This is a genomic window from Chloroflexota bacterium, from assembly GCA_018825785.1.
Taxonomy (GTDB): Bacteria; Chloroflexota; Dehalococcoidia; order JACVQG01; family JAHKAY01; genus JAHKAY01.
Genome location: JAHKAY010000037.1, coordinates 1 through 56,014 on the forward strand (window position 1 = coordinate 1; position 56,014 = coordinate 56,014).

Annotated in this window: 58 protein-coding genes, 1 tRNA gene and 1 other RNA gene (1 of these 60 cut by a window edge); 43 read left to right on the forward strand and 17 right to left on the reverse strand. The window is 62.2% G+C overall.

What is annotated here, in order from left to right; translation table 11 throughout:
• Nucleotides 1-500: 500 nt before the first annotated feature.
• From KJ624_05420 to moaA, 8 genes are all read left to right on the forward strand, one after another.
• Nucleotides 501-899 (forward strand): hypothetical protein, encoded by a 399-nt coding sequence (locus KJ624_05420; protein ID MBU2009255.1) that lies wholly within the window; start codon nucleotides 501-503, stop codon nucleotides 897-899.
• A 57-nt stretch (nucleotides 900-956) separates the two neighbouring features.
• On the forward strand, nucleotides 957-1,463 hold the full coding sequence (locus KJ624_05425) for a hypothetical protein (protein MBU2009256.1): 507 nt from the start codon (nucleotides 957-959) through the stop codon (nucleotides 1,461-1,463).
• A gap of 378 nt (nucleotides 1,464-1,841) precedes the next feature.
• Nucleotides 1,842-4,904, forward strand: a complete 3,063-nt coding sequence (gene fdnG, locus KJ624_05430) for a formate dehydrogenase-N subunit alpha (GenBank protein MBU2009257.1) — start codon at nucleotides 1,842-1,844, stop codon at nucleotides 4,902-4,904.
• A gap of 4 nt (nucleotides 4,905-4,908) precedes the next feature.
• Entirely contained in the window at nucleotides 4,909-5,706 is a 798-nt protein-coding gene (locus KJ624_05435) for a 4Fe-4S dicluster domain-containing protein (GenBank protein MBU2009258.1), read from the forward strand.
• Nucleotides 5,707-5,709: 3 nt separating this feature from the next.
• Complete coding sequence (gene hybB, locus KJ624_05440) at nucleotides 5,710-6,894, forward strand: Ni/Fe-hydrogenase cytochrome b subunit (protein ID MBU2009259.1); 1,185 nt, start codon at nucleotides 5,710-5,712, stop codon at nucleotides 6,892-6,894.
• 7 nt (nucleotides 6,895-6,901) lie between these two features.
• Nucleotides 6,902-7,780, forward strand: coding sequence for a formate dehydrogenase accessory protein FdhE (locus KJ624_05445; GenBank protein ID MBU2009260.1), 879 nt, complete (start codon nucleotides 6,902-6,904; stop codon nucleotides 7,778-7,780).
• A 5-nt stretch (nucleotides 7,781-7,785) separates the two neighbouring features.
• Complete coding sequence (gene fdhD / locus KJ624_05450; GenBank protein MBU2009261.1) at nucleotides 7,786-8,604, forward strand: formate dehydrogenase accessory sulfurtransferase FdhD; 819 nt, start codon at nucleotides 7,786-7,788, stop codon at nucleotides 8,602-8,604.
• A gap of 78 nt (nucleotides 8,605-8,682) precedes the next feature.
• Complete coding sequence (gene moaA / locus KJ624_05455; GenBank protein MBU2009262.1) at nucleotides 8,683-9,657, forward strand: GTP 3',8-cyclase MoaA; 975 nt, start codon at nucleotides 8,683-8,685, stop codon at nucleotides 9,655-9,657.
• A gap of 309 nt (nucleotides 9,658-9,966) precedes the next feature.
• On the opposite strand, the gene KJ624_05460 is transcribed toward moaA, so the two are convergent.
• Complete coding sequence (locus KJ624_05460) at nucleotides 9,967-10,431, reverse strand: hypothetical protein (GenBank protein MBU2009263.1); 465 nt, start codon at nucleotides 10,429-10,431, stop codon at nucleotides 9,967-9,969.
• Between the two features lie 519 nt (nucleotides 10,432-10,950).
• A complete protein-coding gene (locus KJ624_05465) occupies nucleotides 10,951-11,361 on the reverse strand; it encodes a hypothetical protein (protein MBU2009264.1) in 411 nt (136 codons plus the stop codon).
• A 557-nt stretch (nucleotides 11,362-11,918) separates the two neighbouring features.
• Between KJ624_05465 and KJ624_05470 the strand changes: the two genes are divergently transcribed.
• The 6 genes from KJ624_05470 (at nucleotide 11,919) to KJ624_05495 (ending at nucleotide 15,542) form a co-directional block, all read left to right on the forward strand.
• Nucleotides 11,919-12,560, forward strand: a complete 642-nt coding sequence (locus KJ624_05470; protein ID MBU2009265.1) for a hypothetical protein — start codon at nucleotides 11,919-11,921, stop codon at nucleotides 12,558-12,560.
• 18 nt (nucleotides 12,561-12,578) lie between these two features.
• Nucleotides 12,579-12,899 (forward strand): PqqD family protein, encoded by a 321-nt coding sequence (locus tag KJ624_05475; protein ID MBU2009266.1) that lies wholly within the window; start codon nucleotides 12,579-12,581, stop codon nucleotides 12,897-12,899.
• Complete coding sequence (locus tag KJ624_05480) at nucleotides 12,892-13,833, forward strand: hypothetical protein (protein MBU2009267.1); 942 nt, start codon at nucleotides 12,892-12,894, stop codon at nucleotides 13,831-13,833. Before KJ624_05475 ends, KJ624_05480 begins: the two co-directional genes overlap by 8 nt.
• Nucleotides 13,834-14,010: 177 nt before the next feature.
• A complete protein-coding gene (locus tag KJ624_05485) occupies nucleotides 14,011-14,790 on the forward strand; it encodes a hypothetical protein (GenBank protein MBU2009268.1) in 780 nt (259 codons plus the stop codon).
• 160 nt (nucleotides 14,791-14,950) lie between these two features.
• A complete protein-coding gene (locus KJ624_05490) occupies nucleotides 14,951-15,184 on the forward strand; it encodes a hypothetical protein (GenBank protein MBU2009269.1) in 234 nt (77 codons plus the stop codon).
• A 172-nt stretch (nucleotides 15,185-15,356) separates the two neighbouring features.
• Complete coding sequence (locus tag KJ624_05495) at nucleotides 15,357-15,542, forward strand: hypothetical protein (protein ID MBU2009270.1); 186 nt, start codon at nucleotides 15,357-15,359, stop codon at nucleotides 15,540-15,542.
• A gap of 95 nt (nucleotides 15,543-15,637) precedes the next feature.
• Here KJ624_05495 and KJ624_05500 read toward each other — a convergent pair whose 3' ends face one another.
• The 4 genes from KJ624_05500 to KJ624_05515 form a co-directional block, all read right to left on the reverse strand.
• Nucleotides 15,638-15,925, reverse strand: a complete 288-nt coding sequence (locus KJ624_05500) for a hypothetical protein (GenBank protein MBU2009271.1) — start codon at nucleotides 15,923-15,925, stop codon at nucleotides 15,638-15,640.
• Entirely contained in the window at nucleotides 15,926-17,560 is a 1,635-nt protein-coding gene (locus tag KJ624_05505) for a hypothetical protein (protein MBU2009272.1), read from the reverse strand.
• Between the two features lie 143 nt (nucleotides 17,561-17,703).
• Nucleotides 17,704-18,072, reverse strand: coding sequence for a hypothetical protein (locus KJ624_05510; protein MBU2009273.1), 369 nt, complete (start codon nucleotides 18,070-18,072; stop codon nucleotides 17,704-17,706).
• A gap of 111 nt (nucleotides 18,073-18,183) precedes the next feature.
• A complete protein-coding gene (locus tag KJ624_05515) occupies nucleotides 18,184-18,690 on the reverse strand; it encodes a hypothetical protein (protein MBU2009274.1) in 507 nt (168 codons plus the stop codon).
• Between the two features lie 228 nt (nucleotides 18,691-18,918).
• Here KJ624_05515 and KJ624_05520 point away from each other — a divergent pair, with 228 nt between their 5' ends.
• The 4 genes from KJ624_05520 (at nucleotide 18,919) to KJ624_05535 (ending at nucleotide 22,029) form a co-directional block, all read left to right on the forward strand.
• Nucleotides 18,919-19,410 carry a CvpA family protein gene (locus KJ624_05520; protein ID MBU2009275.1) on the forward strand — a complete coding sequence of 164 codons (492 nt, stop codon included), beginning with the start codon at nucleotides 18,919-18,921 and terminating at the stop codon, nucleotides 19,408-19,410.
• Between the two features lie 82 nt (nucleotides 19,411-19,492).
• Nucleotides 19,493-20,194 carry a hypothetical protein gene (locus KJ624_05525; GenBank protein MBU2009276.1) on the forward strand — a complete coding sequence of 234 codons (702 nt, stop codon included), beginning with the start codon at nucleotides 19,493-19,495 and terminating at the stop codon, nucleotides 20,192-20,194.
• A 108-nt stretch (nucleotides 20,195-20,302) separates the two neighbouring features.
• Nucleotides 20,303-20,377: transfer RNA gene (locus tag KJ624_05530), tRNA-Gly, on the forward strand.
• A 92-nt stretch (nucleotides 20,378-20,469) separates the two neighbouring features.
• Nucleotides 20,470-22,029: a cytochrome c family protein gene (locus KJ624_05535; GenBank protein ID MBU2009277.1), complete on the forward strand. Its 1,560-nt coding sequence runs from the start codon at nucleotides 20,470-20,472 to the stop codon at nucleotides 22,027-22,029.
• Between the two features lie 361 nt (nucleotides 22,030-22,390).
• Here the strand turns inward: KJ624_05535 and rnpB are convergent.
• Together rnpB and KJ624_05545 are read right to left on the reverse strand one after the other, a co-directional pair.
• Nucleotides 22,391-22,800: RNase P RNA component class A (gene rnpB / locus KJ624_05540), an RNA gene on the reverse strand.
• A gap of 41 nt (nucleotides 22,801-22,841) precedes the next feature.
• A complete protein-coding gene (locus tag KJ624_05545; GenBank protein ID MBU2009278.1) occupies nucleotides 22,842-23,534 on the reverse strand; it encodes a hypothetical protein in 693 nt (230 codons plus the stop codon).
• Nucleotides 23,535-23,627: 93 nt separating this feature from the next.
• On the opposite strand from KJ624_05545, the gene KJ624_05550 reads away from it, so the two are divergent.
• Nucleotides 23,628-24,323: a zinc metallopeptidase gene (locus tag KJ624_05550; protein ID MBU2009279.1), complete on the forward strand. Its 696-nt coding sequence runs from the start codon at nucleotides 23,628-23,630 to the stop codon at nucleotides 24,321-24,323.
• Nucleotides 24,324-24,340: 17 nt separating this feature from the next.
• Here the strand turns inward: KJ624_05550 and KJ624_05555 are convergent, their stop codons facing one another.
• From KJ624_05555 to KJ624_05595, 9 genes are all read right to left on the reverse strand, one after another.
• Nucleotides 24,341-24,481, reverse strand: a complete 141-nt coding sequence (locus KJ624_05555) for a CcmD family protein (GenBank protein MBU2009280.1) — start codon at nucleotides 24,479-24,481, stop codon at nucleotides 24,341-24,343.
• A gap of 1 nt (nucleotide 24,482) precedes the next feature.
• On the reverse strand, nucleotides 24,483-25,220 hold the full coding sequence (gene ccsA, locus KJ624_05560; GenBank protein ID MBU2009281.1) for a cytochrome c biogenesis protein CcsA: 738 nt from the start codon (nucleotides 25,218-25,220) through the stop codon (nucleotides 24,483-24,485).
• Nucleotides 25,165-25,821: a heme exporter protein CcmB gene (locus KJ624_05565; protein MBU2009282.1), complete on the reverse strand. Its 657-nt coding sequence runs from the start codon at nucleotides 25,819-25,821 to the stop codon at nucleotides 25,165-25,167. The genes ccsA and KJ624_05565 overlap by 56 nt, the downstream gene beginning before the upstream one ends.
• Nucleotides 25,818-26,513, reverse strand: a complete 696-nt coding sequence (gene ccmA / locus KJ624_05570) for a heme ABC exporter ATP-binding protein CcmA (GenBank protein ID MBU2009283.1) — start codon at nucleotides 26,511-26,513, stop codon at nucleotides 25,818-25,820. Before ccmA ends, KJ624_05565 begins: the two co-directional genes overlap by 4 nt.
• 9 nt (nucleotides 26,514-26,522) lie before the next feature.
• Nucleotides 26,523-27,653, reverse strand: coding sequence for a hypothetical protein (locus KJ624_05575; protein ID MBU2009284.1), 1,131 nt, complete (start codon nucleotides 27,651-27,653; stop codon nucleotides 26,523-26,525).
• Between the two features lie 80 nt (nucleotides 27,654-27,733).
• A complete protein-coding gene (locus tag KJ624_05580; protein ID MBU2009285.1) occupies nucleotides 27,734-28,147 on the reverse strand; it encodes a zinc ribbon domain-containing protein in 414 nt (137 codons plus the stop codon).
• Between the two features lie 51 nt (nucleotides 28,148-28,198).
• Nucleotides 28,199-30,139, reverse strand: coding sequence for a heme lyase CcmF/NrfE family subunit (locus KJ624_05585; protein ID MBU2009286.1), 1,941 nt, complete (start codon nucleotides 30,137-30,139; stop codon nucleotides 28,199-28,201).
• 12 nt (nucleotides 30,140-30,151) lie between these two features.
• Nucleotides 30,152-30,541, reverse strand: a complete 390-nt coding sequence (locus KJ624_05590) for a cytochrome c maturation protein CcmE (GenBank protein ID MBU2009287.1) — start codon at nucleotides 30,539-30,541, stop codon at nucleotides 30,152-30,154.
• A 192-nt stretch (nucleotides 30,542-30,733) separates the two neighbouring features.
• A complete protein-coding gene (locus KJ624_05595) occupies nucleotides 30,734-33,361 on the reverse strand; it encodes a cytochrome c family protein (protein MBU2009288.1) in 2,628 nt (875 codons plus the stop codon).
• Between the two features lie 600 nt (nucleotides 33,362-33,961).
• Between KJ624_05595 and KJ624_05600 the strand changes: the two genes are divergently transcribed.
• From KJ624_05600 to KJ624_05715, 24 genes are all read left to right on the forward strand, one after another.
• Entirely contained in the window at nucleotides 33,962-36,073 is a 2,112-nt protein-coding gene (locus KJ624_05600) for a GAF domain-containing sensor histidine kinase (protein ID MBU2009289.1), read from the forward strand.
• A complete protein-coding gene (locus tag KJ624_05605; GenBank protein ID MBU2009290.1) occupies nucleotides 36,054-36,743 on the forward strand; it encodes a response regulator transcription factor in 690 nt (229 codons plus the stop codon). The genes KJ624_05600 and KJ624_05605 overlap by 20 nt, the downstream gene beginning before the upstream one ends.
• A gap of 123 nt (nucleotides 36,744-36,866) precedes the next feature.
• Nucleotides 36,867-37,559 carry a 4Fe-4S dicluster domain-containing protein gene (locus KJ624_05610; protein MBU2009291.1) on the forward strand — a complete coding sequence of 231 codons (693 nt, stop codon included), beginning with the start codon at nucleotides 36,867-36,869 and terminating at the stop codon, nucleotides 37,557-37,559.
• Nucleotides 37,556-38,428 carry a CoB--CoM heterodisulfide reductase iron-sulfur subunit B family protein gene (locus KJ624_05615; GenBank protein MBU2009292.1) on the forward strand — a complete coding sequence of 291 codons (873 nt, stop codon included), beginning with the start codon at nucleotides 37,556-37,558 and terminating at the stop codon, nucleotides 38,426-38,428. Before KJ624_05610 ends, KJ624_05615 begins: the two co-directional genes overlap by 4 nt.
• Nucleotides 38,425-41,472: a CoB--CoM heterodisulfide reductase iron-sulfur subunit A family protein gene (locus tag KJ624_05620; protein ID MBU2009293.1), complete on the forward strand. Its 3,048-nt coding sequence runs from the start codon at nucleotides 38,425-38,427 to the stop codon at nucleotides 41,470-41,472. Before KJ624_05615 ends, KJ624_05620 begins: the two co-directional genes overlap by 4 nt.
• Nucleotides 41,473-41,481: 9 nt before the next feature.
• On the forward strand, nucleotides 41,482-41,901 hold the full coding sequence (locus KJ624_05625) for a hydrogenase iron-sulfur subunit (GenBank protein MBU2009294.1): 420 nt from the start codon (nucleotides 41,482-41,484) through the stop codon (nucleotides 41,899-41,901).
• Between the two features lie 8 nt (nucleotides 41,902-41,909).
• Nucleotides 41,910-42,116 carry a hypothetical protein gene (locus KJ624_05630; GenBank protein ID MBU2009295.1) on the forward strand — a complete coding sequence of 69 codons (207 nt, stop codon included), beginning with the start codon at nucleotides 41,910-41,912 and terminating at the stop codon, nucleotides 42,114-42,116.
• Between the two features lie 19 nt (nucleotides 42,117-42,135).
• The gene (locus KJ624_05635) at nucleotides 42,136-43,056 is read left to right on the forward strand and encodes a methyl viologen-reducing hydrogenase (GenBank protein MBU2009296.1); all 921 of its coding nucleotides are present in this window, start codon (nucleotides 42,136-42,138) and stop codon (nucleotides 43,054-43,056) included.
• Nucleotides 43,057-43,068: 12 nt separating this feature from the next.
• Nucleotides 43,069-44,505 (forward strand): Ni/Fe hydrogenase subunit alpha, encoded by a 1,437-nt coding sequence (locus KJ624_05640; GenBank protein MBU2009297.1) that lies wholly within the window; start codon nucleotides 43,069-43,071, stop codon nucleotides 44,503-44,505.
• A 19-nt stretch (nucleotides 44,506-44,524) separates the two neighbouring features.
• On the forward strand, nucleotides 44,525-45,031 hold the full coding sequence (locus KJ624_05645; protein MBU2009298.1) for a hydrogenase maturation protease: 507 nt from the start codon (nucleotides 44,525-44,527) through the stop codon (nucleotides 45,029-45,031).
• Nucleotides 45,024-45,290, forward strand: a complete 267-nt coding sequence (locus KJ624_05650) for a hydrogenase maturation nickel metallochaperone HypA (protein ID MBU2009299.1) — start codon at nucleotides 45,024-45,026, stop codon at nucleotides 45,288-45,290. The genes KJ624_05645 and KJ624_05650 overlap by 8 nt, the downstream gene beginning before the upstream one ends.
• Nucleotides 45,271-47,640, forward strand: a complete 2,370-nt coding sequence (gene hypF / locus KJ624_05655) for a carbamoyltransferase HypF (protein ID MBU2009300.1) — start codon at nucleotides 45,271-45,273, stop codon at nucleotides 47,638-47,640. Before KJ624_05650 ends, hypF begins: the two co-directional genes overlap by 20 nt.
• Entirely contained in the window at nucleotides 47,618-47,848 is a 231-nt protein-coding gene (locus tag KJ624_05660) for a HypC/HybG/HupF family hydrogenase formation chaperone (GenBank protein MBU2009301.1), read from the forward strand. Before hypF ends, KJ624_05660 begins: the two co-directional genes overlap by 23 nt.
• On the forward strand, nucleotides 47,845-48,933 hold the full coding sequence (gene hypD / locus KJ624_05665; GenBank protein ID MBU2009302.1) for a hydrogenase formation protein HypD: 1,089 nt from the start codon (nucleotides 47,845-47,847) through the stop codon (nucleotides 48,931-48,933). Before KJ624_05660 ends, hypD begins: the two co-directional genes overlap by 4 nt.
• Entirely contained in the window at nucleotides 48,934-49,947 is a 1,014-nt protein-coding gene (gene hypE / locus KJ624_05670) for a hydrogenase expression/formation protein HypE (GenBank protein MBU2009303.1), read from the forward strand.
• A 199-nt stretch (nucleotides 49,948-50,146) separates the two neighbouring features.
• On the forward strand, nucleotides 50,147-51,181 hold the full coding sequence (locus KJ624_05675; GenBank protein ID MBU2009304.1) for a hypothetical protein: 1,035 nt from the start codon (nucleotides 50,147-50,149) through the stop codon (nucleotides 51,179-51,181).
• Nucleotides 51,178-51,783, forward strand: coding sequence for a PD-(D/E)XK nuclease family protein (locus tag KJ624_05680; GenBank protein MBU2009305.1), 606 nt, complete (start codon nucleotides 51,178-51,180; stop codon nucleotides 51,781-51,783). The genes KJ624_05675 and KJ624_05680 overlap by 4 nt, the downstream gene beginning before the upstream one ends.
• 5 nt (nucleotides 51,784-51,788) lie before the next feature.
• Nucleotides 51,789-52,181: a hypothetical protein gene (locus KJ624_05685; protein ID MBU2009306.1), complete on the forward strand. Its 393-nt coding sequence runs from the start codon at nucleotides 51,789-51,791 to the stop codon at nucleotides 52,179-52,181.
• Between the two features lie 150 nt (nucleotides 52,182-52,331).
• Nucleotides 52,332-54,254, forward strand: a complete 1,923-nt coding sequence (locus KJ624_05690; GenBank protein MBU2009307.1) for an FAD-dependent oxidoreductase — start codon at nucleotides 52,332-52,334, stop codon at nucleotides 54,252-54,254.
• 1 nt (nucleotide 54,255) lies between these two features.
• Nucleotides 54,256-54,666 (forward strand): hypothetical protein, encoded by a 411-nt coding sequence (locus KJ624_05695; protein MBU2009308.1) that lies wholly within the window; start codon nucleotides 54,256-54,258, stop codon nucleotides 54,664-54,666.
• Between the two features lie 50 nt (nucleotides 54,667-54,716).
• Entirely contained in the window at nucleotides 54,717-55,034 is a 318-nt protein-coding gene (gene rplU, locus KJ624_05700; GenBank protein ID MBU2009309.1) for a 50S ribosomal protein L21, read from the forward strand.
• Between the two features lies 1 nt (nucleotide 55,035).
• Nucleotides 55,036-55,290, forward strand: a complete 255-nt coding sequence (gene rpmA, locus KJ624_05705) for a 50S ribosomal protein L27 (GenBank protein ID MBU2009310.1) — start codon at nucleotides 55,036-55,038, stop codon at nucleotides 55,288-55,290.
• On the forward strand, nucleotides 55,287-55,490 hold the full coding sequence (gene rpmE, locus KJ624_05710) for a 50S ribosomal protein L31 (GenBank protein MBU2009311.1): 204 nt from the start codon (nucleotides 55,287-55,289) through the stop codon (nucleotides 55,488-55,490). Before rpmA ends, rpmE begins: the two co-directional genes overlap by 4 nt.
• Nucleotides 55,491-55,602: 112 nt before the next feature.
• On the forward strand, nucleotides 55,603-56,014 hold the 5' portion of the coding sequence (locus KJ624_05715) for a DUF1385 domain-containing protein (protein ID MBU2009312.1). The gene runs 440 nt beyond the window's last position; the window shows 412 of its 852 coding nt (coding positions 1-412); its start codon is at nucleotides 55,603-55,605; its stop codon lies beyond the right edge, outside the window.

Here is a 56,014-nt window from a genome sequence, read left to right on the forward strand (position 1 = left end):
CCCTTAAAGCAAGGGCTGAACGAATGACCCCGCCGATGTATGGCCGATAGCTGACCCCCTGGGGCATATAGCAGTTGAACGGGGGCCGTAGCAAGCCGAATAGGTATGCCAATACCGAAAGGCCAATACCTCTAGGTGAAGGTGAAGAGACTAACTGGGAAGGACGCCTCTTTCCGGGAAGCCGAAAGCCCTATTCAGGGATAGCGTCAACATAGTGGACTAGCCGAAAGGCAAGCCGAAAGGTGAGCCGAGGGAAAGCCGAAAGGCAAGCCCTTCACTAGAGAATAGGGGAGGAAAGTATATTTTCTCGCTCTAGTGGGACTAGACCGCACGCTCTACGCCCACAAGCTGGGCGGGGTGGAGCTGGAGGCCGTGGGCCAAATCTGAAAAGAGGAGGCCCAATGCCCAAGAAAACCGATACCACTACCCCAGGCTACATCTCAGCCCTGCTCCAGCCCTGACCCGAACGCACCGCCGACAGGCGAAGCTGGAGTATCCCTGTGTTCGGGGTGTGGGTTCCCTTCTTCACCGCCACCAACACCGAAGGGCAGACCCGCATATCCCACGAGGCCCTGGGAGCCCCTGTGAGGCTCGCCAGGGAGAAGGACGGCTCCGCCAAGATAGCGGACAACGGCAGGCCCGTGCTGCGCCTGGTCAAGGAGTTCAGCGACCAGGTGCGGATGGTGCGGGAGAACTTCCAGGCGGGGCTTGTCTCCTACGCCGAGAATGTCCAGCGGGCGATGCCTGACGCCTACAAGGCCCAGTCCGACGCCGCCAGGAAGAAGGGCGAGGTCATCTACCAGATGGATACCAAGGTTTTGACCGAAGCCCTGGCGGTGGTGGAGAAGGCCGAGGCCGAGCCCGCCAGGGACGCCGAGCCCGTCGCAGTCCCCGCCTAAAGGAAAACTGGCCCACGGCTCCAGCTCCACCCCGCTCAGCAGAAAGGAAGGTGGACTATGAGGGCATTACCTTTGTGGTCCACCCCCGAAAGGCAGGCGTTTCTCGTCCAGCACTTCCTCCAGTCGGGAGGCCGGTTTCTCCTGGAGCTGGGAACTGGCCAACTTGTTGACCCCTACGCCGAGATGGTGATAGAGGTCTGGAAAGCCGAGGACAGGGAAGAGCGGGAGGAAAGCTGGAGGCGGGAGAAGAGGATGCTTCACTCCCTCCCCGAGATACTCAGGCGGGGGCCGTTTGACAGCATCGCCAGGGAGATATACCTGGCGGAACGCCCCCTCTGGAAGATAGAGGCGGTGGGGGTGGGGGCCTTCACCTTCAGGCGGGTGGCGAAGGTGGAGATACCCGCCCTGGAGAAGGTGATATGGGTTGACCTGGCGGGGGTGGAGATAAGCAAGAACGCAAGGCGGAAGTTAGTCCGCTACAAGAAAGGCAAGCTCCCCAGGGAGCTTGAGGAAAGCATCTTTGCCCGCTGCCAACGGGCCGTAGCACAATACCTGGCCAGCTAGGGAATAAATAGCTGTCCAGCCCCCCAGGGGTTTCACCCAACGGTGGAGCCTCTGGGGGGCCTTTCTTTTTGCCCATCCGCATGACCACCATGACCACCATTCTGACCCCTGTCCAGGCCGCAGGCGACGGCGCAGCGGCACGCCTGGAGGCGTTCCTGCCCCTCACCCGGGCTGTGGCCCGTCACTGGGCCCGCAGGCATTCACCAGTTGTTACCTTCTGTTTACTGACATATTCACCAATCCGCTTCACAATGGAAGTGTGTGAGCAGATTCACTAGCGCTCCTGTCTTGTGGCACTTGCGAAATCAGGCATCCCCATTTTAGTGCAGCGGCTGGGGTGCGGTCGCCGAATTGGTAGTCTGAAGAGGAGGTTGAGCTTTGCATATCTCCAGACGGCAATTTCTGAAGCTGGGCGCGGGTGTCGGCGGCATATCTGCGCTCGCCGGCCTCACCGGGAGGCAGAGGAAGGCGCTGGCCGCCGTGGCGAAGAGGGCCAGCAAGCAATGGGGCAAGGAGACCACAACCGTGTGCCCCTTCTGCGGCTCGGGCTGCGGCTTCATCGTTGGCACCGAGGGCGGCAAGCTCGTCAACCTTGAAGGAGACCCCGACCACCCCATAAACGGCGGGGCCGCCTGTTCAAAGGGCGCGGCTCTCGCCCAAGTCCACAACAACGAGCGCCGGCTGAAAAGCGTGCTCTACCGGCCGCCCGGCGGGACCGAGTGGCAAGTGGTGGAATGGGATTGGGCGCTGGACCGAATCGCGGCCAGGATAAAGAGCACAAGGGATTCGTATTTCACGGAACGTGACGACCAGGGGCGGCTGGTGAACCGCGCGGAGGCCATCGCTTCCCTCGGCGGGGCCGCCCTGGACAACGAAGAGTGCTACACGATAAGCAAAGCGATGAGGGCGCTGGGCGTCTGCCGGATAGAGCACCAGGCCCGCCTGTGTCACTCAACGACCGTCACCAGCCTGGCGGCCTCATTCGGTCGCGGGGCGATGACCAACCACTGGAACGACATCGCCAACTCCGACTGTATCCTGGCTATTGGCGCGAACCCGGCCGAGAACCACCCCGCATCGTTCCAATGGATCAACAAGGCCCGGGAGAAGGGCGCGATTCTCATAAGCGCAGACCCCCGCTTCACCAGGACGTCGTCGAGGGCTGATATCTACTGCAAGTTCCGCTCGGGGACCGACATAGCGTTCATCGGCGGCATGATCAACTACGTGATAAACCAGATGGAGCGCTACCCCCAGGAATTCAACATGGCCTATGTCACCGAATACTCCAACGCATCCTTCCTGGTCCGGAAGGACTTCCAGGGCCCTGGAGACCTGGACGGGCTGTTCTCAGGCTACGCCGAGGCTACCCGCGCCTACGACCGGACGACCTGGGACTACGAGAGGGGTGATGACGGGTGGCCCAAGAAGGACCCCACTCTCAAGGCGCCCAACTGCGTCTTCCAGCTGCTCAAGAAGCACTTCGCACGCTACGACATCGACACCGTCTGCAATATCACCGGTACCCCCAAGGACACATACCTGGATGCAGTGAAGACCTTTGCCGCCACAGGCAGTGCAACGAAGGCGGGGACCATCCTCTATGCCATGGGCACCACCCAGCACACGGTGGGCACCCAGAACATCAGGGCCTACGGGATACTCCAGTTGCTGCTGGCCAACATCGGCATTTCCGGCGGCGGCATCAATGCCATGAGAGGGGAGTCCAACGTCCAGGGCTCCACCGACCATGCCATGCTGTGGAATGTCCTCCCGGGGTATCTGGCTGTCAACCGGGTGGAGGATACGACGCTGGCGCAGTACACAAAGAAGCTGATTCCAAGCGCCAACGACTCTACGGCCGCCAACTGGTGGCAGAACAGCCCCAAGTACGTCGTGAGCATGCTCAAGGCCTGGTACGGCGAGCATGCAACGAAGGACAATGAGTTCGGCTATAACTACCTCCCGAAGGTGGCAAGGGCCTACGACCACATGGCCATCTTCGAGGAGATGTCCAAGGGAGACGTCAAGGGGTTCCTGCTCTGGGGACAGAACCCGGCGGTCGGGGGCCCCAACTCCACGCTTGAGCGCCGCGCACTGGAGAACCTCGAGTGGATGGTCGCAGTGGACCTGTGGGAGACCGAGACTGCCGCCTTCTGGAAGAGGCCGGGCGCGGACACTGCTGCTATCAAGACCGAGGTCTTCCTGCTTCCGGCCGCTGCCTCCTACGAGAAAGAGGGCAGCATAACCAACAGCGGGCGCTGGGCCCAGTGGAGATACAAGGCGGTCGAGCCCCCCGGCCAGGCCAGGGCAGATCTGGATATCTTGACGGGACTCGTCCACAGGCTCAAGGACCTTTACGCCGTGGAGCCCGGGCCCAACGCCGAAGCCATCCTGAATCTCACCTGGGACTACGGCGACCCGCCGGACCCCGCCAGAGTGGCGAAGGAGATCAATGGGTATGACCTCGCCACCGGCAAGCTCATGGGCTCCTTCGCCAACCTCAAGGACGACGGGACCACGAGCTCCGGCAACTGGATCTACTGCGGCTCCTTCCCCGAGGCAGGGAACCTCATGGCTCGCCGCAGCCTCAATGACCCCACGGGGATGGGAATGTACCCTGAATGGGCGTGGTCCTGGCCGGTCAACCGGCGCATCATCTACAACAGGGCCTCGGTGGACCTCAACGGCCGCCCCTGGAACCCGGACAAGCCCGTAATCTGGTGGGACGAGGCCCAGAAGAAGTGGATGGGAGATATCCCCGATGGGGGCCAAGCCCCGATCGCCACCGATCCCGAGCACATCTCGCGGCCTTTCATCATGAAGCCGTCGGGTCACGCTTCGCTCTTCTGCCACCGCATACTGGCTGACGGGCCGCTGCCGGAGCACTACGAGCCCTGGGAGAGCCCGATAGACAACCCGCTATCGCGGACCCAGTTCAACCCGGCGGCAGTGATCTGGAAGGGTGACCTGAACCCGCGTGGTGACTCCAGGCGGTACCCGATTGTCGCAACCACCTTCCGGCTCTCCGAGCACTGGCAGGCGGGGCAGATGACTCGAAACCTCCCCTGGCTCGTGGAGCTCTTCCCGGAGATGTTCGTGGAGGTATGCCATGACCTCGCCATGGAGAAAGGGATCAAGGACGGGGACCGGGTCACACTTGTCTCGGCCAGGGGCATTATCGAATGCAACGCCGTGGTGACTCACCGGCTCCAGCCGCTCCAGATTAATGGCCGGGTGGTGCACCAGGTAGCTCTCCCCTGGCACTGGGGCTACATGGGACTCGCGACGGGGCCGAGCGCCAACCTGCTGACCCCGCACGTTGGAGACGCTAACACGATGATGCCCGAGTTCAAGACCTTCCTCTGCAATGTGGAGAAAGCTCCGAGCCAGGTAGCAAGCAGCACAGTCGAAAAGGGCCGGCCGCAGGTTTGGGGGTGATAAGATGGCAAAAGCTCTGCTCATAGATGTCACCAGGTGTACGGGGTGCCGCGGGTGTCAGGTGGCCTGCAAGCAGTGGAACGAGCTTCCGGGCGAGAAGACGTCCGTCAGCACCTCTTGGACCAACCCCAAGGAACTCAGCGCCTACACCTGGACGCATGTGGACTTCCGCGAGGTGCCCAACCGGGCAGGCCACCCCACCTGGAACTTCGTCCACAAGAGGTGCTTCCACTGCCTGGAACCCGCCTGCGTGTCCGCGTGCCCCGTGGGCGCACTCCAGAAGACTGAAGAGGGCCCGGTCACCTATGATGCCGCCCGGTGCATGGGCTGTCGCTACTGCATGGTGGCCTGTCCCTTCAGCATACCCAAGTTCACCTGGGACTCGGCCCAGCCGGTCATCGCCAAGTGCACGTTCTGCGCCGACCGCCTTGCCGATGGCCAGGAGCCGGCCTGCGCCAAGACATGCCTCACAAACGCTATTCAGTTCGGGGAGCGCGATGAGCTTATCGCGGAGGCCCAGGGGAGGATCCAGGCCACGCCGGGCCGCTACGTCAACTACATCTACGGCAAAGACGAAGCCGGCGGCACCAGCGTGATGTACCTGGCCGGAGTCCCCTTTGACCGCCTTGGCTTCAAGACAGACATCTCCCTTGAACCGTACCCGGAGCGCACCTGGGAGGCCCTGTCCAAGATCCCCTGGGAGGTGCTGGGCGTGGCCGCGGTAATGAGCGGCACATGGTGGATTATCCAGCGCCGCGAGAAGAACGGGGCGAACAGCATCTCCAAGAAGGCGAAGAGGTAGAAGATGAAGAGCATTGCGGATCCCAAGCAGGCGGAAGTCCGGCTGAACACTCCGGGGACCTGGCTGCTGGTAGCGCTGGTCGTGGTGGGAGTGTCAGTAGCGGCGCTGCGGCTGGCCACCGGCCTGGGCGCGACAACGAACCTCAGCGATGGCGTGCCCTGGGGCCTCTGGATCGGCTTCGATGTCGTCGCCGGCGTTGCCCTGGCCGCCGGAGGGTTCACTCTGGCAGCTATTGTGTACATATTCGGCCTCGAGAAATACAGGCCGGTTGTGAGACCGGCGATTCTCACGGCGTTCCTGGGCTACATCTTGGTGGCGGTTGGCATAGTGCTGGACATCGGGCGGCCATACCGCATCTGGCACCCCATCGTGTTCTGGCAGGAGCACTCGGTGATGTTCGAGGTTGCCTGGTGCGTCATGCTCTACCTCTCTGTGCTGGCCCTCGAGTTCAGCTCGAGCATCTGGGAGAAGCTGCGCTTGGCCAGGCTGGTGAATTTCATGCGCATGATCATCATACCCCTGGTGATTCTGGGCATCACACTGTCCACCCTTCACCAGTCCTCGCTGGGCTCCCTCTTCCTCATCACCCCGGAGCTCAGCCCACTGTGGTACACGTCCCTGTTGCCCTACCTCTTCTTCATCTCCGCGGTGGGAATAGGCCTGGCGATGGTCATCTTCGAGTCCTTTATCAGCGCGAAGGTGTTCAAGCAGGGGCTGGAGATGAAGGTACTGACGGGGCTGGCAAGGGCGGCTGTCTTTGTCTGGGTGGGCTACTTGGCCATCAGGTTCTGGAACCTCATTGCGACCGGCAGGTTGTGGGATTTCACCTGGAACGCCCAGGGGGCGTTGTTCCTCGTAGAGACGGGCGTTGGCATGGTCCTCCCGGTGCTGATTCTCTCCATCGCGCGGCTGAGGAACTCTCCCGGATGGCTATTCGGCGCAGCCTCGCTGCTTATTGGCGGGGCCGTACTGAACCGGCTCAATACGAGCCTGCTTGGCTTCCCCAACACCTGGCAGGTTGGCTACTTCCCATCGTGGATGGAGTTCGCCGTCACCATCGGCCTGGTCTCAGCTGCCCTTCTCGCGTTCAAGCTCGCCGTCAAGTACACAGCCGTGTTCGCGGCATATGCGCACAAGCCCTCGACGCCCGGCCTCAAGAGCGCCGGGGCGGTCGTGGAAGCGGAGTAGGAAGGGAATGACCGAAGTGCTCCCGCGGTTGGAACAGGAGATGGCGCGCTACGTCCGGCTCTTCCCTGAGATGCAAGAGGTGGCGGGAATGCACGCAGACATCTTCCGGTTCCAGGAGGACCTCAAAGCACGGCTGGGATCGGTGGAGCCCGCCGACCCCGCCCGCTCAATGGAGAGGCTGTCCCGGTGCGGGCTGCTGCTGGAAGAGGGAGCGCCGTCCGTGCCCCAGGCCCTCCTGCGCGAAGCTGCCCGTTCCCTGGCGATGATATGGCAGAAGTGGAACGAGGATTTCTCGGCTGAAAGTCTCCTGGGAGCCAGGCAGATGAGCGAGGAGCACCTGCCGTCGCTCGTCCATGAGCTGCGAAACCACCCCGGTTCCGCCCTCGCGAAGCTCTCAGAGGAGACCGGCCTGGAGCAGGCGGGCCTCGCGTTCTTTATGCGTACGCTGATGACGCCTTTCTATGAGCGCGAGGCCTCGAGATACCGCGAGTTGCTGCGGGGATTGTCATGGCGCTCCGGCTCATGCCCTGTCTGCGGCAGCCCCCCGGGGATGGCACAGATACGCAGAGACGGCAGGAGGATGCTGCACTGCTCGCTCTGCCGCACCGAGTGGGAGTTCCAAAGAATCGGCTGCCCTTTCTGCAGGAACACAGAACAGGACAAGCTCCGGTACTTCCACCTCGAGGGCGACCCCGGCCACAGGGTGGACGTCTGCGAGAAGTGCCGGAAGTACGTCAAGACCTCCGACGGCAAAATGCTGCCGCAGCCGCTTACCCCGCAGGTTGAAGTCATGGCCATGCTGCCCCTAGACTGCCTCGCGGAAGAAGAGGGATACAGCCCGGGCGACAGTGGACAGTGTCCGCAGCGGGCAGCCCGGGCGAGCTAGGCGAGATGGAAGAAGGGGTGGAGGAGCTGGCCCCCGGCGCGAAGCCAGGCATGGCATGCAGGCAGTTCTCCTCGGGCGAGTGGCTCACCAAGCCTTGCGCGGTGCCAAGGGAGATTGAACTCGCCATCTATGTGAATGGCAGGGAGCTTGTCAGCACGCTGTGCACGCCGACCAACTTGACATGCCTGGTCCTCGGCTTCCTGCACTCTGAGGGGCTCATCCGGACCGTTGACGAGGTCGCCAGCATGAGGGTCTGCGAGGAGGAGTCGGTGGCAGACGTCAGGCTAAGGGGCGACTACTTCCCGCCGTCGCGGAGGACGCTCACCTCAGGGTGCGGCGGGGGAACAAGCTTCCGGAGGGACGCGGAGAGGGTGGACTCGAATCTGCTGGTCGCTCCGGTTGACCTGCTGTCGCGCATGCGGGAACTGCACGAGAGAGCGGAGCTATTCCAGTGCTGCGGCGGAGTCCATGCCTCTGCGCTGTCCAGCGCCAGACACCTCCTGATAGTGGCGGAGGATATCGGCAGGCACAATACGCTGGACAAGATCCAGGGGGAGTGCCTGCTGACGAACACGCCGACCAGGGAAGCAATGCTCCTGACGACAGGGCGCGTTTCCTCGGAGATGCTGTACAAGGCGGCCCGGATGCGGACGCCCGTCGTCGTCTCCCGCAGCGCCCCAACAGAGCGCGCCATTTCTCTGGCCGATGGGCTCGGGATCACCCTTGTCGGCTACGCCCGTGGCACCCGCCTGTCCGTGTATTCCCACGAGGAGAGGGTCCAGGGTGCTGACCTGGAAGCACGGCTAGTAGCCGAGGCAGCCTAGGCGCAGCAGGTCGAGTCAACGCTTCCAGCAGAGTCAGTGTATGCGGGCCGCGCCGGTTTCTGCTAGAATCGAAGCAGAATGACCGGACTCTCCGACTCGTTTCACCGGCCCATTGACTATCTGCGCATATCGGTCACCGACCGCTGCAATCTGAGGTGTTTCTACTGCATGCCCGAGAAGGGCGTGCCCCTGCTCCCCCGCGAGAACGTCCTCAGCTACGAGGAGATAGCCCGGGTGGCCGCGGCGGCGGTGGGGCTGGGAATCAGCAAGCTGCGGCTTACTGGGGGCGAGCCTCTGGTGAGAGCCGGGCTGGTGGACCTGGTCTCAATGCTCGCAGCAATACCGGGGCTGGACGACCTCTCCCTTACCACGAATGGCCTCCTTCTCGCGGGCCTTGCCTCCGATTTGAAGAAGGCCGGGCTGAGGAGGGTCAACGTCAGCCTCGACACGTTCAATCCCGAGCGCTTTCGACGTATCACCGGCGGGGACGGGCCGGAGGCGGTTCTCAAGGGGATTGAGGCGGCTGGTGAGGTCGGCCTGGACCCGGTGAAGGTCAACACGGTGGTGATGCCAGGGGTTAACGACGACGAGCTTTTGGCCTTCGGGCAGAGGAGCGTGAAGGGCTGGCACGTCCGCTTCATTGAGATCATGCCCTTCGGCCAGGCCCTGGGTCTCCCCGCTTTACCCGCGCCCCGGATAGCGTCCCGGCTTGAGGAGGCTTTTGGCCCACTGTCGCCGGCTCTGAGCAGGGGTTGCGGGCCTGCCCGCTATTTCCGTCTCCCCGGGTCCAGGGGCACCATCGGCTTCATCTCGCCGGTGAGCCAGCACTTCTGCTTCGCCTGCAACCGCCTCCGCCTTACCGCTGAGGGGAGGCTCCGGCCCTGCCTTCTCAACGATACCGAGGTGAACCTCAGGTCTCCACTCAGTGCGGGCGCCTCAGCCGAGGAGTTGAAGGGCCTCATCCGGCAGGTGGTGGCCAGCAAGCCGCTGAAGCACCGTCTGGAAGAGAACAGGCCGCTGGACCTCAAGCGCATGTCGCGCCTTGGCGGCTAGGCATTATCTAGGTTTGGAGAGCGTTCAACGACTAGTCTGGCGGGTAGACGGGTATGACCAGTTGCTCGTCTTAGGGCGGGAAGTAACGAGCCGCAGTACTGAAGCAGGATATGCTAAAATGTTTCAAAGCACAGTACGACAGCAAGCTGCCATTTGCCAACCCTCGCATTTAGTGCTGGTTCAGCTAGATGGCGAGCACTGGGCAACGGGGAATACGCCAGAGAGAATTATGTGGCACTATTCTTATGACTGAGTCTGTCACCACACTACCCCGAAGTACGCACGGAAGGGCAGACAACCCGATAACGACTAAAAACACCCCAGTTGGCAGCTGTGGATTTTCAAATTCCGAGCATTCGCCTCATTCGCAATGACTATTGGCTTTAATCCAGATAGCCGCGCCAGATCAAACACTCTGGCACAGGTAAGCTGATTGTCTCCTTTCAATGCTTCAAGCATGGTGATGATGTTACCGTCTGTACTTCTACGAACCGAGTCGTCATAGAAAGTTCTCTCTGATTTAAAGCAACCAAGCTGACAATTCGTTATGCGAAGCCCTAGCCTATCGGCAATTTCCCCTATGACGACTTTAGGGACATTGGCTTCTTTGGCGATCCTCCAGGCAACGGGACACGGCAAATATCCGTCTATTAATGACGCTTTCACCGTATCTTCCAGCTGTGAAAGCGCTTTTTTGGAAAGGTCCCCAGGATCTTCCTGTGTCCGAATCCTCATGTTCTTCTTTTTTCGGTCAGCTTCGTTGAAATCTCGCATTGCCCAACATCGCCAGTACAGATTGGCGGGGGATATTCAGGGAGCCGATAAGTAACGCTGCCGTTGCTTCATACGCCCTTGAGAAGTCTACTCTCTTGGCCGATGAGAAACAAACGTCAGTTGCTCCCGGCATTGCCGCCAACTGCTGGATGCCTGTACCTCGCTGGCGGTTCACAGGGCCCGCAATGAGCCAAGCCCAGCAGTCAATAATCCATTTTGGGAATTCCTTGGGCTGATGTCAACCGTGGGGTCTATCCCGCAGAATGGCATCCGCGTGGTCAGGTTGTTCGAAGCGAAGTCGCTCTGAAGCAGCAGAGTGTTGCGAAGGGGCGGATGGTGGTGAACGTGCCATAACTCATGTAACCGAAGGACAAGTTGTCCAGTCACGGTCCGCCGAGTTGCAGGATTGGAGGATAGCGGTACTTCGCGCGGAGCCTGACCCTCCGCAAATCTGCCTGGCCGGTCGCTCCTTCCCCCGCCCACTTCTGGACTGCCAGGCACCCCATACTGTCTCGGTCTCTAGTCCTTCCCCAACACCTGATAGCCACCCAGTATGATACCCCTTTGCTTGAAGGACCTATAGAGGTAGGTATCCACAAAATCCTCAAGGCTGATGTCGGCAGGCCAGTTCCATTCCCGGATGGCAGCCTCCCTCGCCTGCCACAGCAACACGGAACTCATCGTGAAGGTCTTGGGGACGATGGTTACCGTCTGGGCCTCGGCTATGTCTGAGGTCACCTTGGCCCGGGGCTCGGCCTTGCCCCCCTTCCAGGGCTTTCTGGTCTCCCCGTGCCTCGACCGCAGAACTACGTTGGCTTTGTGGCGAGCAGCTTCGAGCTGCCGCCGAGCCTCCTTGGGGTGGACCTCCCAGCGGTGCTTGGGAATCTGCCTGCTGGGCACCTCAACACCGCACAGCTTGCACTTGGCCATCGCTGCCAGTATACCATAGATGGCCTCCTTCAGGTCAGCGGTCGTCTGTGGTTGGTCAACGCTAATCAGCGCTGAGTCAGTGCGCGGTCTGTGGTGGGCGTGTGGTAATTCAATGGTGTCGCTTGGCTATTATGCCAATTCTGGACCCGGCGTCTGCAGTATTCGCAGCAGACGGGGACGCGCACCTGAGGTCAATTGCCTGGGCAATCCAAGACCTCCCAGCGCAACGGCATTGACACTGCTAGTCCAGGGTGCTAGCCTAGTCACGAAAGGAGGCGAGGGGAGGCCAGCTTTTTCTCGCCTCAAATGGGGTTCAGGTGGTCGGCGGTTCAAATCCGCCCTCCCCGATATCTGTTCCTCGGGGGCCTGCAAACATTTTGTTAACGTTTCCCGTTTCAACTGCGCTCTGTGCTGGCTGAGTTCGGCACCCGGGTCGGACCTTCGCTCAAGGGAAGCATTTCTAACCAATTTCTAACTTCATTTTAACCCCCAAAAAACATGGCATCCTCTACAATCGCTTATTGAAGAGGTTGGTCCAAAGGACCGAGGAGGAATACATGGCTAGTAGTGAGCGAGAAACACCAGGAATGGGAACAGGCCCTGGCGGGCCAAAAGGGGGCGGCAGACTTGTTACGCGGCGGGCCCTGCTGCGGCGTCTGGGCGTGGGCACGGCAGCAGTAGTGGGCCTTTCGTACGTCAAGCCATCCCTGCTCACTGTGGGCGTGTCAAAGGCGTATGCCAATGGCGTCTATGCTACCCCCACTCCTACTCCTACTCCTACACCCACACCGGCTGCCGGGCTCACCCCCGGCTACTGGAAGAACTGGCGGAATCAGTACACTCAGGCACAGTTCCTGGGCCTGCTGAGCGGCACCATTGCCGACAACAATATACCAAAAGCCGATGCTATCTTTGACAAATGGAGCGCAAATCCCGGGAAAGAGATGACTATCCTGCGGGCCTTCCTGCTGGCAGTGCAGCTCACCATCCGTCTTGTCTCTTCAGGCTTGCCTGTGCCGGCCGGCGTCAATCTGTCCCCAAGCTCTCCTCTTCCCGGCGGCGGGACACTAGGTGGCGCCATAACCGATGCGCTCTCGCTGGAGGGAACATACCCCTATTCCGCCCAGGGCGTTAGCAGCGGCGACCGAGCTTTCGCCCTTGCGACGAAGGACAGACTGGCGGTGTTGCTCACGCTCTAGGGAGCGGGCGGGCGCCACATGCATGCGGAGAGGCTACGGACCGGCGCGAAGTCTGGGGAGCATAGGCTGCCGCTCCGGGCCAGCGGCCTTCTGGAATACGGGGTCGAGGGCCAGCTTATCCTGTGTGAACCCAGTGTTGAACAGGTCCACTTCCTGAATGCTACGGCCGCAGCTATATGGTTGCTGTGCGACGGCCGCCATACGGAGGCTGATATCGTTGCCGAACTGGCAGCCCTTTTCAATTGGGACGTGCCCGGTGTGGAAAGCGACGTCAGGGAGACACTGGCTGATTTTCTGAGGAAAGGCCTGCTCCGGGCTCCCCCAGGGTATGATGCCTAGCTCCCTCGCCTTGGGGACGCCGCCTTCGCCCCCGGATATATCTGTCGCTGATTGGAGGGAGGAGGAGTTTGCCGTCCTCAACCTTCGAATCGCCCTGCGGACCAATGAGCCGGGGCTGGCAGACCACCTGCGGACCATATTCCCTGGCCAGGAGGGTGTTGTTGCCACAGTACCGCCTGGGCGCCAGGACTATGTGGTTTCCTGCGTCCGCAACCAGGCTCATCAGCGGGCATACCAGGTAGCCACGGGCGGGCGCGTGGTGCTGAGGACCTGGGACCGGGATGCTCTGGCGACATACCTGGAAAGGTCCATCTGCAACGCCATAGCGGAGCACCTGGGCCATCGATATGTCCTCATCCATGCTGCGGCCCTTGCTCATGGGGGGTGCGGTATCCTATTCCCCGGCGCTTCCGGTGCTGGCAAGAGCTTGACTGCGGCCGCGCTGGCTGCGAACGGTTTCCAGTACTTCTCCGATGAGGTTGCAGTGGTGACCGACGATGGGCGCCTGCGCCCCTTCCCCAAGGTCATCTCACTGAAAGCAGACGGCTGGCGCAAACTCGCAGAGGCCTTTCCCTTTGTGGCACCTGCTGGCGGCTGGCTACCCTCGGGTGAAGGCGGCCTCTACCACCTGGACCCGTCCCATCGGCTGAGAAGCGGGGGGCGGTGGGCCGGTCCTCCGGTCAGGTTCATCATTGTGCCTTCCCGCAGGGCCGGGGCGTCTACCATCCTGGAGCCGTTGCCAAAACCAGCCGCCCTGACACTGCTGCTGGAACAGTCCCTGAACCTGCGTCAGCTGGGGACCCGGGCAATGGGTGTCCTCGTACGCCTGGTAAAAGAGTCTGAATGTTTTACGCTGGCTGCTGGGTCTCTCCGGGAAGCTGGCTCGCTGGTGGCGCGGCTTACCCAGCTCAGGGGGGGGCCTGGATTGCGGTAGCAGCCCGCCTTATCGGGGGCTGGTGATGGGGTTCCCAGCTTCGCATATTGGTTTTGCCTCTCTATCTTCTTCTTCAACACCTTTGCTGTTAAGATGCCTCTTCATTCATAACGGGGCTAGTGAGAGTGTAGTTCTAAAGGACCGAAGGGGTAGAATTCGGCAGGGGGCATTTGCGGAATGGCCAGGAAGGCACCTCTGGAAAGGGGTGGGGGGATGAGGGGGAAGGTCTTAGGTAGCGCCGGCATGGGTGCTGCGCTGTTGGTGCTGGGTGCTTTGCCTATGCTTGCGGCGGGGACCAGCGTTGTAACTACACCGGTCTTTGCGACCCACGGCATGAGCGGCTCCGTGGCCGGATTTCGCACTGAGGAAACGATATTGGGCCGCAACTCGGTGAGACTTTCTATCCCTCAGGGTGTGATAGGAGAAGTCTACAACCTGGGGCTTAACGCTGAGGTGGCTATGCCGGGCGAGCACGTGGGTCAGGGCATGTCTATCTACGACGGCGTCTCGTTCAGGGCAAAGCCAGGTCCGCCCGGAGTCCACGGCCCCCTCTTTGTATCGATTATCCTGTATGACGACACCCACGATGTCTGGGTGTCCATGCTTAACTACAGCCCTGTTTGGACGGAGCCTGATGCTGGGGGCTGGTCCACGGTCACCGTTCCCGCTGGAGCCTCTTGGGATGCCTGGACTTTCGGTGGAGATGCCTGGCCTGTTGGTCGCGACCCGGGATATGTTTCCCTGGCGCAGTGGGACCAATACATTCACGCCCAGGGCATCAAGGCCGAGGTCAAGAAGCTGAACATCCAGTTCGGGTATGGGTGGAACGCCTGGGGCGCTGTCTACGTTGATGGACTCGCCGCCCACGGGTTCCTCTTGGACTTTGAGCCGAAGCCTCACGCTGAGGATGGCGAGGAGGATGAAGAGGGGGACGGGGGCGATGGTAATCGGAAGTAGGGTGCGCTCGGTCTCCTGGGCACCGTGGTCGCCAGCGCCGGACAGTTTGAATTGGGTTTGAATTGCCCCAGGCATGTCAGTCATGCCCTTGAAATGGTAGCAGGCAGGGCCTAGGATGGTCAGGGCTGGCGGCCCAGTCTGAGGGATTTGCTGGAGGGGGATGAGGGAGATGTTCACAAGGGCGCTGAATATCGCCAGGGCGTGGGGCCTTACCATCCTACTGCTCTGGTTCGTGGGCGCAGGTATCGGTTTTGCCTGGCTCATCGGCCTCAAGTGGGCCGGCATCGTGACCAGCCTGTTCTTTCTCTCTCTCCTGGTGCTCCTCGCCCACGTATGGGGCCAGATAGAGGTTGCGCTGTCGAAGGGAACCGAGGACAGCGGCCCAGGGGTTTGAAGCGCAAGAGAATCCCCCCAGCTCCACCTGGTTTTCCCTAGTCGCCCTCTTTTTACCACATCTCTACCGCTTCTTTACACCGTGCCCCCCTTGTTTTACCTGTTCATTAACCATCCTGTGCTAAAAATTGGGGCGTGCTCAGGACAGGGAAAACCGGAAGGGGGTAAGAGAAATGGTAGTAGTTGAGATAGAGGACCTCCCAAAGAAGATAACCTGGGTTAGCTGTCTCCGTGAGCCAATATATGGCGGCCAACATAACGTCGTCGGATACATCGAGCGGGCAAAGCACAGGGCCTATGTGAAGCGGGGTGTCAAGGTCAGCACTCAGGAACTGGCATACATGGACTCAAGCGACTAGAAAGGCTGGAAGACAGCCTGCGTCACCATGAGCCATAAGCGTTCCGCAACCGAAGCAGGAAGGGTTATCGTGCCCCCGCTGGGCGCGGTGAGAGCCTAGTCCTCCTCCACCACGAAGCTGTCTCTCAGCTTCGTGGTTCTTGACCCGTCGACAGCTTTGTAGCGCACATTATAGGGCCCCGACGCCGCCGTGTCCGCTGAGGTGTAATCGTAGTGATACTTGCCCACAGCGTCCTTCACCATCTGCGCCTCGTTCACAACCACTGTCCCAGCCGGGTCCTTCACCTTGATGGTAGGCGTGCTGGCGGGGTCCACGTAGCTCCCCGCGCTGTCCTTCACCTCCAGGCTGAGAACGACTGTTTCACCTCGCTGGAAAACTGCCATTCAGCCCCCCTTCATAGTAGCTTCAAGCTGGAGCCCTCTCCCCGAGACGGCACTCATGGTCAGGGCCGGGCCCGTCGTCCCACTCATCTCAAGGCCCTCCTTCGCCAGAGAGGCCAGCACCAGCAACCGGACGACCAGCACCGCCGCCGCCACCTGGTCAGCCAGGGCCAGGCTATCAGCAATGCTCTTGAACTGCTTTGGGCTCGCCGTCTCGACCAGGGCCAGGGCATCGGCCACAGTGAGCCTGGCTGTGGTCCCCAGGGCGTCAGAGATGTTCAGTCCCTGGGTCAGGGAGACAAATCCCTTTAAGGAAAGGGTCTCTGCCAGGGCCAGGGCATCCGCAACTAGCTTCTGAACGGCCCCCGTATTCACTGATAGGGCATCGGCAAGGGCCAAGACTTCAACCAGGCTCAGGAAAGCTTTTGGTGTCCCGGAAGGGAGTGCTTCGGCTAAGCCGAGGCTCTCGGACAGGCTAAGGGAGGCTTTGGGAGTTCCTGAGGGGAGGGCTTCCGCCACCCCGAGAGCTTCAGTGAGAGTTAGCTTGGCCGAAATGCCTGGGGCGTCATCGGCCAGGGCCAGGGCGTCGGTGACGGTTTTCTGGGTAACTCCCGCAGGCTGGGCCAGCTCAAACCCGATGTAGGTTATCACCATTGAGCCAGAAGACCCGCCAGTTACCACCCCCCAGTCCAAGAGGTCGGTAGCAACACAGGAAATGGCATTGGTTGTATCCTCAAATGTCCCAGTTGCGCCGCTACCAACCGTAACCGAAAGTGTGCTATTCCCTGCGTTCTGTCTCAAGGTGAAAGTGGAGTTCCCGTTCAGACTGTTGGTCGGCACCCTTACAAATAGATTTTTGGCCGTGAAGCTAGCCTGGGCCGCCACCTGGGTATTTGCTTCGGTAGTAGCGTAGGCCTGAACCCCTGCCTCCAACGGAACATATCTTGTGATGCCATAAGCAATCGTGTTGGTGCCGGGGTTTGCGGCGATTACCTGTCTCCCCGCCGAGTTTGATTTCATCTGCCAAATCATAATCGCGAAGGAGCCCGAAGACCCGCCAGTGGCCACCTGGTAGGCCACGGCATCTCCTGAAGCGATGGAATCAGAGTTCACCGTGTCCTCAAAAGCCCCCGTTGTGGAAGCCCCTACGGAGACGGACTGGGCACCGTCGGCAGCGTTTTTTCTGGTCCTGACCGTGGTGGTGCCATTCACACTGTTGGACTGGACATAGATGCGGAAGTTGGACAACGTGGCGGCCACCCGAAAGATATACTGGGAGCGGGACTCGGTGGTGTTGTATCTGGCCTCCCCCCCTATAGGAGCGTATGTGGTGGTCCCAAAGTTCACCGATGTGGAAACCACATCCCCAGCGATTAAGACTGGGGTGGTGTTGCTGGCCGTGGCAAGGGTGTAGGCGATAATTGCCAGGGTCAAAGAGCCGCCTGCGCCCACAACTGTCTGGGTATTGAAGAGGTCCCCTGCTACCAGGTTGTCGGAGTTAACGGAGTCCTGGAAGACCCCTGTGGCCCCAGCCCCTATGGAGACGCTTTGAGCACCGTTTGCTGTATTCTTCCTGCTCCTCACCGTTGAAGAGGCGGTGGTGGCGTTGGCGAGCACCCTCACATAGAGGTCGGCCAAGGTATAACTGTCCCTGGCGATTGCCTGATGGCGGGCTTCGGCGCCCGACTCAGTAAACCCCCCAGAGGGATTATGATACTTCGTAGCGGAGGCGGACAGGACAACGCCCGTGCTGTGCCCAGCCACCAACGGATAGGTGGGCATTAGTTGATTTTCACCTTCCCAGCCCCAAAAGCTGTGTCGCAAGCACTCTGGAGCTGATTTTTCTGCGAAGCGGTGAGGTTGGGGATGACCACCTGGAGGACCCTTGCCGTGTCGTAATACCAAAGCCAGCCTTCCGGGTCCAGAGCGCCTAGCTGAGCCTTGGCGGTATCATAGGTGCGGTTTTTCCTCCGATTCTCACTGACCACCTCATCATAGAGGCCGACTCCGCCAAGCAATCTGTGGGCAGGACAGAGCTTGACTACCTTAGCAAGCGAGTGGACTCGTGAAGCCTCCGAGGTAGCATCATCCCAACTGTATTCCAGGACGCACTCGCAGGTATCCGGTCTCCAGGTCGTTGTCCTTATCATCTTTCCCTCCCTAGGATAGGGTCTGCTGGCAAATAATCCCCTTTTCTCTTGCTACGGTGCTTCTCCCTTGGTCTATCCCAACCCTGGTCGGCATTTCGTCGGCCTCCTAGCTCATTGTGACCTGGATGGTGAGCTCCCAGGTCTGCCCACTGGTCTTGGTGCCCTGAGCCGATACCTTGCGGACCAGGTTCTTGTTGGGGGTAGCGCCGTGTCCACGGTGAACTCCTGCCAGGCGAAGTTGGCCTCGGTTCCCCCGAAAGTCCCCCGGAAGCTCACGGTCTGGGCCGACCTGGAGGGGTAGGTCGCGTCCATAGCCTTAAAGGCCGTGCTGGTCCCCAGGAGCCCGGTCTGGGTGGCAGCCTCCGCCGTGGTGCTGTCCCCTACCCCCACCCGAGCGTTGGCGTTGTTGTAGGCCGTGGGGGTGCCCAGGCCACAGGCCAGGTCCAGCAGCTCGGCCATGCCCTCATTGAGGCCGATATTGCCCTCGACCTGGGAGACCTTGTAGGGCTGGTCCCGCCGATGAGCCTCGTCATCGGCGAACTTTCTGATGATAAACCGGGTCTTCAGCTTGAGATGCCCATGCCTCCGCTTTTTCTGCTCCGCCTTTACCCCAACCACAGTTCCTCCTTTCTCATCTCTCAATCCATCTGGCAACGCCATCGGAAAAGGCACACCAGAACAGATGAGCTAAATACTACCATGGCAGTGGCTTGGCGTCAAGCGTCTTTTGTCTTGCTGGCGGCGAAAAACCCTGCTTAAATGACAGGTGGCCGGCGCAAGCCCTCCCAGGACTATTTGGCCGGTTGAAAAGGGCCCTGGAGTGGGGCTATCATTGTCCTGACTCTGATGAACGGGCTGGATATCCTGGTCGGCATTACCCTGGCCCTTGGGGCATATACGGGCCTGAGGAAAGGTATTGTGGGGATGGTGCTGCCGCTGGTGGGACTGGTGATAGGGGTCCACCTGGCGGGGAGGTACTACCAGGCCCTGGCGGAGCGGGTCTTTCACTCTCAGGCCAGCAGCATGCAGATAATCTCCTTTGTCCTCATCCTTCTGGCGGTGATATTTGCTGCCAGCCTGGTGGCCTCCCTGGTTAGCCGGGCACTTTCCCTCATCCTCCTGGGGTGGCTCAACGGGCTCCTGGGGGCGGTGCTGGGTCTCCTCTTGGCGATGATGGCCTGGGGGACCCTCCTGGCCATCATCCTCCTCTTCCCAGGCCTCGCCCCGGAGGGACTTATCGGGGACTCCTTTTTCGCCGGCCTCATCGTGGAGCGATTTCCCCTGCTCCTGGCCCTCCTCCCCGAGGAGTTTGACCGGGTGAGGACTTTCTTCCGTTAGGCCCAGGAAAGAAGGCCCCCTTTCCTCTCCATATTGCCTATCTTATAATCCAGTTGGAGAAGGGCAGGTCTGAAGAGAGCGCATGGAAACTGAGGACGAAAGGCTGGAATACGCCGTCAGGCACACCCAGGTGCTGAGGCCTCCCCGGCAGGCCCTGGAGACCTTTGGTATCACAAAGGTCCGCTATCACCTGCTCACCGCCCCTGCCTATGCTGACTTGGTGGCCGGGGAAGGGGAAACAGTAGTCAGAGAAGGCCAGGTCATTGCCGAAAGGCCCAGGGTGGTGACTCCCTACTACCTCCTGAACCTCGAGGGGTTCAGCCACCACGCCAGAAGGTATCTGGAGAAGATGGCGCAGGAGGAGCATTCCTCACCGGCCCTCCTCTACAGGTACCGCAATGAGGTCGAGGGCCTCTCCATCGTCTCGGAGCCCCTGGACCAGCTGGCCCAGAAGCTAACAGAGAAGCTGGAGAGGGAGGGAACAGCCCTGGACTGTGTCATCAAGGGGGTGGATGAGCTGTGGGATGTCTGTCTCCTCAGGTTTATCCACGAGTTTACCCTCCGTTCCCTGCAGAGCAATGTGATGGACCTGGGCAGGAGGGGGCTCCTGGAGATTGACCGGGCCGGCGTCCCGCTGGATGCCCGGCGGCGGATTGACGAGCTCTTTTTCCAGGTGAGAGAGGGCCAGGTGGGCCCATCGGAGCTGAAGGTTGAGCTGGATTGCTGGGGCCTCTGGCCCGAGTATGAGGACAGGTTCCTGGCCCTGTTCCAGAGGCGTCCGTAAGACTCTTAGGGGGCCGGGGACCTGTTTCTGCCCGTCACCAAGGCCCTTCCCGGGGAGCCTCTCCCGGTGGTGGACAGGCTCAGGCCAGGCCCTCTATAATGGATGAGAGCGGGAGTAGCTCAGGGGTAGAGCTCTTGCCTTCCAAGCAAGTTGTCGCGGGTTCGAATCCCGTCTCCCGCTCCACCCTTTCCTCTGATGGCCACCCTCTCTCTTGAACTATCTCCATCCTGTGGGCTATCATATGGGCAATGAGGAAGCCTGGCTCGGGTCGGGCATTGAGAACCGGTGCCATTGCGGCAGCGCTGGTGCTGATGGTCCTGGTGTGGGTGGGTGCTTGCAGGCAGACCAGGCCCACCCTCACTCCCCATCCCACAGCCACGCCAGCGCCGACCCCTGCTCCCACCGCCCAGGTTTCCCCGGGGCCGACTCCCAGAACCTTCCCCCAGAGAATACAAAGCTTCATAGACGGGATAAGGGACTGGGCCCCCCTCTGGCCCTGGCCCCAGTCTCAACGGCCCGGTAATTTAGACTTGGCTGCTTTGCCCAGCTTGCCAGGGGAGTTCCAGCCGGCCCAGTTCATCCCCCCCGCCACCTGCAGGACCTGCCACGCCGATATATATTCCCAGTGGAAGGGAAGCATGCACGCTCTGGCCCTGCAAGACCCTGTCTTCCAGGAGCTCTCCAAGCACTTCCTGGCCCAGGTGGAGACGGATGCCCAGAGAAAGGAGGCCCAGACGTGCGTGCGCTGCCATACGCCCGCCGGCCATCTTGCCGGGGAAATAGTCACTTCCGAGGGGGACTACGACGCCGTCAGCGCCCCTTTCGATGAGGGCATTTTTTGCGATTTCTGTCATTCGGTAAAGGCCTCCGCGGGAATCGGCAATGCCCCCTTCCTCGTGGAGCCCGGGAACGGTCCACAGGCGCCGGGTGTCAAGCGGGGGCCTTTCGCGGATGCTCGGTCGCCATATCATGGTTCGGAGTATTCAGAGCTTCACACCCGGGCCGAGTTCTGCGGCATGTGCCACGAGGTTGCCCACGTCTCTTTCGGCACTCCCATTGAGCGGACCTATACCGAGTGGCGCAGCGGGCCCTACAACACCGGCGACCCGGCCACCACGGTGCCGTGTCAGGACTGCCACATGCGCCAGCGTCCCGGCATCCCCGCCACCGGCTCCACGGCGCGCCCGGACAACCCGGGCCAGGCAGCCCTGGGCGGTCCCCAGCGGCCGCACATCTATACCCATTACTTCGTTGGGGGGAACTCAGCTGTGCCCGCCCTCCCCGGTGCCGCCGTTAGCGCTCAGATGGCGGAGGAGCGCCTGAAGAATGCCGCCACCATTGAGCTCTTGCCGGCGGAGGGGTGGCGGCCAGGGGGGCTGGCCACTTTTGAGGTGAAGGTCAACAATGTGGGCGCTGGCCACTATCTGCCGACAGGCTCTACCGAGATACGCCAGATGTGGCTGGAGGTAACGGTAAAGGATGCCACCGGCCGGGAGCTCTTTCATTCCGGCGCTGTGGACGAGGAGGGCAGGCTGGACCCCGGGGCGGTCATCTTCGGCACGGTGGTAGGGGACGCCTCGGGGAAGCCGACTGCGAACCTGGTCATGGCCACCCATGTGCTCTTTGACCGCCGCATCCCCCCCAAAGGTTTTGACAGAGCGGGCTACACCTTCTTGCTGCCCGCTGATGCAGCGGCCCCGCTTGACATAAAAGCCACCCTGCGCTATCGGTTGGCTCCCCAGGAGCTGGTCAATGAGTTGCTGGGGAAAGAAGCGCCCCGGTTGCCCATTATTGATATGGCTTTGGCTTCCCTGGCCGTTGCCCCCATCAGCTAGTAGAAAGCCGCCCCCCCTTTCGTGATTCCCAGCTCCGTCTAGGCCCCCCCGGGCAAGGAGGCTACAGCTTCCCGCGTGGAGTGAAGCGGCCTCCAGCCGAGCCCTTGCTTGATTCGGGCATTGCTGGCGGTCCACCGGTACATGATGAAAGGCAGGTATGAAGCTGGCGCGGGCACCGGCCTTAGATACCAGAGCAGGGCGAACAGGGGACGCACCAGCCAGTGGGGGTATTCGTAGACCGGATTGTTAGCTATTTCCTCTGGGGCGGCCAATGAGCTCTTGTATCCCGGCGAGTAGACGCATGGTTCCCCCCACGCATAAGACTACTGTGGGCTGGGGAAAAATGTCAAATGCAGATTAGGGGCCAAGGGGGCCTGTAAGCCGGGTTCTGTACCCCCTTCCCAGCCAGTTTACAGCGACGGCCTTCTTCCTGGCCGGGGGAGGGTGGTGGCCATCTCTCTAGGGTGGCGGTTACCCGCCACCTCCAGCGACCTACCCGGGGGCCGGGCCCGCTAATGCGGACCACTGGCCGGGCACCCTGAGGCCCCCCTATTCGGTCTTGCTCCGGGTGGGGTTTTCTCGGCCGCCGGGTCGCCCCGACGCCGGTGGGCTCTTACCCCGCCATTTCACCCTTACCGCCCGAGGGCGGCGGTATGTTTCTGTGGCACTTTCCGTAGGGTCGCCCCTCCTGGGGGTTACCCAGCACCCTGCCCGGTGGAGCCCGGACTTTCCTCCCCCGCCAAAGGCGGCGGCGGCCACCCAGCCCCCTTGCCCAACTCCAGTTTAGACCATCCCTGGAAAGTATTCAACTCTCAGGGTTGGAGGAGGATACGGCTGCATGAGGGGCAGGGGACCAGTTCCTGGCCCCGGGCCCGCTGCATCAGCCCCACGGGCAGGGCAATACGACACCCCTGGCACATCCCCTGCTCTACCCTGGCTACTGCGGGGTGGCGGCTCCGGCGGGTCTCTTCATACTGCTGGAGGTGGGCAGGGGGAATTCGGGAGGCCTGGGCCTCCCTCAGCCTATTAAGGGAGGCCCAGGCCTCCTTAAGCTCCTTTTGCTCTCTGGCCAGCTGCTGCTGGCGTTCTTGCCACTTGAGCTCCACGTCTCTCAGGTGGACCATCCGGTTATGGAGGCTCCCCCGGGCATCCTCTATCTTCTCCATGACCCCCAGGACCTTGTCCTCCAGCTTTTTGCGCTTCTCCGCCAGAAGCCCAACATCCTGCTGCATGGCGGAGAGCTCTTTGGGGTTGGTGACCTTGCCGCTGTAGAGCTTCTCTTCCATGGTCCTTATCTTCTGCTGGATGTCGTCCAGGGCCCAGTTGGCATCCCGCTCCTGTTTCTGGAGCTCCTGGAGGTATCGCTGGGCTTCGGCCACGGCCTCTTCGGCCTGGGCCACCTCCTGGCGCTGGCCAAGCTCGCTCTCCACCCGGGCCAGGGTTTCCTCCTTGGACTCCCGTTCCCGGTCCAGGGCCTCCAGTTCATAGAGAAGCCGGGCCGTCATAGCCCAATGATATCACGGTGGGCTGGTCCCAGAAAGCCCTTGCTGGCGAGGGACACAACCTGTAGAATATTAACAGTAGGAGGTTGGGGGGATATGTTCTTCTTTGACCCTGTATATTTGCTCTTTGCCGCTCCGGCGCTTCTGGTCATGTTCTACGCCCAGGCCAAAGTGCGCTCGGCCTACGGGAAGTATTCCAAGGTAAGGAATATGAAGGGGATTACGGGCTATGAGGCGGCCCGCACCCTTCTGGGCGTCCACGGCATGGGCGAGGTGAAGATAGAGGAGCACCCCGGGGTCCTGACCGACCACTATGACCCCCGGAAGAAGGTGCTGCGTTTCTCCCGGGACATATACGGCAGTGCCTCGGTGGCCTCGCTTGGGATTGTGGCCCACGAGATAGGCCATGCCCTTCAGGACCGGCTGGGCTATGGCCCAATGAGGCTGCGGGCTGCCCTGGTTCCTGCGGCCAATGTGGGCTCCTCCCTGGGCTGTATCTTCTTCATCCTGGGGATAATTGTGGGGGTGGCGGGGCTGACCTGGGCAGGGGTTGCCCTCTTCAGCGCGGGGGTGCTCTTCTCCCTGGTCACCCTGCCGGTGGAGCTGGACGCCTCCCGCCGGGCAAAACAGATGCTCCAGGCCACGGGGCTGGTCGTCTCGGCGGAGGAGGGGCGGGCCACCAGTGCGGTCCTTTCTGCCGCCGCTCTCACCTATGTAGCTGCCCTGCTCCAGGCGGTGTCCAGCCTGGCCTACTTTGTCTTCCTGGCCATGGGCTTGAGCCGGCGGGACTAGAAGCCCGGGTTCCCTAGCTACTCTTTCTTCCTGGCCTGTTTGAGGGCCTCCAGCTCCCGGCGGAGTTCCTGTTGCCTTCTCATAATGCGCAGGATGTAGAGGAAGGTCACCAGCCAGATAAGGCTGTAGCCGGCAAAGAGATAGGGAAAGGTATCCATTTTATTCCCTCCAGGCTTCTTTCAGTTCTTCTATTTCCGCCTCCGCGCCCCTCAACGCCACCCGGAGCTTGGCCAGAAGGATGAAGAAGAGGGTGAAGGCGGCCAGGCTGAAGAGTAAGGTAGTGAGCATGGTGGGGTGGAGGCCCCCTCCGGTGCCGATGACTGGGCCGGGGTGGAGGGTGCGCCACAAGCGGATGGCAAAATACACGATGGGGACATCAAGGAAGCCCGCGATGCCCACTACGGCGGCAAAGCGGGGGGCCTGGTGGGCGGGGGCGTAGGAGCGCAGGAGGAGGTAGCCGACATAGATGAGCCACAGCACCAGCATGGAGGTAAGTCGGGGGTCCCACACCCACCAGTGGCCCCAGGCTGGCCTGGCCCAGATAGAGCCGGTAGCAATGTTAAGGAAGGCGAAGACCACCCCTATCTCCGCCCCGGCATACGCCAGGTGGTCCCAGCCCTTCCCCCCCCTCACCAGGTAGATGATACTGCCCACAAAGGTCAGGGAGAAGGCCAGGAAGGAAATCCAGGCCATAGGGACATGGAAGTAGAAGATGCGCTGGGCAATCCCCTCCCGGACATCGGCGGTGGGCACCCACATGAAGACGAGATAAAGGGCAGACAGAATTCCCACCAGCCCCAGGGCCCAGAGGACGCGGTCAAGGACTTTCATCTTTTCCTCCTCAGGTCTCCAGCACATATGGGAAAGCAAAGATAGCCAGGACAAAGAATATGGCATCAAAGGCCAGAATCATCTGGAGCCAGGGGGTTATCTCCCCCCAGGGGGCCCCGGCCAGCACCCCGGCGGAGCCCTCCACTGCCGCAATGATAAGGGGCACCGCTGTGGGCAGGAAGAGGAGGGGGAGCATCAGCTCCTGGGCCCGGGTGTTGGCGGCCATGGCGGCAAAGAGGGTCCCCAGGGAGACAAAGCCGATGGTGGCCAGGAAGGCCACCAGGACCAGGCGGGGGATGATAATGGGCAGGTTCATAAAGATGGAAAAGACGGGCATGATGAGCAGCTCTGCCACAAACATGAACAGGAAACCGCTCCCCACTTTCCCCAGGAAGACCACCTCCCGCTCCACCGGGCAGAGCATAAGCCCGTCTATCCCTCCCCTCTCCCTCTCCAGGAAGAAGGAACGGGAGAGGCCCAGCATCCCGGCGAAGGTAAAGGCCACCCACAGGACCCCAGCCGCTGCATCGTCCACAATGTCCGGGCTCAGGGCGAAGTAGAAGATGAGCATGGACAGCAGGGCATAGAGGAGGAAAGAGGTGAGGAGGTCCTTGGCCCGGGCCTCGGATAGGACATCCTTCCAGATGATGACCAGGGCCTTCCTCACGGCCGGGTCCCGGTATATTTGCAGTAGGTCTCCGGGAAGGTTGCGGGGTCCAGGGGCTTTCTCCCCTCGTAGGTTATTTTCCCCTGGGAGAGGATGACCACCCGGTCCCCCATCCTCAGTCCCCGCTCCAGGTTGTGGGTGGTCATGACCACGGTCCTCTCCCCCATAAAGCGTTCCAGGGTCTCTACAAAGATAGAGGTGGCCCTCTGGTCCAGGCCCGTCTCGGGCTCATCCAGGAGGATGACAGGGGGGTTGTGTATGAGGGCCCGGGCAATGGAGAGGCGCTTCTTCATGCCGTGGGAGAGGTTTCGCGCCTTTTCCCCCAGGAAGGGGGCCAGGTCCATCTCCTCGGCCAGGGCCTCTATCCGGGCCTCGGGCCCGGGCACATCATACATCCTGGCATAGAACCGCAGGTTCTCCAGGGAGGTAAGGTCCTCGTAGAGGAGGCTCTCATGTCCCACAAAGCCCAGGAGCCGCCTCATCTCAGCCCCGTCCTTCAAGTCCCGGCCGCCTATTCTCATCCTGCCCTGGGAGGGCCTGAGGAGGGTGGCCAGGACCTTGAGGAGGGTGGTCTTTCCCGAGCCGTTGGGGCCCAGGATGGTGACAAACTCCCCTTTTTCAACCCGCAGGTTGAGGCCCCGGAGCACCCAGCGGCTGCCAAAGACCTTGCCCAGGTCTTCTATCTCAATCATAGCCTGTCTTTAGCCGGAGCCGAGGAGGCGGGCCATCAGCTCTGCCCGGAGGCGGCGGTAGCGTGCTTCGGGGACCTTATTGGCCTCAAAGTCATCGTCCAGGCTGGCGATGGCCAGGAGGAGGTCCTTGCGGGACTCCTCGGGGACCCGGGCCGGGGCGGGCCTTCTCCTCAGGGAATAGACCAGGCCGGCCCCCAGGGCCACGGCCATGGCCCCCACCAGGGCCCATTGCAGGAGGGCACCCATCCCCGCCGCCGTCCCCGCGGTGGGGATGCCGGAGATGGTGAAGGCGATGGTGGCGCCGGAGGGGATGTCAGGGGCATCATAGCGGAGGTAGCGGACACCCTGGATGTCCCCAGGCTCTGCCGGGTAGAGGCCCTGGGCCTCTACCTTGAAGCCCTGGTCCTTCACCAAAAGGTTGAAATAATCGGTGGGGAAGTCAAAATTCTTCTGGAAGCGGACGCTCTTCTGCCCCGGGACGGGGTAGCTGAAGGCTATCTGCCTGGTCCCGGGAGGTATGGGCGTGGTGTCCACCAGGTCACTCTGCTGTAAGGCCAGGTATTGCTCCATAAGGCCCGCCAGCGGGCGGATGAGCCCCGCCTCCTGGGGCAGGGAGAAGCGGATGGTCTCCTTCCTGTCCAGGGTTGGGACCGCCTGGCTCCCCACATAGGTGCGGAGGCCCGTGTTCTCCACAATGTACAGCTCCAGCACCTCTATTTCGCCGTTCTGGGTCGTTATGATGGTGTGGGACCGGGCAATCTTTATGTCCTGGGGGCTGGACGTGGCATCATAGACAGCTATTTCCAGGGGTAGGGTGGGCCCCGTTTTAAAGCTCACCCGCTCGGTGGAGTAGTCGGCCTCCTGGTAGGTGAGGGTGATATCGTAGCTGAATTCTGGCCCGGTGTCGAGGCCGGGAAAGCGGAAAAGCCCCTCACTATCGGTGTTGGCCTTGGCCTGTCCCTTCTCTGTCTCTCCCTCATAGATGTGGAGGGTGAGCTCAGTGCCCCCTATAAAGCCGCCGCTGGGGGTCCCGTTGGCTAGCTTCCCGTCAATCACTCCCTCCCCTGCCGCCACGGCGGGGAGGGACAGAAGGAGGGCCAGGACGAGCCCCAGGACGAGCCCCAGGACGAGCCCCAGCAAGCCCCCTCCTAATCGCTGGGAGTGGGACTTTGTCCCTCTTTCAACGCCCGCCGGGGGCGGTCCGGCTCTCCCGGTTGTCCTCAAGTCTTTCCTCCCTTCAGGGATGCACCGCAGCGGGAGCAGAAGCTGTCTCCCGGGTCGGCTTTGTCACCGCAGCGGGAGCAGAATTGCTTTTCCTTTGCAGCCCGGCGCAGAGCGGCGATTTCCCTCTCTACCTCCCCTTCCCTGCTGGGGGATGGATGGTCCAGCTCCCGCAGGACCGAAAGGGCTCTGGCCTCATATTTCTCCTCCAGCTCCCGGTGCTCCTTGGGGGAGAGGTTCCCAAGCTCGTAGTCAAACTGGAGCTCCTTTATAGCGCTTAGAAGGGCGTCTTTCCGGGAGAGGAGTTCTCTTTCCGCCTCCTCTTTTTCTCTCTTCCGTGGGGGGTGGAGAAGGGGATAGGTCACGTAGGCCCCTACGGCCAGGAAGATGATGGCGGCCAGCAGCCAGATCATCTCAGCCCCTCACCGAATCCGCCCGGGACCGCAGCACGCGCGCCAGAAAGTCTAGGCCGGAACAGGGGCACGCCTCCTTTCGGGCCAGATGGCGATGACACTGCCCAGGAGGAAGAGGAACCCACCTATCCACATCCACACCATCAGGGGGTTGATGTAGGCCTTGAAGGCCGCAAGCCCGCCTATCTGGTCCGACCCCAAAAAGATGACGTAGAGGTCCTCCAGAGGCCCGGTCCGGATGGCCACCTCGCTCACAGGGCTATCATAGTTTACATGGAAGGTCTTGGCGGGGGCCATGATGCCCGCTGGTTTGCCATTGTTGAGGACCTGGAGGGTGGCGGAGACCACCTCCTTCTTGGCGGTGGGAGAGGTGGACATGCCTTCATACTGCAGCGTGTACTTGCCTATCTGGAAGCTCTCCCCGACGTTCAGGCTGTCCTCTGCCTCCACCTTGTAGAAGGAGGAGCCTATGACCGCCAGGGCAATGAGGATGATGCCCGCATGGACGATGTAGCCGCCGTACCGGGGACGGTTCCCCCACAGGAGGCGGAAGAAGGCAGTAAAGTAGTTCTCCCCTTTGCGGTGGCGGGCTCTCACCCCCCGGAACCACTCCAGCAATATGGTGGCCAGGACAAAAGCACATGCCCCGAAGCCCACCAGGGCATACCACGTCCTGGTCCAGATGATCAGGAGGACCACCACCAGGGCCGCGGCCGTGGCAGGGATGAGAAGTCTGCGCAGGAGGTTTCTTGGGGTGGCCCGCCGCCAGCCAACAAGGGGGCAGATGCCCATAAGAAGAATGAAAACGAGGAAGAGGGACCCGTTGACCTGGTTGAAGAAGGAGGGCCCTACCGTTACCCTCACCCCCCCCACCGCCTCGGAGATGGCAGGGTACATCGTCCCCAGAAAGGTGGCGAAGGCAATAGCTACAAGGAGAAGGTTGTTCAGGAGGAAACTGCTCTCACGGGAGACCAGGGAGTCAAGCCTGTCCTCGCTCCTGAGGGAGGGCAGTCGCCAGTAGAGAAGGATGACAGGGACCAGCAGGGAGAGGAAGATGAAACCCAGGAACAGGGGTCCCAGGCTGGAAATGCCGAAGGTGTGGATGGAAGAGACGACACCGCTCCGGGTGAGGAAGGTGCCGAAAAGGCAGAGATTGAAGGTGACGATGATGAGCACCATGTTCCACACCTTGAGCATCCCCCGTCTTCTTTGGATTATGGCGGAGTGGAGGAACGCGGTCCCGGTGAGCCAGGGCATAAGGCCGGCGTTCTCTACCGCGTCCCACGCCCAGTATCCCCCCCAGCCCAGCTCCACATAGGCCCACCAGGCACCGAGGATATTCCCTACTCCCAGAAAGAGCCAGGCCACCAGGGCGTAGCGGCGAGCCGGCCTCAGCCATTCTTCACCCAGCTGGCCTGTGGCCAAGGCCGCCACGGCAAAGGCGAAAGGGATGGTGAAGGCTGAATAGCCAGCAAGCAGGGTGGTGGGGTGGAAGAGCATCCCAGGATTTTCCAGAAGGGGGTTGAGACCCCGGCCATCGGCCAGGGCGAAGGGCAGCCGCTCAAAGGGATTGGCAACGGACAGCATTAGGAGAAGGAAGAAGGCCTGGTTGGCGGCAACCACTGCCAGGATATAGGGAAGGAAGTCCCGGCGCGGCTTCTGCCAGAGGACAACGGCCGCCATCAGCGCCAGGACCCAGGACCAGAGGAGCAGGGAGCCCTCGTTGCCTGCCCACAAGCCCGCCAGGGTGTAGAAGGTGGACATGCCCCTGGCGGAGTAGGCTGCCACATACTCCAGGCTGAAGTCATGGCTGATGAAGGCATAGGCCAGCACCGCCGAGGCCAGGGAGGTGAGGCCCAGGAGGGCGAAGGTCCCATTCCTGGCGGCCGCCACCAACTCCGGCCTGCCCCTGGCCCCCAGAAGGGCGGCGAGGAGTGTGAAAAGGGCCACCACCAGGGCCAGGGCTAGGGAGAAATAGCCTAGGTCAGCCAATCGGCCCCTGTTCTAGAGCTTGGGGACATATCGGGTGGGGCACTTGGCAATGAGCTGGTCCGCCTCGAAGGGGCCGGAGATGCTGTATTTCCCCTCCACCACCACCTCCCCACCCGCCTTGAAGGCATCGGGCACAACCCCTACATATACGACCTGGAGGGAATGGTCCTCACCATCCACGATGGTGAAGCTGGTGGTGCGGGTCCTGGCGTCCCAGGAAATTGTCTGGGTGCCCACATTCCCCGCTACGCGGATGCGGGAGCCGTCCAGGTCCGTCCCGTTCTGGCGGAGCTCAGGTAGGGTATAGTAATATACCGCGGAGCCCTGGAAGCCCCGGTAGAGTAGAAAGCCCAGAGCGGCAAAGACTATCAACCCCCCAAGGATATACTTCCACTTCTTCATGGCGAAATCACTCCATATTATAACTCTCTCTGGCCTGGGGGACAACCTGGGCTCGGAGCCTCCCCCTTCAGCGCCGGATTGTTCCGGTGACTTCCTCATCTGGCCCGGGGCGAAGGGCATTGCCGCCTCCAGAGACCGACTCCGGCGGGCCCTTGGGCCCGCCGGAGGAAACGCCGCAATGCTCTGTCCTGTTTACTTCAGGGCATCAATGGAAGCATTCAGCACATCGAAAGTAAAGGAGGGGTTGTGCACGCCTTCGCTGCCGTCGCCCTCAATCAGGAAGAAGTTCCAGCCGGCCTTCACCAGGGGGTCAGAGGCCGGAATCAGCGCTGCGGTCCCATCGGTGGTGATGTCGGCCAGTTGGACCTCCGCTTCACTGAGGACCACGACGTGAGGGGCTTCCCCGGTGGGGGCATAGGTGAAGGTTACCGGGGCCTTGAACTTGAAGATGAACCCCTGCTGGCCGTGGGGCTCCGTGGGTTCAAGAGAGGCGATGTTGGTCTTGTCCACGGCCACGGCGGCGCTCTTCACATCGTACGATCTGCTGCCGTACTGGTGGGGGGTGTAGTCCTTGATGAAGGTTCGGGCCGGAAGCTTCTTCGTCAGGTAGTAGCCCATCTTCTGGCCCAGCTCATGGAGCCTGGCCTCTACACTCTCCTGGAGGGTGCCGCCGTCAAAGGTGCCGTGGCAGTTGCCACAGATGGCATTGCTGGCCTTGAAGCTATGGTTCGTTCCCCCGCCCTGGTAGCTGAACTCGGTGGGGGGTGGGGTCAGCTCCATGTGGCAGGTGGCGCAGGTATCTTTGATGTAGGAGTGGCGGGAGCGGGCACCCACTTCGACGAAGTAGGCGTTCTCCCCCATGAGCACGTCGCCCTGGGCCGCGGTGTGAGGCGCTTGGTAGTTGGGAGGAGGGCCGACCTCCTCGTTGTGCAGGTTGTTACGGGTGTTGTGGCAGGTGATGCACAGGGCGCCCCGGCCCAGCCCCTCCGCCTGGAAGCCGGCGGCCAGCATCTTGGTGTTATCCATAATGCGGACCATGGCAGTGTTGGGGTCTCCAGAGGTGGTGCCCTGCTTGTGGGAGTCGTGGCACACCGCGCAGGTCTGGGGCTGGACGGTGTCCCCGGTGAGCCCGAGGGCCCTCATCTCTTCCGCCGTGGCGTTGCCGGTCAGCTTGGCGCCGGCTATGCTACCAGAGTAGTACTGGATGCCCGAGGCGGTCCAGGTGATGCTGACCGCAAGTGTGCCTGTGACCGGGCTGACCGCGTTGAAGCTGGCCGCCGTGACCGTCCCGGCACCGGCCGTGGTGGTCCACTTGCCCAGCACCCCCGTTGTGCTGTTGGTGAAGGTGACCGTGTTGGTAGCCGTGAAAGGTGACGTCGTCACGGTGGCGGTGGCGGTTGCGGCCTTGCCCTGGAGGGGCTTTGCCATATCGTCCTGTGCTATCCATGCCAGGAATCCCTGGCCGGTGTGGCAGCGAGCGCAGTTTGTTGACGTGGACCTGGCGGTGGCCGCCTCAAAGTTGCTGTGGCCGCTCTCCTCCCACTGCTGGAAGCGGCTGTGCCGCAGGGGCTCCCCATGGCAGCTGGCGCAGACGTCCGAGGAGAGGCTCACCCGGGCAGCGCCCTGGGTATGAGCCGGGCTCTGCTGCGGGCCGTGGCAGCTCTCGCACTGGATATTGGCCAGTTGGGCCGTCTTGGGATACTTGGTCAGCAGGGCCGTCCATGAGCCAATGTCTCCGTGCGGCGGGACCTGCCAGCCTTCTGCGGCGACGGCCTCATCAAAACCGTTGTTTTTCACATCGGGGTTGTATCCCACGGTGTGACAGGAGGCACAGTTCGTGCTCCAGTGGCCCGCAGGGTTGTCTATGTTCTGCGTGAATATTTCTGCGTGCCCCGAATTCTTCCAGTCCTTGAACTGGTCCTTGGCTATCTTGTCGTTGTGGCAGGTTGTGCAGGCCGCCGCCAGGGGCCGCCCATTGGCATCCTGCCCGCTGATGGCCCCTACCCAGTTGCCGGCGGAGATGTTAATAGTGGCCCCGCCGTTCTTCTCGGTCAGGGTATATTTCCCCGGGACGTCGGGGGTGAAGTAGGGGTTAGCCTCGGACAGCGAGTCCGGGGCCGCCTTGGAGCCGGCCGGGGCCGTCAGGCTCCAGGCGTAGGCCAGCTGAGCCTTGCCGTGGACCAGGACTGGCACTCCTACGGCTACATTCTCAAGGCCGGGGTTCACTACCCATGGGAGGGTCACTGCCACATTCACCGTGGCACTATAGCTTCCGCTGCCGGAGGTAGCCGTGACTTTGAAGGTGGCCGTCCGTGCAGCTGTCAGGGCATGGGGGTTGATGGCCTGGACTTCCCATCGGTCCGGGGTCTCGAGGTTCTTGAAAAGCTCGGCCTTGTAGGCCGCCAGGTCGCCCATGGTTACCACGGCGGTCGCTTTATCGGCGTCCCTGATGGTGAGCGGCACCCCGGCGGTCTGGGTCCACTTGTAGGCTGTTACCTGGGAGCCGTCCAGGGGCTGCGCCCTGGCCGCCAGGGTCACCGTCGCACCGGGGGAGCTTGTCTGGTTTGCCCCGGCGCTGACCGCTACCGGGCTGACGGGCTTCAGGGCCACATCCTTAGTAACTGTCTGCCCCGCCACCAGCGAGACTGCCATCGTGGCGGCGGTGAAGTTGTCTCCCTTGGCGGCAAGGGTGTAGGTACCTATAGGGAGGGTAGCCGAGTACTTGCCGTTGTCGTCAGTCTTGATGCTGATGCCGCTGATGGCCGGGTCCGGGGTGAAAACAACCCCGGCTACACCCTTGCCGGTCAAGCTGTTGGTCACTGTTCCGGCAACCGTAGCGGTGCTGATTCCCGGCGCGCCGGACGGCCCCGCCGGCCCGACAGGTCCGGAGGAACCCGGGAGCCCGGACGGTCCCGCCGGCCCGAGAGCGCCGGCCGGCCCTGGGGACCCAGCCGGGGCCATAGCCCCCAGCCGCCCGCCACTGACCAGCGAGAGCCCGCGATCGGCGACCAGAAGAAGCACAACTACCGCAAACACGCTTAGAAATAGCCTGCTAACTTTCACCGTCACCTCTCCTTACGAGTTAGAGCTAGAAGTTACCATAGGTTAATTATAGTAGCAATTCATCACAATGTCATGGCAATATTTGTAGTCCTTTAGGACTACTTTTCCCTGAAAGGGCCTAGTCCTTTGGGACTAGCCGATGGCGGTTTGGGTGGGGGGAAGGGCAAGTATCATCGGCCCGATTTCCATTGTGGAATGGGCGGTGGTTCGTTGTCCTGGCCAGTCAAAAATAGTAACATTGGGCGAAGAAGAGGGGTCTGTGGTGGCCCGCTTCTGGAAATAGATGTCCGGGGGCAGATAATCTGCCTGCTCTATCCTGCAAAGAGGGCAGGTCAGGGCCGGGAGATGGGGGGATAGTTGGCACAGATCAGCCCGCAAGTGATGTTTCTGGTTTTCTTTGTCTATGGGCTGGCCTGGTTTGTTATGGGCCTGGCGGTGGCCCTGGAGTCCCGCCGCACTACCGCCCTGCCCCTGGCCTCCAGCCTGAAGTACCTGGCTGCTTTTGGCATCGTGCACGCCGCGGTGGAGTGGCTGGACATGGGGCTGCTGGTCTGGGACCCCGGGGCGGCGGCCTTCTCCTGGCGGGTGGGAAGGACCCTGGCCATGGCTGTGTCAACCCTTTTCCTGGCCCTTTTTGGGGCGAGCCTGATTTCGGTCAACACCGGGGGCTATCGCTGGCTGAGGTGGATGTCCCTGGGGCTCTTTGGGATATGGCTCCTGGCAGTGGTCCCGCGCCATCCAGGAGCGCCAGGGGCCTTCCTTGGCCTGGAGGAGGGATGGCTGGGAAGTGCTGATATCCTGGCCCGCTATCTCCTCTATCTACCGGGTTGTCTCTTGGCGGGGCTGGCGTTGGCTGGACAGAGGAGGTGGTTCCGCCGCCATGGCTATTTCCGGGGGGCCCGGGACAGCCTTGTGGTGGCGGGGGCCTTTTTCTTCAACGCCATTGTCGCCGGCCTCATTGTCCCTCAAGGGCACTATTTTCCAGCATCGGTCCTTAACTACGACTCCTTCTTCCAGTGGGTCCGGATGCCCCCTCAGGTCTTCCGGGCCCTCTCGGCGCTGGTTATCGCCTTCTTCCTGGTGCGGGTGCTCAACGTCTTTGAGATGGAAAGACAGCGCCAACTGGAGAAGGCTAACCGGGAGCGCCTGGAGTTCCAGGAGAAAGCCCGCTCCCAGCTGGAGAAGTGGATTCATAAGCTGGAGACCAAGACCCGGGAGCTGATGTCCCTGGTGAGGGCGTCGGAGGCCCTGGTCTCCACGGCCGGGCCCGAGACCCTGTTGTATTCGGTGGTGGCCACCGCTGCGCAGACCTTTGGCGCCGATGTGGCTGTGTTGTTCCTCTGGGATGCCCCCAGCGGGAGGCTAAGGGCCAGGGCTGCCACCGGGTACGACCTCCGGCCCCTTTCCCTGGTAGCCCTTCGGCCGGGGGAGGGGATTGCGGGCCAGGTATTCCAGACGGGGGAGGCCGCATATTCCAGCAATCCTGCCGATGTGGACGGGTTGCTCGGCAACCTGTCCGCTGAGAACCGGCGCCTCCTCCTGGAGGCCAGGGGCGGCCTGGAGCCCCGGGCCTTTCTCTGTGTTCCCCTGGAGACGCGGGGCCAGGTCCTCGGCAGCCTGCTTCTCGTAACCTTCCGGGAGGGGGTAGCCTTTTCCTCGTCCAACCTGGAGCTGGCCCGTATCTTCTCCAGGCTGGCCTCTGCCCTCCTGGAGAAGCTGAGGCTGCTTCAGGAGGCCAGCCAGGCCGAGGCCCTGCGCCGGGCCGACCAGTTGAGAACCGAGTTCCTGGCCAACATATCCCACGAGCTTCAGACCCCCCTGGCCTCCCTGAAGGCCTCCCTGGACTTCCTCGCCCCTGCCCTCGGCGGCCAGGCCCTGGAGGCTCAGGCTATGCTGGTGGAGAACGCTCGGCGCAGCACGGAACGCCTTCAGAAACTGGTCAGCGACCTGCTTGATGTGACCCGGCTCCAGAACCTCCGGTTGAAGCTGGAGCGGGATATACTGGACCTGAGAGGAGTCATGGAGCAGGCGGTGGAGAACCTCGCGCCGCTGATGGCGCAGAAAGGTCAGGAGCTGAAGCTCTCCATCCCCAACGGTTCCCTTCTGGTCCTGGGGGACCACCGCCGCATAGAGCAGGTCCTGGGCAACCTCCTCGTGAACGCCCACCAGTACACCCCTGAAGGGGGACGCGTTACCCTTAGCGCCCTGGAGCGGGGCGATAAGATAGTGATTTCCGTGGCGGATACCGGGCCGGGCATCCCCCCGGCCGAGAGGGACCAGCTCTTTGAGCGGTTTTACAGGGGCCCCTCCGGCCAGCGCCCTTCCGGGCTGGGGCTGGGGCTGGCCATCGCCAAGGGGATAGTGGAACTACATGGAGGTAAGATATGGGTAGAGAGCGAGCCGGGAGAAGGCAGCGTGTTCAGTTTCTCCTTGCCCAGGGCGCATTCCGATGAAGATTCTCATCATTGACGACAACCCCGACCTGGTGCAGGCCCTGAAGCTGGGCTTCAAGCTTCAGTGGCCGGAGTCCCAGGTGACGGCTGCTGGCGATGGGGAGAGGGCCCTGGTGGTTTTCTCCGAGGAAAGCCCCGACATCGTTCTCCTGGATATAGCCATGCCCGGCATGAACGGCTTTGAGGTGCTGCGGCGTCTCCGCCAGGTCTCCGATGTGCCCGTGGTCATGCTCACGGTAAAGGGGGACGAGCAGGACAAGGTCAGGGCCCTGGAGCTGGGGGCCGACGACTATGTCACCAAGCCCTTCGGCTCCCTGGAGCTCATGGCCCGCATCAAGGCTGTCCTGCGCCGGGTGGCGGTGCCCCTCCCCGAGGCAACCGCACTTCCCTTCGCCGGCGGGGACCTGACTATTGACTACGCCACTCGCATCGTAACCGTCCGCGGCAAGCCGGTGAAGCTGACCCCCACCGAATACAAGCTTCTGTGCGCCCTGGCCCGTTACCCTAACCAGGTCCTCTCCCACCCCACCCTCCTGGTCCGGGTCTGGGGGAGCGAGTACCGGGGGGAGAGCGACTTCCTCAAGGTCTATATCAAGCGCCTTCGGGACAAGATAGAGGAGGACTCCTCTTCTCCCCGCTATATCCTCACCGAGTGGGGCCAGGGCTACAGGCTGTCCGTCCCCTAGTCCCCCTCTACCCCCTGTAACTAATTGGAACTCTATCTTTACTGACTTATTAACCACTTCCCCCTTATACTGACTGTAGTGAATAATTTCACATTAGTTGAGCGGCTGAGAGAGGGATGAGCGATGATAATCTGCAATAACGGTGATGACGTCCTGGAGTTTGAAGCCCTGGAGGATGAGGATGTGGAAGAGGACGAAGGCCTGCCATTGCAGGGGGAGCGCACCAGAGCCGGCGGGGCGGTGACAGGCAGGGGGGTTGAAGTGGAATGGCAGGTCCCGGCCGCAGTCTCTGCGTTTGGAGACCTCCTGGAGGAGACCAGCGGTGTGGACACCAATGTGTGCTACCAGTGCCGGAAGTGTGTTAGCGGGTGTCCGGTGGCCTATGCCATGGACTATACCCCTGTCCAGCTTCTCCATGCCGTCCGGCTGGGGCTGAAGGACCTGGTCCTGGGCAGCGCCACCATCTGGCTCTGCGCCTCCTGCGAGACCTGCGTCACCCGTTGCCCGCAGAATGTGGACATAGTCAAGGCCATGGACTCTCTCCGGGTCATGGCCCTGCGCAGCGGGGTCAAGTCGGCGGTGCCCGAGGTGGCCGGGTTCTACCGCTCCTCCCTCCAGAATATCCGCCTCTTCGGCCGGATGTATGAGCTGGGGCTGATTGCCCAGTTGAAGCTGTCCACCCGCCAGTTCGCTAAAGACCTGGACTTGGGGGCACAGATGATGAAGAAGGGGAAGCTAAAGCTGCTGCCGGAGTTTGCCAGCCTGGGCGCTGCCCGGAGGGTCGTCTCCCGGGCCAGTAAGCTGGAGGGAAAGTGAAATACGCCTACTATCCGGGCTGTTCCCTCCACTCCACGGGCAAGGAATACGATGCCTCCCTACGGGCGGTATGCCTGAGGCTGGGCATTGAGCTGGTCGAGGTTAAGGGCTGGGTCTGCTGTGGCTCCGCAGCGGCCCATGCGGCTTCCCGGCGCCTGGCCGTGGCCCTGCCCCTGAAGAATCTGGCCCAGGTGGAGAGGCAGGGGCTGGAGGAGGTGCTGGTCCCCTGCGCGGCCTGTTTCTCCCGGTTCAAATTCGCCTGGCACGAAATAGAGGGCCAGCCGGAGCTGCGCCGGGAGATGGAGGATGTGGTGGAGCACCACTTCGGGGACGGGCTCCGTATTCTCCATCCCCTGGAGGTCATGGCCCGCGACGAGCATCTGGCCCAGCTAGCCTCCCTTAAGGGCCCAAGCCTGGCCGGGCTGCGGGTCGTCTGCTACTACGGGTGCCTCCTCACCCGTCCTCCCGAGGTAACCCACTTTGACGATGCTGAATACCCCCAGAGCATGGACCGGTTGCTGTCGGCCCTGGGGGCCTCGGTCCTGGACTGGGGCTACAGGACTGACTGCTGCGGCGCTTCTTTCTCCCTTACCAGGACGGACATTGTGCGCAAGTTGAGCCACGATATCCTGGAAGGGGCCAGGGAGGTGGGTGCCGAGGCTATCGCTACGGCCTGTCCCCTGTGCCAGCTGAACCTGGACTCCCGCCAGAGGGAGATTGAGGCCGAGTACGGCACCAGGTACAACCTGCCCATCTACTATTTCACCCAGCTAATGGGCCTGGCCTTGGGGGTGCCCAGCCGGGAGCTGATGCTGGGGAGGCACTTTGTGGATGCCCGGAGGGCCCCGGAGAAGGTGGTGATGCCATGACAAACAACAGAAAGACGGGCTCAGTGCTGGTGGTGGGGGGTGGTATCGCCGGGATGCAGGCTTCCCTGGACCTGGCTGAGTCCGGGTTCAAAGTCTATATGGTGGAGAGCAGTCCCGCCATCGGGGGAAGGATGGCCCAGCTGGACAAGACCTTCCCCACCAACGACTGCGCCATGTGCACCCTGGCCCCCAGGATGGTGGATGTGGGCGGCCACATTAACATTGAAAAGCTGACCTATTCCGAGGTCGTGGGCATAAAGGGGGAGCCGGGCCACTTCCGGGTCAGCGTGAAGAAGAAGGCGCGCTCTGTTGATGCCGAGAAATGCACCGGTTGCGGCGAATGCACCCTCAAATGCCCTGTCCTAAAAGCCAAATCGCCGGTGGTGCTTTCAGAGTACGATGCCGGGCTCGTCCGGCGGGGTTCCATCTACATCCCCTTCGCCCAGGCGATACCAAAGGTAGCAGTTATTGACCGCGATTCCTGCCCCTATTTCCAGCAGGGTCGTTGCAGGGCATGCGAGAAGATCTGCCAGGCGAAAGCGATAGATTTTGACCAGAAAGACGAGGTAGTGGACCTTGAGGTGGGGGCGGTGGTGCTGGCGGCCGGCTATGAGATAGGCGACCCGGAGCTGAAGAAGGAGCTGGGCTATGGCCGCTTTGCTAATGTGGTCTCCAGCCTCCAGTTCGAGCGGATGCTCTCCGCCAGCGGGCCCTCCACAGGCACAGTGCTGCGTGCTTCTGACCAGAAGCCGCCCAAGAAGATAGCCTTCATCCAGTGCGTGGGCTCCCGGGAGATAGACCACAACTACTGTTCCTCCTTCTGCTGCATGTATGCCACCAAGGAGTCCATCATCGTCAGGGAGCACGCCACCGAGACCGAATGCACCATCTTCTACATTGACCTGCGGGCCTTCGGCAAGGGATATGAGGCCTATTACCAGAGGGCCAAAGAGCTGGGCGTGCGCTATATCCGCTGCCGTCCTTCCTCGGTGAGAGAAGTGCCGGGGACCAGGAACCTGGTGCTCCGCTTTGAGAAGGAGGATGGCTCCCTAACCGCGGAGGAGTTTGACCTGGTGGTCCTCTCGGTGGGGGTGAGGCCCGCGCCCAAGGCGAAGGGGCTGGCGGAGATTTTTGGGGTGGAGCTGGACAGCCACGGCTTTGTCCGGACCCACGATATGGCCCCCGTGGAGACCTCCATGCCGGGGGTCTATGCGGCGGGGGTGCTCTCCGGCCCCAAGGACATACCCGAGAGTGTGATGGAGGCCTCGGCGGCGGCCTCCCGGGCCATGGCCCTTCTGGCCGAGGCCAGGGGCACCCTGGTCGGGGAGAAGCGCTATCCGCCCGAAAGGGATGTTTCGGGGCAGGAGCCCCGCATTGGCGTCTTCGTCTGCCATTGCGGGAAGAACATCTCGGGCGTAGTCAAGGTGGCCGAGGTGGTGGAACATGCCCGCACCCTGGCTAATGTGGTCTATGCCGAGGACAACCTCTATATCTGCTCCACCGATAGCTGTGAGCGCATCAAGCAAAAGGTCCAGGAGCAGGACCTCAACCGGGTCATTGTGGCCTCCTGCACCCCCAGGACCCACGAGCCCCTTTTCCGGGACACCGTCCGGCAGGCGGGCCTCAACCCCTACCTGTTTGAGATGGCCAATATCCGGGACCAGTGCTCCTGGGTGCATATGCACGAGCCGGAAAAGGCCACCAGGAAGGCAAAGGACCTGGTGAGGATGGCCGTTGCCAAGGCCAGGCTCTTGGAGCCGCTTTATTCATCCTATGTCCAGGTGAACCCCCGGGCCCTGGTGCTGGGTGGGGGGCTGGCAGGAATGACCGCCGCCCTGGAGCTGGCAGGGCAGGGCTTTGAGACCTACCTGCTGGAGAAAAGCCCGGTCCTGGGCGGAAACCTGCGGCGGGTCAGGTTCCTCCCCGACGGCACAGACGCCCAGGAGAAGCTGGCTTCCCTGGTGGCCCAGGTCACTGGCCACCCTCTACTGCATGTCTATACCAACGCCGAGGTGGTTGACTTTGAAGGCTCTGCGGGGAACTTCAAGACCAGGTTCACCTCCAGCGGGGAGCCCCATGAGATTGAACACGGGGCCGTCATCGTCGCCACCGGAGCCCAGGAGTACCGGCCATCGGAGTATCTCTACGGCCAGCACCCGGGGGTGATAACCCAGCTGGAGCTGGAGGAAAGGCTGGCCAGAGGGGACTTCAAGGCAAGGTCGGTGGCGATGCTCCAGTGTGTTGGCTCCTGTGAGCAGGTCCACGGCTACTGCAGCCGCCTCTGCTGCGCCCAGGCGGTCAAAAATGCCCTCGTAATAAAGGAGAAGAGCCCGGGTACCAGCGTTTTCGTCCTCCACCGGGACATGCGGACTTACGGGTTCCATGAAGCCCGCTATGGAGAGGCCAGGGAGAAAGGGGTCCGGTTCCTCCGCCTGGCCGAGGGCGATAGGCCACAGGTCTTGCCCGTCAATGGCCGGGTGAAGGTCTCGCTGCTGGATGACATACTGAAGGCGAAGTTGAGCATTGAGGCCGACCTCCTGGTCCTTTCCACAGGCATTGCCCCCGGGGAAGGCAACAAGGACATAGCCCAGAAGCTGAAGGTCCCCCTCACCCAGGATGGCTTCTTCCTGGAAGCCCACATGAAGCTGAGGCCTGTGGACTTCGCCACCGACGGCATCTTCCTCTGCGGGCTGGCCCATAGCCCCAAGACTGCTTCCGAGAGCATTGTCCAGGCCTCGGCGGCCGCCGCCAGGGCGGCTACCGTCCTGTCCAAACCGCGCATCCAACTGGAGGCGGCCATCTCGCAGGTGTTGGACGAGAACTGCGATGGCTGTGCCTACTGCGTTGAGCCCTGCCCCTACCACGCCATCACCCTCATGGAATATGCGAAGGACGGGGGCTCCAAGAAAACGGTGGATGCCGACCCGGCCAAGTGCCGGGGCTGTGGGGTGTGCCAGGCCACCTGCCCCAAGAGGGGCATCCTCGTCCGCAACTTCCGGCCGGACCAGCTCTCCGCCATGGTAGAAGCGGCCCTGGCAGGATAGGGAGGCGCAATGACAGAAAACGGCTATGAACCCCTCATCATCGCCTTCTGCTGTAACTGGTGTTCCTACGCCGGGGCAGACCTGGCGGGTGTTTCCAGGCTCCAGTACCCGACCAACCTCCGAATTATCCGGGTGATGTGCTCGGGCATGGTCCATCCCAATCTGGTAATGGACGCCCTGACCAAGGGGGCTGACGGCGTCCTCATCTGTGGCTGCCACCCCGGCGACTGCCATTACCTGGAGGGGAACCTGAGGGCCCAGGCCCGGTCGGATGCCATCAAGCTCATGCTCCAGGACTTCGGCATTGAGGAGGACCGGTTCCGGCTGGAATGGGTCTCGGCCTCCGAAGGCCCCCGTTTCGCCCAAGTGGCAACGGATATGGTGGAAAAAGTGAAGAAGCTGGGGCCCAGCCCCTACAGGGCAGGGTGAGGGGCACCGTGGAGCTTTCGCGCCGCTTTGGGGGCAAGAAGTTCATGTGGGACGGGAACACCCACTCCACCGAGGAGCAGGCCCGGCAGAAGACCCGGGAGTACCAGGAAAGGGGCTTCCAGGTGGAGCTGGTGGCGGAGCACGACAGCGATGACAGGTTCTACCTCTTCACCCGGCGGGAAGTCAAGGAAATTGTGGTAGAAGGAAAACCTTAGTGAAAGGAGGAGCAACTATATGGTAAGGGTGGCTTCGGAATGGCTGGCAACCTGCGGTGGCTGCGAGATAACCATCCTGGATATCGGTGAGCCCCTACTGGACCTCCTGCCCAAGCTCCAGTTCGTCCACATGCCCGTAATCATGGACCACAAGTACTACGGGCAGACTGGGGAAATGGAGTTTAATATCCCCGAGGCCGATGTCGGCCTCATCAGCGGGAGCATCCGCAATGAGGAGAATGCCAAGGTGGCCCAGGAGATGAGGAAGAAGTGCAAGACCCTTGTTGCCGTGGGCTCCTGCGCCAATTTCGGCGGCATCCCGGCCCTGGCCAACATGTTTACACTGCAGGATATGTTGGATACGGTCTACCGGAAGACCAGGACCACCGTCCCCGCCGACAACCCTTCTATGGACATCACCCCTCTAGGGGACCGGGTATATTCAGTAAGCGAGGTGGTCAAGGTTGACCTGGGGCTGCCCGGGTGCCCCACCACCCCGGAGCTCATAGCACAGGCCATAGTCGCCCTGCTGGAGGGAAAGCCCTTCAGCCTGGTGGAGAGGAGCGTCTGCGATGACTGCCCCACCAGGAGGGAGAAGAAGGCGGTCTCCTCCCTGAAGAGGCCCCTGGACAGGGTGGAATTCGCCCCGGGCCAGAAGTATGAGGATGTCCGCTGCTTCATGGAACAGGGCTATCTCTGCCTGGGCCCGGCCACCAGGACGGGCTGTGGCGGGACGGACAAGGTGCCCCGCTGTATCCGGGCCTATACGTCCTGCCGGGGTTGCTTTGGCCCCATTCGGGCCGGGGCCAATCCCATGGTGGACATGATGGGGGCCCTCTCCTCTGTTGGCCTTGACCCCAGGCAGATAGAAGACAGGATGGCTACCTTCAACCGCTTCGTGGGCGTGGTGGGCCGCTTGCGGCCCGTTGCGGTGCGGTAGAGAGGAGGCGAGATGAAGCAGATTATTCTGCAGCCGGTAACCCGCATTGAGGGGCATGCCAAGGTAACCATTCAGCTGGATGACCAGGGGAATGTGGCCGATACCCGGGTCAACGTGGTGGAGTTGAGGGGGTTTGAGAAGTTCTGTGTGGGGAGACCCGTGGAGGAGCTACCCCGCATTGTCCCCCGCATCTGCGGGGTCTGCCCCTGGGCCCATCACCTGGCCTCCTCCAAGGCCTGCGATGCTGTCTTCGGGGTGGAGATTCCTCCCGTGGCCAAGAAGCTCCGGGAGCTGGCCTATATGGGCCACTTTATCCACAGCCATGTCCTCCATTTCTTCGTCCTCTCCGGGCCAGACTTCGTCATGGGGCCTGGTGCCGACTACACGGTGAGGAACGTCATAGGCATCGCCCAGAAGGTCCCCGATATAGCCAGGCAGGTCCTGCGCACTCGCTTCCTGGGCCAGATGATGACCCAAATACTTGGGGGCAAGGCCATCCACCCCGATGTCTCCGTCCCCGGGGGCTGGAGCAAACCCGTTACCAAAGAGGAAGTGGTCAAGCTCAAGGAGATGGCCAAGGAATGCCTGGACTTTGCTACCTTCGCAATGAACTTCGCCAAGAAAGATATCTTTCCCCAATACCTGGAGGTGGTGAAGTCCTACGCTCCTATCTCCACCGGCTTCCTTGGGATGGTCCAGGATGGGGCGCTGAACCTCTATGATGGCAACCTGCGGATGATGACGGCCGATGGCAAGTACGAGGATTTCCCCGGAGAGAGATACATGGACCACATCGCCGAGCACGTAGAGCCCTGGACCTATCTGAAATTCCCCTATTTGAAGAAGGCGGGCGGCTTCTCCATGGCCCTGGATAAGCCGGTGGGCATCTACCGCACCAATTCGCTGGCCAGGATAAATGTGGTTGACCGGATACCCACTCCCCAGGCCCAGGCGGAGCTGGAGGAGTTCCGGAAGAACTTCGGCAGACCCGCCCAGCTCACCCTCCTTTATCACTGGGCCCGGTTAATTGAGCTGCTCTATGCGGCGGAGAGGGCTGTGGAGCTTCTGGCCGACCCCGGGATAACCGACCCCAACACCAGGAAGGCGGTAACCCCCAGGGCGGCTCGGGGGGTGGGGGTAGTGGAAGCACCCCGGGGCACCCTCATCCACGATTACGAGACCGACGAGAAGGGCCTGGTGAAGGACGTCAACATCATCGTAGGCACCACCCACAACAATGCCGCCATAAACATGTCGGTGAAGAAGGCCGCCCAGGACGTCATCAAGAATGGGAAATACGACCAGGGGCTGCTGAACCTGGTGGAGATGGCCATCCGGGCCTACGACCCCTGCCTCTCCTGTGCCACCCACGAGCTGGACGGCCGTATTCCGGTAAGAGTGAACATAGTGAATCATGCTGGCGAAATTGTGGCTAACCTGGTAGATTAGAGGAGCCGGGGGTGATGGGTTGGCAGATGCTGGCTATGTCCCTGAATATTGTCGCAAGGACACTCTCGTCCTGGGGTGCGGCAATGTCCTCCTGGGGGATGACGGGTTCGGGCCCCAGGTAATAGCCTATCTTCAGAGCCATTACCCCCTTCCGGAAGATGTTGCCCTGCTGGATGTCGGCACGGGGGTCCAGGGGGTGCTCCTGGACCTGGCCCTCTCCCAGCAGAAGCCCAGGAGGCTGGTCTTGGTGGACGTCCTGGATAGAGGCCAGCCTCCCGGGACCATCGCTACCCTCCGTGTAGACAGCCTTCCCCCGGGGAGGGGTGGGGATTTCCTCCCACATCTGAGCCCCACCTCCAGTCTCCTGCGGGAGCTGGAAAAGCTGGCCGGGGTGGAGGTGGTCCTGCTCACCGTTCAGTCCCCAGGGCTTCCCCAAGAGGTGCATCCGGGTCTGTCGGCACCAGTGCTGGAGGCGGTGCCCCGGGCCTGTGAGCTTATTGCCAGGAGCTTTTTCTCCCATGCATGAGGGTTCTATCGCCGAGGAGCTGGTGGAGGAGGCCGTGGCCCGGGCCATGGACACGGGCATCACGCGCATAACCCGGGTGAGGGTGAGATTGGGGGCGGAGGGCCATGTCACAGGGGAAGCCCTCAGCTCCTGGTTTGACCTGGCGAAGGCCGGCACCATAGCCGGGGAAGCGGTGCTGGAGATTGAGCAGGCAGAGGGAAAGGATATTGTCCTGATGTCCCTGGAGGGTGTGGCGCCCGATGCCCCGGAGCATAGCTGACCTGGAGTTGACCAGGGCCAGGGTCCTGGTGCGGGGGGTGGTCCAGGGGGTGGGTTTCCGCCCCTTCGTCCACCGCCTGGCCCACGAACACGGCCTGAAGGGATGGGTGCTCAACTCCACGGAAGGGGTGGTCATCGAGGTGGAAGGCCCCTCCCAGAAGCTGGAGGCCTTTCTCCGGGACCTGGAGGGGAAGCCGCCCCCCAGGGCGGTGGTGGAGAAGGTGGAGGCTAGTTTTCTACCCCCCCTGGGCTATACTTCCTTTACCATTGAGGCCAGCCTCCAGGCCGCCGATGAGTTTGTCCTCATTTCCCCTGACATCTCCATCTGCGCCGACTGCCTGAGGGAGCTCTTCTCCCCCGCCGACCGGCGCTTCCGCTACCCCTTTATCAACTGCACCAACTGCGGGCCCAGGTTTACCATAGTCAAGGATATCCCCTACGACCGCTCCAAGACCACCATGGGGGTCTTCCAGATGTGCCCTGAGTGCCAGAGGGAGTATGACGACCCGGCGGACCGCCGCTTCCACGCCCAGCCTAATGCCTGCCCCTCCTGCGGCCCCCATATCTGGCTGGCGGGAAGGGACGGCTCGGTGCTGGTCGAGGCTGAGGGGGCTATCCAGGAGGCCCGCCGCCTCCTGGCCCGGGGCGCTATCCTGGCGGTGAAGGGGATTGGAGGCTTCCATCTGGCCTGCGATGCCACCAGTGACGCCTCGCTCTCCACCCTCCGGGAGCGAAAGCACCGGGTAAACAAGCCCTTCGCCGTCATGTCCCTGGACCTGGGGGAGGTAGACAAATACTGCTACCTGGGTGAAGGGGAGGGGCAGCTCCTGGGGTCGCCCCAGCGGCCCATCGTCCTCCTTCGCCGTCGGCCCGGCTCCCCCATCTCTGCCCTGGTTGCCCCCAACAACCTCTACCTGGGTGTCATGCTGCCCTACACCCCCCTGCACTACCTGCTCCTGGAGAAGGACCGGGAAGGGGACCTGACGGCCCTGGTGATGACCAGCGGCAATATGAGCGAGGAGCCTATCGCCAGGGACAACCAGGAAGCCCTGGAGCGCCTGGGGGGGCTGGCTGACGCCTTCCTGCTCCATGACCGGGATATCCACGTGCGCTGCGATGACTCGGTGACCCGGCTCTTTGAGGGCAGAGAGTCCCTGCTGCGCCGTTCCCGGGGCTATGCCCCCTTCCCGGTGCGCCTTCCCTTTGAGGTAGGGCCGGGGCTGGCCTGCGGGGCCCACCTCAAGAACACCTTCTGCCTCACCCGGGACAACTACGCTTTCCTCAGCCACCATATCGGCGACCTAGAGAACCTGGAGACCCTGGCCTCCTTTGAGAGCGGGATTGAGCACTTCAAGGGCCTCTTCCGGGTTGAGCCCCAGGTGGTGGCCTATGACCTCCACCCGGAGTATCTGTCCACCCGGTACGCCCTGGAGCTGAAGGGGAAGCGACCTGATGGGATGGCCTTCATCCCGGTGCAGCACCACCACGCCCATGTGGCCAGTTGCCTGGCGGAGAACGGCCTTTCCGGCCCGGCCATCGGCGTAGCCTTTGACGGCACCGGCTACGGGGAGGACGGTCAGGTATGGGGTGGCGAGTTTCTGGTAGCGGACTACTGCGGTTTCGAGCGGGCGGCCCACCTCCGCTACCTGCCCCTGCCCGGGGGGGAGATGGCCATCCGAAAACCCTATCGCATGGCCCTGAGCTACCTGGGCCATCTGCCAGGAGACCTGGTGGGGGACCTGGCCCTTCTGAAACGGGTCAGTCCGGTGGAGCAGGCCGTGGTGGAAAAGCAGGTGAAAGAGAGGTTTAACTCCCCCATGACCTCCAGCATGGGCCGGCTCTTTGATGCCGTGTCCTCCCTGGTCGGTATCTGTGATGTCATTACCTACGAAGGACAGGCGGCCATGGAGCTGGAGATGGCCGCCGATGAGGCGCTGGAGGAAGGCTACCCCTGGCCCGTGGAGGCCGGGGGGTCCCCCCTGGTCCTGGACTGGGCCTATCCCCTTGAGGGGGTCATCTCAGACCTGAAGGCCGGGGTTCCGGTGCCGGTTATCTCTGCCCGGTTCCATGATTCTGTGGCCGGGATGGTGGCCCGGACCTGCTCCGTCATCCGGGAGAGGACGGGGCTGGAGCAGGTGGTCCTGAGCGGGGGCGTCTTCCAGAACATTTTCCTCCTGGAGCGGGCCCTCCGCCATCTGCGCCGCCAGGGGTTTGAACCCTTCATCCACCACCAGGTCCCGCCCAATGATGGGGGCATCGCCCTGGGACAGGCGGTGGTGGCCAGCGCCAAACTCCAGTCCAAGCTCGCAAAGAGGGGAAAGGGGATATATGTGCCTGGCCGTACCGGCTAAGGTTGTCAGCATAGATGGCGAGACCGCCCTGGTGGAACTGGGAGGGCTTACCCGCCAGGCCCGCACCATGCTGGTGCCCAGTGTAAAGGTAGGCGACTATGTCCTGCTCCATGCCGGCTTTGCCATCCAGACCCTGGACGAGGCCGCGGCCCAGGAGACACTGGGGCTTCTGGCCAGGATGGCTGAGGCCGGGGCGGGGGAGGCGTGAGGTTCCTCACCGAGTTCCGCCAGCCCGCCCTTGCGGAGGCTCTGGCGGAGAGGATAAGGAGATGGTCCGGGCCGCCGGTGAGCCTGATGGAGGTATGCGGCACCCATACCGTAGCCATCTTCCGCCATGGCCTCCGGGGGCTCCTGCCGCCCCAGGTGAGGCTCCTCTCCGGCCCGGGCTGTCCGGTCTGCGTCACCCCCAACAGGGAAATAGACAAGGCCATTGCCCTGGCCAGCAATCCCGGGGTCATCCTGGCCACTTTTGGCGATATGATGAAGGTGCCGGGGAGCTACTCCAGCCTGGCCGAGGCCAAGGCCTCGGGCGCTGACGTGAGGGTGGCCTATTCCCCCATGGAGGCCGTGGAGATAGCCCAGGGGAACCCCAAGAAGGCGGTGGTCTTCTTCGGCGTGGGCTTTGAGACCACCGCGCCCACCACGGCGGCCTCCCTCCTGGAGGCAAAGCGCCTGGGGCTGAGGAACTTCTTCTTCCTCTCCGCCCACAAGCTTGTCCCCCCGGCGTTGATGGCCCTGCTGGAGGCGGGGGAGGTGCGAATAGACGGCCTCATCTGCCCCGGGCATGTGAGCACCATCATCGGCTCCCGGCCCTACGAGTTCATCCCCCGGGACTATGCCATCCCCTGCGTCATCTCCGGCTTTGAGCCCGTGGACATCCTCCAGGCCATTGCCATGCTGCTTGACATGCGGGCGGAGGGGAAGGCCGAGGTGGCCATCCAGTACCGCCGCGCCGTGCGCCCCCAGGGAAACCCCCAGGCCCTGGAGACCATGGCCGGGGCCTTCCAGGTAGGGGGCGCCGAGTGGCGGGGGCTGGGCCCCATCCCTCAGAGCGGGCTTCACTTGCGTGATGGAATGGAGGCCTTTGCTGCCGAGCGGCACCTGGAGATGAAGATAAGGCCGCCCAGGGAGGCAGTTGCCTGCCGCTGCGGCGAGGTCCTCCGGGGGCTCATCAACCCGCCCGAGTGCTCTATTTTTGGCACAGGGTGCACCCCGGAGCATCCGGTGGGGCCGTGTATGGTCTCCACCGAGGGTACCTGCGCCGCCTGGTTCCTCTACAAGCCGGGGGGCTGAGTGCCGCGAGCCCGGGTGCTGCTGGGCCACGGGAGTGGGGGCAAGCTCACCCACCAGCTCATAGAGTCGCTATTCCTGTCCCAGCTGGCCAACCCAATCCTCAAGGCCCTGGACGATTCGGCGGTATTCTCGGTGGATTCCAGAGGCAGGCTCGCTTTCACCACGGACTCCTATGTGGTCCGGCCCCTCTTCTTTCCAGGGGGGGACATCGGTCGGCTGGCCGTCTGCGGCACCGTCAATGACCTGGCCATGGTGGGGGCCACCCCCCTCTATCTGTCGGCGGCCTTCATCCTGGAGGAGGGGCTGCCCCTGGCTGACCTGCGCCGCATCACCGCTTCGCTGAAGGGGGCAGCCCGGGAGGCGGGGGTGAAGATTGTGGCCGGGGATACCAAGGTGGTGGAGCGGGGCAGCGCCGACGGCCTCTTCATCAACACCGCGGGACTGGGCCTGGTGCCTGAGGGAGTGGACATCTCGGGGAGCAACGCCCGGCCGGGCGATGCCGTAATCCTTTCCGGGCCCATCGGCAACCACGGCATCTCGGTGCTGCTGGAGCGGCAGCAGATGGGGTTCGTCAGCACGGTGAAGAGCGATGTAGCCCCCCTGAACCTCCTGGTGGCGGCCATGCTCCAGGCCAGCCCCAATATCCATGCCCTCCGGGACCCCACCCGTGGGGGCCTGGCCACCAGCCTGGTGGAAATGGCCCGCCAGTCCGGCGTGGCTATCCGCATCCACGAGGGGAAGGTCCCCGTAGACGAGGAAGTGGCCGCCGCCTGCGAGATTCTGGGTTATGACCCTCTCTATGTGGCCAACGAGGGGAAGCTCATCGCCCTGGTGGCCCCCCAGGATGCCCCTGGGGTTATCCGGGCCATGAAGAAATCCCCCTACGGCCGGCAGGCCACTATCATCGGCGAGGTCCTGGCCGAGCCCCGGGGAAAGGTCCTCATGGCTACCCGGGTGGGCGGCACCCGGATAGTGGACATGCTGAGCGGGGAACAGTTCCCCCGCATCTGCTAGAGTTCACGCCGAAATTCGCCCCAGGGGGAGTTCAGAGGGGGTTTGACCCCCTCGGGGCACCCGCTACAGCGGGTCGGGGGTCTGGGGGTGTCCCCCAGATAATCTATCTTCCCCCTCTCCTTGCAGGAGAGGGGGTCAGCGGGTGAGGTATAGGCCCCTTGGCTGGCGGGTTCTGCTACAATGCTCCTGAGGAGGAGCCATGATACGGTATGAAAGGCATGTAGCTCAAGCGGAGCTTCTGAGCCCCCTCAAAAATTTTGAGCCCGATTCCCAGCCTATTGAGCACCGGGTGGACCCCCTTATGGGCTTCACCTCGGTGGTGAGGACGGGCAGGAAGTTCTGGCAGGCCCTCTACAATACCGATGAGAAGCTCCTCAAGGAGCTGGTGGAGGGCTCCCGGGGGCGGTGTTTCTTCTGCCCGGAGAAGGTGGCCTCCGCCACCCCCCTCTTCCCCAAGGACTTCATCCCTGAGGGCCGGCTGGTGCTGGGGGAGGCGGTGGTCTTCCCCAACCTCTTCGCCCACAAGGAGTTCAGCGCCATCGCCGTCTTTACCCGGGACCACTACCTCCCCCTGGACGGCTTCACCCCGGGGGTGCTCCTGGGCGGCTTCCGTGCCGCCATGGCATACATCCGGCGGGTCCATGAGAAATACCGGGCCAGGTATGCCGAGATAGGCTGGAACTACCTCTTCACCGGAGGGGCCAGCATTATCCACCCCCACCTCCAGGTCATCGTTTCCCACCAGCCCTATTACCTTATCAAGGAGATGGACTGGCGGGCCAGGAAGCACCTGGAGGAATACGGGGTGAGCTTCTGGGAGGAATACCTGAAGGAGGAAAAGAGAGAGGGGAAGCGCTATCTGGGGGCGATAGGCAATACGGAGTGGTTCTGCCCCTTCGCCCCCACCCGCGAGGACGAGGTGAACGCCGTAGTCCGGGGGAGGTCCAATTTTCTTGAGCTAAGAGACGCTGACTGGGAGGCCCTGGCCGAGGGCCTGGCCCGGGCCCTGCGCTACTACCGGGAAAAGGGCCTGTCCAGCGTAAACATGGCGTTATACTCCGGCCCCCTGGGGGAGAGGAGCCCCCATCTGTGGGCGGGGCTGAAGCTCGTCTCCCGGACCTCCGCCCAGGCCACCCCCGTCAACGATGTCTGGTACTCCAGCAACCTGCTCCTTGACGGCTTCGTCACCGACCCCCCCGAAGATTTGGCCAGAGAGATAAGGAAATACTTTTGACTCACGGACCAACCAACCTCTTCACTTCTCTCCTGCGCTACTGTGGAGAGCAGAAAGAGCATTTTGTTGGCGAAGCCTTTGTTCTGGTCTTGAATAGTCTCCTCAGCAGCGACCGCAAGATAGCCGTTGAGATTCTAGGCGACCTTTGCGGGACTGACACGTTTGGCTGGCATGAATCTGATGACATTGTAATTCGTGCCCAAGGTTATGCGGGAGACGCCGGGACCCCTGACATTACCATTGGCTCCCGTGACAAGAAGGTGTATGTTGAGGTGAAGGTAGAAGCCCCCGTAGACGGCGAGCAACTCCACAAGTATAGGCGGTCTCTGGAGTCGTTCGGGGTGAGGCAGCGCCAGCTGGTGTTGCTCACCAAGCTGCCCGCTGAACTGCCGCCTGGGCTGGAGAAGGATGTAAAGAAGGTCTACTGGCATGAAGTTCGCCAGTGGCTTTCGAAGCGGGAGGCAGCAGTAACCGACAGAATTAGCCGGTACCTGTTAAACTCCTTTGCAGCATTTCTAACAGAAGGAGGCATTTCCATGGAAAGAGTGGATGGGGACTACCGCATGCTGAAGTATGCTCTGCCCAGTTGCGCAATCTTGTAGATGTATTGGAAACAGTGAAGAAAGGGGTCAACGGTTCATCCATTACTGTTGGACGATGGTGGGCCGGTTTCCTTTGTAGGTCCGGAAAGCCAGAAAAGGAATTGTGGTTTGGGGTGGACTTTGATGAACCATTTGTATTCCCTACTATTTCATTTCATGTCCTCAAGCCAATCTCCTTTGACTTAGACAAGCTAGAAAAAGCTCTGAAAGGGATGCGGCATCCGTTCCACAGACGGGAAGGAGACCTGACCAGAAAGGCTATGTTCTACTGGGACTTGGAAGCCCTCGGCTTCTTCTCACTGTCGTTGGACGAGCAAAGAGACCTGATGAAGGCAGTAGTAGTGGGGGCGTGGGAGGCAGCCAAGGAAGCTCGTAAAAAACCCGAGGCCAAAGAGTAGGGCAGTCCTTCTTATTTCTCCTTAAACACGGGTTCGCGCTTTTCCAGAAAGGAGCAGGCTGCCTCCTGGAAGTCCCCATTTTCAGCGGGGAACCCGCTTGCAGGCGTCAACGATTGACCCCGAATACACAAAACGGGGATAATGGGCCGTATGGAGAGGAAGGCCCTCTTTGAGCCCCTTCCCCTGGGGGGCATCAGGCTTAAGAACCGGCTGGTCATGGCCCCCATGGGGACCAACTATGCCTCCACGGCTGGCGAGGTCACGGAAAGGCTCCTGGACTACTACGAGGAGAGGGCCCGGGGTGGGGTGGGGCTCATCATAGTTGAAGCCGCCAATGTGGCCTTTCCCCTGGGGTCAACCCTGGAGCGCCAGCCCAGGGCTGATGACGATGGGTTCCTTCCCTGCCTGGAGGGGCTGGCCCGGAGGCTCCATGCCAATGGGGTGGGGGTCCTGCTCCAGCTCTGCCACGGTGGCCGGGTGGCCCGCTCTCGCCTCTACGGCCAGGTGCCGGTGGCCCCCTCCCCCCTCGCCCCACCCGGGGGAGAAATCCCTCGCGAGCTGACGACGGGGGAGATTCCCGAAATCGTGGCCCTCTTCGTCCGGGCGGCAAGAAGGGCCCAGAGGGCGGGCTTTGACGGCGTGGAGGTCCATGCCGCCCATAGCTACCTCTTGAACCAGTTCCTCTCCCCCGCTGCCAACCGGCGTCCGGACGGCTACGGGGGGGACCTGAAGGGCAGGGCCAGGCTCCTCCTGGAGGTCCTCCGGGAGACCAGGAGGGAGGTGGGGAGGGGCTTTGTCCTCTCCTGCCGCATCAACGGGGCTGAGTTCGGCCTCACTGACGGCATCACCCCCCAGGACTCCCAGGACCTGGCCCCCCTTTTAGAAGAGGCCGGCGCCGACATCATCCATGTTTCGGCCTTTGGCTATAACCATCCTGTTATGCGGGCCTCGGCCCCCTCGGAGCCGGGCTTTGAGCTCCCTCTGGCCGAAGGGGTCAAGAAAAAGGCCAGGGTGCCGGTCATCGCCGTGGGCCGGCTCACCCCGGCCATGGCGGAGGGGGCCATCCAAGAGGGCAGGGTGGACCTGGTGGCCTTTGGCCGGGCCCTCCTGGCTGACCCCCAGGCGCCCAATAAGATAGCCCTGGGCCGGGAGGAGGACGTCTGCCCTTGCATCAACTGCCTCAAGTGCCGCGATGGACTGCAAGCGGGCAACCCCGTCACCTGCCCTGTCAACCCAACCCTGGGCCGGGAGAGGGAGCTAAGCCTTTCCTCTGCCCGCCGGAGGAAGAAGGTGCTGGTGGTGGGGGGTGGGGTGGCGGGGATGGAAGCGGCCAGGGTCGCCGCCCTGAGGGGGCACCAGGTCTGGCTCTATGAGAAGGCGAGGTCCCTGGGGGGCCAGCTCCGGGTGGCCTCAAAGCCACCGGAGAAGCAGGACCTTGACGGGCTCAATGTCTATCTCCAGGCCCAGATAGGGAAGCTGCCGGTGAGGGTGAAGAGGGGGAAGGCGGTGACCCCGGAGGTGGTGGAGGCCCTGGGGCCCCAGGCGGTGGTCCTGGCCATGGGGTCCGCCCCTTTTACTCCGGGCATCCCCGGCATTGAGCAGAACCGGGTGGTCCTGGCGGCGGAGGTGCTGAGAGGGAGGGCTGTAGCAGGGGATAGGGTGGTGGTGATAGGGGGGGAGATGGTGGGGTGCGAGACGGCTGACTTCCTGGCCGGGAAGGGCAGGAAGGTGACCGTGGTGCGGCGGGGGGAGGAGTTTGCCACCAGGATAAGTCCCACCAACCGCCGGGCCCTCCTGGCCCGCTTGGCCCAGAAAGGGGTGGAGCTCCTGGCAGGGGCCAGCTACCAGAGGATTACCCCCCAGGGGCTCCTCATCCGGGACAGGGAGGGAAGGGAGAGGTTGCTGGAAGCAGACACCATCGTCATGGCCGCCGGGGCTCGCCCCCAGGACGACGGGCTGGCCCAGGCCCTTGAAGGTAAGGTCCCACAGCTTTACTGGGTGGGGGACTGTGTGGAGCCCCGCACTATCCAGGAGGCCATGGCCGAGGCCTACACCACGGCCCAGGGGCTTTGAGATGGCCTGGCATTGCGAGTATAACTACAAGTGCGCCGGGTGTGGGGAGCCCTATATCAGCTACGCCCCCGGGGTGAAGTGCCCCCGTTGTGGGCAGGCGGGGGATGAAGACTATGATATCATCGGCGAGGCCCTGAAAGGGGCCTGGTTCCACCTGGAGTATCACGGACGCGTCCTTCCCCCCGACTACGCCGTCTCCAGCCTGGCAGACCACTATCTAAGGCTTTCTTTTCTGGCCCTGGAGGCCTTTTTGGAGGAGGAGAGCCAGGATGCTGAAGGGGTGACGGGGTCGATAATGCGGCGCATTGACTTCCGGGACCATGAGTACCTCCGCCCCCACCTTGAGGACTATTTTCCCCTCCTCCTCAGGCGCTTTCAGCAGGGCTCCGCCCCCACCGGGAAGGGCGACTAGGGCCCTTTTCCTTGACAGGGGCAAGGGGAGAGGGTAGAATAACCCAAGATATGTACGCGATAGTCCAGACCGGGGGCAAGCAGTACCAGGTTTCCCCCGGTCAAACTTTTGAGGTGGACAGGCTCCCTGTCCCGGAGGGGGTAAAGATGGAGCTAGACCAGGTGCTCCTCCTCCAGGATGGGGAGAAGGTGGTGGTGGGCACCCCTACCGTCCCCGGGGCCTGCGTGGTGGTTACTTCCCTGGGGGAGGTGAAGGGGGACAAGCAGATAGTCTTCAGGTACAGGGCCAAGGTCCGCTACCGCAGGAAGACAGGCCACCGGCAGCGCTATACCCAGCTGCGGGTGGAGGATATAAGGCTGGAGGAATAGCATGGCCCATAAGAAGGGGGGGGGCGCCTCCCGCAATAACCGGGACAGCAAGTCCAAGAGGCTGGGGATAAAGAGATTTGAGGGCCAGGTGGTTCTTGCTGGCACCATCTTGGTCCGTCAGCGGGGCACCCGCGTCTACCCGGGGGAAAATGTGGGGGTAGGGAGGGACTTCACCCTCTATTCCCTGGTGGATGGGGTGGTGAACTTCGGGCCCCATAGCCAGGAACATAAAAAGGTCTCGGTGCTGGCCCAATGAAGGAGAAGCTCCACCCCAAGTACCACCACGACGCCAAGGTAGTCTGTTCCTGTGGCAATACCTTTATCACCGGCTCCACCAGACAGCTCATAAAGGTTGAGGTATGCGGCCGGTGTCACCCTTTCTATACTGGCGAGCAACGCATCAGGGATACCGGGGGGAGGGTGGAGCGCTTCAAGAGGCGTTTTAAGACCGAGTGAAGGTGAAGGGGAAAAGAGAGGGAGCGGAGGCCTCCGCTCCCTTTTTGGTTGGCGCGCGGTGAAAGATTCGCCCCGGTTCCACTATGGGGGCCAGGCCCTCATCGAGGGGGTGATGATAAGGGGAGAGAAGCATGTCTCCATCGCTGTGCGCCGGCCCATCGGGGATATTCGTCTCCTCTGCCAGCCCCTGGGGAGGATTTCGGTGGGGAGGTGGGGGAAGGCCCCCCTGTCCCGGGGGGTGGTGGTGCTGGGGGAGACCCTGGCCCTGGGGATGAAGGCCCTCCTCTATTCCGCAGAGGTGGCCCTGGAGGAGGGGGAGGAGAAGGCGGAGCTTCCCAAGGGCCTGGCCTGGGGGACGGTGGCCGTGGCCATGGCGCTGGGGGTGGGGCTCTTCTTCCTGGTGCCCTTCTTCCTGGCCCAGCTGCTGAAACCCGCCCTGGCCTCCCCCTTTCTCTTCAACCTGATGGAGGGGCTTATCAGGCTGGTCATCCTCATTCTCTATCTGAAGGTCATAGGCCTCTTCG

Coding starts and splice junctions, on each gene's coding strand:
- rpmE (MBU2009311.1), top strand. CDS start 55,287: ATGAAGGAGAAGCTCCACCCCAAGTACCACCACGACGCCAAGGTAGTC.
- hypF (MBU2009300.1), top strand. CDS start 45,271: ATGCCCCGGAGCATAGCTGACCTGGAGTTGACCAGGGCCAGGGTCCTG.
- KJ624_05690 (MBU2009307.1), top strand. CDS start 52,332: ATGGAGAGGAAGGCCCTCTTTGAGCCCCTTCCCCTGGGGGGCATCAGG.
- KJ624_05650 (MBU2009299.1), top strand. CDS start 45,024: ATGCATGAGGGTTCTATCGCCGAGGAGCTGGTGGAGGAGGCCGTGGCC.
- KJ624_05495 (MBU2009270.1), top strand. CDS start 15,357: ATGGTAGTAGTTGAGATAGAGGACCTCCCAAAGAAGATAACCTGGGTT.
- hybB (MBU2009259.1), top strand. CDS start 5,710: ATGAAGAGCATTGCGGATCCCAAGCAGGCGGAAGTCCGGCTGAACACT.
- KJ624_05480 (MBU2009267.1), top strand. CDS start 12,892: ATGCCTAGCTCCCTCGCCTTGGGGACGCCGCCTTCGCCCCCGGATATA.
- KJ624_05640 (MBU2009297.1), top strand. CDS start 43,069: ATGAAGCAGATTATTCTGCAGCCGGTAACCCGCATTGAGGGGCATGCC.
- KJ624_05555 (MBU2009280.1), bottom strand. CDS start 24,481: ATGGATACCTTTCCCTATCTCTTTGCCGGCTACAGCCTTATCTGGCTG.
- KJ624_05425 (MBU2009256.1), top strand. CDS start 957: ATGAGGGCATTACCTTTGTGGTCCACCCCCGAAAGGCAGGCGTTTCTC.
- KJ624_05435 (MBU2009258.1), top strand. CDS start 4,909: ATGGCAAAAGCTCTGCTCATAGATGTCACCAGGTGTACGGGGTGCCGC.
- KJ624_05545 (MBU2009278.1), bottom strand. CDS start 23,534: ATGACGGCCCGGCTTCTCTATGAACTGGAGGCCCTGGACCGGGAACGG.
- KJ624_05675 (MBU2009304.1), top strand. CDS start 50,147: ATGATACGGTATGAAAGGCATGTAGCTCAAGCGGAGCTTCTGAGCCCC.
- KJ624_05660 (MBU2009301.1), top strand. CDS start 47,618: ATGTGCCTGGCCGTACCGGCTAAGGTTGTCAGCATAGATGGCGAGACC.
- KJ624_05550 (MBU2009279.1), top strand. CDS start 23,628: ATGTTCTTCTTTGACCCTGTATATTTGCTCTTTGCCGCTCCGGCGCTT.
- KJ624_05525 (MBU2009276.1), top strand. CDS start 19,493: ATGGAAACTGAGGACGAAAGGCTGGAATACGCCGTCAGGCACACCCAG.
- KJ624_05605 (MBU2009290.1), top strand. CDS start 36,054: ATGAAGATTCTCATCATTGACGACAACCCCGACCTGGTGCAGGCCCTG.
- KJ624_05510 (MBU2009273.1), bottom strand. CDS start 18,072: ATGATAAGGACAACGACCTGGAGACCGGATACCTGCGAGTGCGTCCTG.
- KJ624_05610 (MBU2009291.1), top strand. CDS start 36,867: ATGATAATCTGCAATAACGGTGATGACGTCCTGGAGTTTGAAGCCCTG.
- rpmA (MBU2009310.1), top strand. CDS start 55,036: ATGGCCCATAAGAAGGGGGGGGGCGCCTCCCGCAATAACCGGGACAGC.
- ccsA (MBU2009281.1), bottom strand. CDS start 25,220: ATGCCATATTCTTTGTCCTGGCTATCTTTGCTTTCCCATATGTGCTGG.
- KJ624_05695 (MBU2009308.1), top strand. CDS start 54,256: ATGGCCTGGCATTGCGAGTATAACTACAAGTGCGCCGGGTGTGGGGAG.
- KJ624_05465 (MBU2009264.1), bottom strand. CDS start 11,361: ATGGCCAAGTGCAAGCTGTGCGGTGTTGAGGTGCCCAGCAGGCAGATT.
- KJ624_05625 (MBU2009294.1), top strand. CDS start 41,482: ATGACAGAAAACGGCTATGAACCCCTCATCATCGCCTTCTGCTGTAAC.
- KJ624_05620 (MBU2009293.1), top strand. CDS start 38,425: ATGACAAACAACAGAAAGACGGGCTCAGTGCTGGTGGTGGGGGGTGGT.
- rplU (MBU2009309.1), top strand. CDS start 54,717: ATGTACGCGATAGTCCAGACCGGGGGCAAGCAGTACCAGGTTTCCCCC.
- KJ624_05580 (MBU2009285.1), bottom strand. CDS start 28,147: ATGATCTGGCTGCTGGCCGCCATCATCTTCCTGGCCGTAGGGGCCTAC.
- KJ624_05635 (MBU2009296.1), top strand. CDS start 42,136: ATGGTAAGGGTGGCTTCGGAATGGCTGGCAACCTGCGGTGGCTGCGAG.
- KJ624_05485 (MBU2009268.1), top strand. CDS start 14,011: ATGGCCAGGAAGGCACCTCTGGAAAGGGGTGGGGGGATGAGGGGGAAG.
- KJ624_05490 (MBU2009269.1), top strand. CDS start 14,951: ATGAGGGAGATGTTCACAAGGGCGCTGAATATCGCCAGGGCGTGGGGC.
- KJ624_05500 (MBU2009271.1), bottom strand. CDS start 15,925: ATGGCAGTTTTCCAGCGAGGTGAAACAGTCGTTCTCAGCCTGGAGGTG.
- ccmA (MBU2009283.1), bottom strand. CDS start 26,513: ATGATTGAGATAGAAGACCTGGGCAAGGTCTTTGGCAGCCGCTGGGTG.
- KJ624_05445 (MBU2009260.1), top strand. CDS start 6,902: ATGACCGAAGTGCTCCCGCGGTTGGAACAGGAGATGGCGCGCTACGTC.
- KJ624_05470 (MBU2009265.1), top strand. CDS start 11,919: ATGGCTAGTAGTGAGCGAGAAACACCAGGAATGGGAACAGGCCCTGGC.
- KJ624_05460 (MBU2009263.1), bottom strand. CDS start 10,431: ATGCGAGATTTCAACGAAGCTGACCGAAAAAAGAAGAACATGAGGATT.
- KJ624_05590 (MBU2009287.1), bottom strand. CDS start 30,541: ATGAAGAAGTGGAAGTATATCCTTGGGGGGTTGATAGTCTTTGCCGCT.
- KJ624_05475 (MBU2009266.1), top strand. CDS start 12,579: ATGCATGCGGAGAGGCTACGGACCGGCGCGAAGTCTGGGGAGCATAGG.
- fdhD (MBU2009261.1), top strand. CDS start 7,786: ATGGAAGAAGGGGTGGAGGAGCTGGCCCCCGGCGCGAAGCCAGGCATG.
- KJ624_05520 (MBU2009275.1), top strand. CDS start 18,919: ATGAACGGGCTGGATATCCTGGTCGGCATTACCCTGGCCCTTGGGGCA.
- moaA (MBU2009262.1), top strand. CDS start 8,683: ATGACCGGACTCTCCGACTCGTTTCACCGGCCCATTGACTATCTGCGC.